Here is a 57,508-nt window from a genome sequence, read left to right as displayed (position 1 = left end):
GGGAGTTGGGAGGGAAAAGAATCCCGGCAGGGAGCCCTGTGCAGGCCTCGTGTGCAATCCATGCATGGTTTACACGGATAATTTACATTGATCCCCGGGGTACACGACCGCGTTTCTCAGCGGGCCGGTTTTTTCCAGCGTTCTTCCCCCTGTCGCTGCAAACGGTCCAGGACTTCCTGCATTTCCTGGTGCTTCCGGCGAATCTCCTCCCCGTCGGCTCGGCGCGAAACGTAAATCGGGGCGGCTTTGAGGATCAAGGCTCGTGAAAAGGGCAGCGGTATCTGGGATCCGTCCCAGTTGTCGAGCTCGATTTTGCGCTGCAGCGCGATATGGAAGCAGAAAATGGCGGCGCCGCTCCTCCGCGCCAGCAAGACCGGGCCGATCTTGGCATTGAAGCGGGGACCGCGGGGGCCATCCACGGTGAAGGCAACGTCGTTGCCTTGCTTCAATTTCCCGGACATCTCGGCCAGGGCCTTCATGCCTCCCCGGGAGCTGGACCCCCGGGCGGCTCCATAGCCGAAGATGCGGATAATGCGAGCAATGTACTCCCCGTCCAGGTTCTGGCTGGTCATCACCACGATGCCGCGGTCCCTCCAGTACCAGGTGGCCGGGAAAATGCCACAGTGCCAGAAGGTAAAGATGGCTTTCTTCCCGGAGCGATGGATCTGCTCCAGGTGTTCATCGCCCTGGCTCTCCCATCGGAGCGTCCTGCCGATCCAGCCGACCATCCAGGCTCCGACCCGCGTCACCACGGCAATCCAGATGCGCTGCCACCGCGTCAGCCGGCGGGGCCGGTCCCAGTAGGCCAGCCCTCTCCGGGGTTCCAGGGGCTTGGGTTCGGGGATCGGGTCGGAATTCATGGAAAACCTGGGGTCGGAGGCCTGGTCCTGGGCTATGGCCGCATTTCCCTGGCGATCTCGATCAACTTGGGAACGACCTGAAAGACGTCTCCGACGATCCCATAGTCGGCCACCTGGAAGATGGGAGCATAGGGGTCCTTGTTGATGGCGACGATGCAGCCCGAGTTGGACATGCCCACCAGGTGCTGGATGGCCCCTGAAATCCCGCAGGCAATATAGAGCCTGGGCGTGACGGTCTGGCCCGAACTGCCGATTTGATGCTCCTTGGGCAGCCAGCCGCCGTCGGTTACCGGCCGGGAGGCCCCCACTCCCGCCCCCAGGGCCGAAGCCAGGTCGAGAATCAACTGGAACTTTTCCTTGCTGCCCAAACCCCGCCCTCCGGCGACGATGATCTCCGCCTGGCTCAAATCCACCTTGGTCTGAACCGCCTCCATGACTTCCAGCAGCTTCCTGCGAAGCACCTCGTCAGCCACGCCGGCCCGGCGGTGCTCGACCCGTGGCGGGGCTTTCAGATCCTCCTCCGAGGCGGGGAATGCCCCCTGCTGCAGCGATACCAGGTAGGGGGGATCCCCCTTGGGACTCACCTCCAGGTTGAGCTTGCCGTTGAACACCTGGCGCACCCACAGGAGTTGGCCGCCCGTGGAGCGGAAATCGACACAGTTGGGGATCAAGCCCCGATCCAGCATGGTCGCCAGCTTGGGAGCAAAATCCATGGTCTGATAGGTGTGGCCCAGGAGCAGCAGATAGGGATTGTCCCGCCTGGCGAACTCCGCCAGAACCTCGCAGTAGGCTTCGGGCGTGTAGTGCCGGCAGTGCTCATTGGCCAAGGCCACTACCTCCAGGCCGCTCCGCCCGGAAACCTCGCGAGCCAGGCTTTCGATATCGCTCCCCACCAGGGCCAGGCACACCTCCTTCCCGAGCGCGGCTGAGAGCTTGCGGCCCAGGCCGATCGCCTCCCAGGAAATCTTCTTCAGCCGGCCGTCCCGGTGTTCGCCCAAAACGACGATCCTGCTTGTCATGGTCCGATTTTCCTTCTCCGACGGATGCTGTTGGCGTCTCTCGAATCGCCGGGCCGTCCGAAACGTTCGGCTCCATCGGCCAACGGGGCTAAATCACTCCGATTTCGTTGACCAGCTTGTCCACCAGCGTCCGGGCCGCCTCTTCAGCTCCGCCCTCGATCATCACCGTCTGTTTTTTCCTTTCGGGCGCCAGCAATCGGTGGTGCGTGACCTTGGCGGCCACCTCGCCCACAGTCTCCGCGGCGAGTCCCAGGTCCGAGACCGTCAGCACACGGTACTCCTTTTTCTTGGCTTGCATGATCCCTCTCAGGGTGGCATAGCGGATCGGGTGACTTCCCGACTGAATGGTCAGGACCGCGGGTAGCGGAAGCTCGACGCGCTCGAAGACATTGCTCTCCAGTTCCCGTTTCACCTGAATCGTGCCGGTCTGGCCCTCGTAGGCGATCTCCAACACGATGGTGGCGCAGGTCCATCCCAGGATCTGAGACAGGACGACGCCCGTCTGAGCGAAAGCCATGTCCTCCGACTGCACGCCGGTGAGCACCAGGTCATAGTCCTCCGGGGCGACGGCAGCGGCGATGGCCTGGGCCGTACCCCAGGCATCCCCACCTTCGAATGCCTCCCCCTTCAGGTGGATGGCCCTGTCGGCTCCCATGGCCAGGGCGTTGCGCAGGACCTTGGAGACACGGTCGGGCCCCAGGGAAAGCGCCGCCACTTCACCTCCCAATTGCTCTTTCAAACGGAGGGCTTCCTCCAGGGCGTAGAGGTCGCTCTCGTTGGTTTCGAAGACCAGGTCCTCCTCCAGGACCCTGGAGCCGTCCTGGTTCAGCTTGTAGCGGGAGTCCCGTTCGGGAACCTGTTTGAGGCAAGTCAGGATTCGCATGAGAATTCCAGGGGACTTGAATCTCCAACACGGCGGAATTCAGAAATTAGCTTATCCCGAAAGTGGCTGTCAACGAGCCGCCTGCCCAAAAAAGCGAGATGAAAATCCACGCCTACCGGGGATTTCCCGAGCCGTATGTCTGCTATCATGAAGCAATCATCCTGGCTCAATGAAGGCCAGTCATAACGCAACCCCGACGTCCGGGAGTCACTCCGGGTTCGGGGCATGCGGGCGGAGCAGGTCGGCCGCCGGCAACCGTTGTCGCGGAGGTGTCACCATGAAACGATTCTGGATTCCCTTTCTGCTGGTGTGGTTCCTGTGGCCTCAAAGCGCGCAGCCCGAAGAGAACCCTGCCTGGATTGCCCTCTTCAACGGCCGGGACCTGAGTGGCTGGCAGGAGCACGGCCAGGAGAAATGGACCGTCGAAGACGGCGAGATCCTGGGAGAAGCCCTGACCCAGAAATACGGTTATCTGGCCACAACCAGGACCTACAAGAACTTTGAGCTCAGAGCCAAATTCAAGGGTGAAGGAACCGGCAACAGCGGCATCTTCTACCATTCGACCCTGCAGGGAGTCGACATCAAGGGGGTTCAGGTGGAGGTGGACCCCAACCCGGGCATGCACACCGGAGGACTCTACGAGAGCGGCGGCCGGGGATGGCTGGTCAAGCCCGGCCCAGCCGGAGAGGCGGCCCTGAAACCGGGAGAGTGGAACGATATTTCCTTTTCGGTGTTGGGCAATCGGGTGGTGACCTTTCTCAACGGTGTGCGGGCCGTGGACTACAAGGATCCTGCCCCCCGCTATTTCGACGGAGTCATCGCACTGCAGCTCCACAGCGGCGGCGAAGGCAAAATGCGCTTCAAGGACCTCTACATCCGGGAGATCGAATAGGTGGAACGTCCTCAGATCCGGTGCTTCAGGTAGACCGTCCGCAGCTCCGAATAGAAGTCGATGGCCACGCTGCCCTGCTCCCGATAGCCCGTGCTGGAAGCCTTGGTGCCTCCAAAGGGCAGTTGATACTCCACCCCGGCCGAGGGCAGGTTGACGATAATCAAGCCGGCTTCGATGCGGTTGATGTAGTTGAAGGCCTGATCGATCCTGTTGGTCAGAATCGACGCCGACAGCCCGAACTGGACCCGGTTGGCGAGCTCGATGGCTTCGTCGAGGTCTTCGACCGCAAAGAGAGCCAGCACCGGGCCGAAAATCTCTTCCTGGGCAATCCTCATATCCGGCGACACCTCGGAAAAGATGGTGGGTTGCACGAAGTAGCCCTTGTCCCATTCCGGACCGGTCAGTCGCCCGCCCCCGCACAGCAGGCGCGCTCCTTCCTGCCGGCCGACCCCGATGTAGTCCAGGACGGTGTTCATCTGATTCTCGTCGACGCACGGTCCCATCTGGATCCCCTGCCGGAGACCGTCGCCGACTTTCAGATTCTCGGTTTTCTCCACCAGCAACCTCACGAACTCGTCGAAAACCGGCTTCTCCACCAGGGCTCGACTGGTGGCGGTGCATTTCTGTCCGGTTGAAAAGAATGCGCCGTTGACCACCACGTCGGCAGCCTGGTCCAGGTCGGCGTCCCGGAGCACGATGGTGGGGTTCTTCCCGCCCATTTCCAACTGGGTCTTGATTCCCCGCGGAGCCGTCTGACGTTGGATCCCGTTGCCGACCTCGCAGGACCCGGTAAAGGAGACCGCCTTGACCAGGGGATTGGCGATCAGCTCATCGCCGATGGCCGCCCCGGACCCGGTGACCACATTCAGCACGCCCTTGGGCAAGCCGGCCTCGTGCAGCACCTCGGCCACTCGCACCGTGCACAGCGGCGCCAGCGAGGCCGGTTTGATGACCAGGCTGTTTCCGGCAACCAGCGCCGGGGCTATCTTCCAAACCGGAATGGCAATGGGGAAATTCCAGGGAGTCAGCAGGGACACCACGCCCAGCGGCTTGCGGAAGGTGTAGCCGAAGACGCCGTCTCGTTCCGAGGGTACCGTTTCGCCGCTGAGCCTGGCGCCCTCGGCCCCGAAATAGCGCAGGATGTTGACGGCGCGGCCCACTTCCCCCCGAGCCTCCGGCAGCGTTTTCCCCTCTTCGCGGGTCATCTCGGTCGCCACCTGCTCGGCCCGCTTTTCCAGCAACTCGGCGGACCGCATGAGGATGGTGCCGCGCAAGGGGGCCGGCATCTCGGCCCAGGCCTGCTGAGCCTGGCCGGCGGCCTCCAGCGCCTGCTTCACGTCAGCCGCCGTGGACGCCTGGTAGCGTGCCACCACTTCCCGGGTGTCGGCCGGATTGATACTCTCGAACGATTTCCCAGAAGGGCTTTCCACCCACTCACCGGCAATGAAGTTCCCGAATGTCTCCGACATGCTTCCCTCCGATCATGGCTCGACGGCATCTTTTTTCGACCGGCCGGCCGCCTATCAGCAGCGGCGGCCCATCTTAGTTTCGGGTCAGGGCTTTGTCAATCTTGTGGTATGATTCACGCAAACGGCAGACAATCATCCACCGGTTTCGGTCCGCACTTTTAATTGCAATCTATTGAAAATAGAGGGGTTTGTTGATGAAATCCAAGCAAGCAAGGATTGATGAGGGCAAATTGGGCGCCATCACCTGCGATCCCTTTCCGGCTTCGCAGAAGATCTACGCGCCCGGCAAAATTCATCCTTCCATTCGGGTTCCCTTGCGCCAGGTAAGTCAGACTCCCACCCGACAGCTCGGCGGCGCCGAAAGGGATGCGGTTCTCAATCCCCCGATAACTCTCTACGATACCAGCGGCCCCTACACCGACCCCTCGGTCGAGATCGACATCCGCCAAGGCCTGTCCCCTATCCGGGTCGAGTGGATCAGGGACCGCGACGACGTTGAGGACCTCCCGCAGGTCTCTTCCCGGTATGGCAAGCTGAGACTGGCCGACCATCGCCTGGATGCCCTTCGATTCAAGCACCTTCGCCGCCCCGTGCGTGCCAGGTACGGACGCAATGTCTCCCAGATGCATTACGCCCGCCGCGGAGTGATCACACCCGAGATGGAATTCATCGCCATTCGGGAGAACCAGCGGCTGGAGAGCGGACTGGACCACCAGCATCCCGGCAATTCCTGGGGCGCCAGTCTGCCGGCCCGGATCACCCCCGAGTTTGTGCGCGATGAGGTCGCGCGCGGCAGGGCCGTCATTCCGGCCAATGTCAACCATCCGGAACTGGAACCGGTGATTATCGGGCGGAACTTCCTGGTCAAGATCAACGCCAACATCGGCAATTCAGCCGTATCCTCCACCATCGAAGAGGAAGTGGAAAAGATGGTCTGGGCGATCCGATGGGGCTCCGACACGGTGATGGATCTGTCCACCGGACCCAACATTCATGAAACCCGCGAATGGATTCTTCGCAACAGCCCGGTTCCCATCGGCACCGTGCCCATCTACCAGGCACTGGAGAAGGTCCAGGGCAAGGCGGAGGAGCTCACCTGGGAGATCTTCCGCGACACCCTGGTGGAACAGGCCGAACAGGGGGTCGACTACTTCACCATTCATGCCGGCGTACGCCTGCGCTACGTTCCGCTGACAGCCAAGCGGGTCACCGGCATCGTCTCCCGCGGCGGGTCCATTCTGGCCAAGTGGTGCCTGGCTCACCACAGCGAGAACTTCCTCTACACCCATTTCGAGGAAATCTGCGAGATCATGAAGGCCTACGACATCACCTTCAGCCTGGGTGACGGGCTGAGGCCCGGCTCCATCGCCGACGCCAACGACGAGGCCCAGTTCGCGGAGCTGGACACCCTGGGCGAACTGACCAAGATTGCCTGGAAGCACGACGTGCAGACCATGATCGAGGGCCCCGGACACGTTCCCATGCAGCTGATCCGGGAAAACATGACCCGCCAGCTCGAGACCTGCGGGGAGGCGCCCTTCTATACCCTGGGTCCCTTGACGACGGACGTGGCCCCCGGATACGACCACATCACCAGCGCCATCGGCGCCGCCATGATCGGATGGTACGGCACCGCCATGCTCTGCTACGTCACTCCCAAGGAACACCTGGGCTTGCCCGAACGAGAGGACGTCAAGGAGGGGGTCATTGCCTACAAGATTGCCGCTCACGCCGCCGATCTGGCCAAGGGCCATCCCGGAGCCCAGGCGCGAGACAACGCCCTTTCCAAGGCCCGATTCGAGTTTCGCTGGGAAGACCAGTTCAACCTGGGCTTCGATCCGGAGCGAGCCCGACAGTTCCACGACGCCACCCTGCCGTCGGACAACGCCAAGCTGGCCCACTTCTGCTCCATGTGCGGACCGCACTTCTGTTCCATGAAGATCACCGAGGACGTGCGCGCTTACGCCGAACAGATGGGAGTCAACCCCGAAGACGCCCTTCAGCAAGGCATGGACAGCAAGTCCCGGGAATTCCAGCAGAAGGGCGCCAGCCTCTACCAGAAGGTGTAACGTCCGCGTCCCAATGGCTCGTCCCGGGCCGTGGCTACGTTTTGTCGCCGCATTCGCGGCTCAACTCCCCTACGTGACGTCTCCCGATGACTCCCCCGGGCCCTGGCCCGGGGCATATTCCAAATAGAAAAACACGTTTCCTCTTGCAGCGTTGTGGGTTTGGGGAGAGCTGCGAATGCTGCGGTTGACGTGGGTTACCTGGCGAGACGCCACCTACGGGCCATCCCTATAGAGCAGCGTAGCTGCGGCTCACGGTAGCCCCGGGTGTCAACCCGGGGTCGTCTGAGTTCTGCGCCAACCCAGCCGCGAATGCGGCGAATAGAAAGCGCCCCTTCGGAAACGCACTGCTTCCCCAAAGAAAAGCCGTCCCACGTCACCTCTTACCGCTGTCGTTGCTTCGGCGAGGCGATGGTTGCGCCGCTGGACGACGAACAACCTTTCCAGATTGAAGCCCAACGCAACCCGGGGTCGTCTGGTTCCGCGCCAACCCAGCCGCGTATGCGGCGCATTGAAAGCACCCGTCCCCGAAGGCGACGCCTCCACAAAAAAGCAGGGAACACCGCGTTACCCCTCCGGCTCAACTGCAGGCAGAATCTCCTATCTGACGATCTTGCTAGTTCCGTCCCCCCCCACCGGTTCGACTGCGGGCGGAGCCCTTGTCTCACCGACTCCCCCTCCAGGGGGGAGTGATTGAGGCCAGCAACAACCGTGTCTCAAACCCTTCATTTTCAATGGGCAGACACGGTAGCCGCTCCGGACTTTCCCATGGTATCCGGGCTCTGCGAGGGATTTGTGGGAATGAAACGGGTGCACAACATTTAGTTGCCGGTCGGGTGAAGGGTCCATCATTTTGTGCAAAAAACCGTGATAATGCTTGACAAGACACTTCACCGGCGTACAATGCCTCTCACCAAAGCGAACGGATGGACCCCTAGTTTAGTTCGGGCTCGAATCGGTACCGGCCCCACCACCGAAGGTCGGCCTGACGAGCAGATTGCCTGCCTGCATTCCATTGTCCTGATAGAGGATCAAGGAGACTTTCCATGCTACTGAACGCAAAGACGGGAAGCCCGGCTACGGCCGCAGCCACCGGTGCGTCGGAAGAAACCAGACTCCTGCATTTCGACCGGGTTTACACCCAGCCCGGGGTGCATCCCTTCGATCAGGTTCAGTGGGAGAAGCGCGATGCAAGCATCACCAATGAAAAGGGAGAGGTGATCTTCGAGCAGCCTGATGTGGAAGTGCCCGAAAGCTGGTCCATGCTGGCGACCAACGTGGTGGTGTCCAAATACTTCAGGCGATCCACCAATGGCAGGGGCCGCGAGAAGAGTGTGCGCCAGCTCATTGGAAGAGTGGTGGACGCTATTCACCGATGGGGACAGGAGGGGGGCTATTTCGCCACACGCGAAGACGCCGACACCTTCAAGGCAGAGCTCACCCACCTTCTGGTCGACCAAAAGGCGGCATTCAACAGCCCCGTCTGGTTCAATTGCGGCATCGAGCCCAAGCCCCAATGCTCGGCATGTTTCATCAACTCGGTGGAAGACCGCATGGAAGCCATTCTGGATCTGGCCAAGACGGAAGGCATGCTTTTCAAGTGGGGAAGCGGCACCGGCACCAATCTCTCCCCGATTCGTTCCTCGAAGGAGTTGCTTTCCGGTGGGGGGGAGGCGTCCGGCCCGGTCTCCTTCATGAAGGGCTACGATGCCTTCGCCGGCGTCATCAAGTCGGGTGGCAAGACGCGCCGGGCGGCCAAAATGGTCATCCTGAACGCCGAGCATCCCGACATCGTGGAATTCATCAAGTGCAAGGAGGAGGAGGAAAAGAAAGCGTGGGCGCTGATCTCGGCGGGATACGATCCTTCCTTCAACGGCCCTGCCTATAGTTCGGTCTTCTTCCAGAATTCAAACAACAGCGTTCGGGTCACCGACGAGTTCATGCAGGCAGCCGTCGAAGACCGCGAATGGAGCACACGAGCGGTGACCACCGGTGAGATTGTGGAAAATCACCGTGCCCGAAATCTGCTTCAAATGATGGCGGAGTCCGCCCACGTTTGCGGCGACCCCGGCATCCAGTTCGACACCACGGTCAACGACTGGCATACCTGCGCCGGCACCGATCGCATCAATGCCTCCAACCCCTGCAGCGAATATATGTTCCTGGATGACACTGCCTGCAACCTGGCGTCGCTGAATCTGATGAAATTCAGAAATGGAGACGGTCGCCTGGATGTCGAGCGGTTCAAACACGCGGTGGGTGTGATGATCACGGCCCAGGAGATCATCGTCGACAACGCCAGCTATCCCACCCCCGCCATTGCCGAAAACAGCCACCACTTCAGGCCGCTGGGACTGGGCTATGCCAACCTGGGAGCCCTGCTCATGTCCTCCGGGCTTCCCTACGACAGCGATGCCGGCCGCGCCTATGCCGGCGCCGTCACGGCCCTCATGCACGGAGAGGCCTACCACACCTCCGCCAGGATTGCCCATGATCTGGGCCCCTTCGCCGAGTTCCCGCTGAATCGCGAGCCGATGTTGAGGGTAATTCGCAAACACCGCGCTGCCGCCTCCAATCTGCCCGCTTCCGCTCTGCCCCAGGATCTCTACCAGGCCGTCCAGGACTGTTGGAGCGATGCTCTTTCCGAGGGAGAGCGGCACGGCTACAAGAATTCCCAGGTGACGGTGCTGGCGCCGACCGGAACCATCGGATTCATGATGGATTGCGACACCACCGGAGTGGAGCCCGACATCGCCCTGGTGAAGTACAAGAAACTCGTCGGCGGCGGCCTGCTCAAGATCGTCAATCAGACCGTTCCGGAGGCATTGACGCGGTTGGGATACGGCAAGGAAGAAACCAACGAAATCATCAAGTACATCGACGAAAACGAAACCATCGAAGGGGCTCCCTTTCTGAAGGAGACGGACCTGCCGGTCTTCGACTGTGCTTTCAAACCCATGAACGGAGCTCGTTCCATTCACTACTCGGGTCACTTGAAGATGATGGGGGCCGTGCAACCCTTTCTCTCGGGCGCCATTTCAAAGACCGTCAACATGCCCGAGGAAGCCTCGGTGGATCAAATTCAGGAAGCCTACGTTGAAGCCTGGCGACTGGGTCTCAAGGCTCTGGCCATCTACCGGGACGGATCCAAGCGGTCACAGCCGCTGAATACGAGTCTCAAGGAGGAAGGAGAGAATGGGTCGGCCCGACCGGCTCGGCTCCGACTCCCCGACGAGCGCCAGGCCATCACCCATAAGTTCAGTGTCGCCGGCCACGACGGGTACCTGACGGTGGGAATGTACGACGACGGCACCCCCGGAGAGATCTTTGTGGTCATGGCCAAACAGGGTTCCGTGGTTTCCGGGCTCATGGACACGGTAGCCACATCCATTTCCATGGCCCTGCAGTACGGGGTGCCGTTGAGAGTCCTGGTCGACAAGTTCAGCCACAGCCGGTTCGAACCCGCGGGGTTCACCAACAATCCTCAGATCCCCATTGCCAAGTCCATCGTGGACTACATCTTCCGCTGGCTCGGCCAGAAATTCCTGACCGTCGAGGATCAACCCCAACCGGAGAAGGCGGCTCCCGTGACCAGCACGCAGATGGAACATATGGAAAAGCAGGTCTTTCAAACCCAGGCAGATGCCCCGCCCTGCCCCGAATGCGGCTCCATCATGGTGCGCAACGGCGCCTGTTACAAGTGCCTCAACTGCGGCGCCACCAGCGGCTGCAGTTGAACTTGCGCCGCATAGGTGTCTCACCCTGATCCCCGGGCTTCCACCCGGGGCTACCCTGAGCCGCAGCTACGCTGCTTTATAAGGAAGGCTTGTAGTCAGCGTTTCCAAGGACTACCCACGCAAACCGCGGCTGCCCTGCTCTCCCCTTAACCACAACACTGCCAGGGGACAGGACCTTCCCCTTGTTCCTCTCCGGTCGCTGGAACGACACTCCAGCCTGGCTGCCAACGGCGAGAGGTGAACCTTATCCCGGCGGCCAGTCCATCTTCCGGCCTCCCAGCAGGTGCAGGTGGATATGAAAGACCGACTGGCCGGCGTCAGGGCCGGTATTGAACACCGTTCGGTAGCCGGACTGGCGATGGCCCCGCCGGCGGGCCAGATCCCGTGCCACCATCACCAGATGCCCCAGGCACTCGCGGTCTTCCCGGCTCGCGTCCTCCAGGGACTCCAGGTGTTTCCTGGGAATGATCAGCAGGTGGGTGGGAGCCTTGGGGTTGATGTCCTCGAATGCCAGGGCCAGGTCATCCTCGAACACGACCTTGGCGGGAATCTCCTTCCGAATGATCTTGCAAAACAGGCAGTCTGACATCGGCTCCTCTCCTGTTGGCTCTTTGTCCTTCTATACCTTTCTCGCCGAAACCACCCTGGGAATCCCGTTCAAGTCGTCGGTAACCCCCAGCAGATCCCAGCCCTGCCCGAGCAGACCGCACACCGCCTCCTGCATGCTGTAACCGATCTCCATAATCAGCAGCCCGCCCGGCCTGAGCCGGACTTGAGCTTGAGACAGCAACCGGCCATAGAGGCCGGACGCTCCCTCTTCTCCGACCAGGGCCAGCCGGGGCTCCCAATCCCGGACTTCCTTCTGAAGTCCGCTCAACTCCTCAGGACCCACATAGGGGGGATTGGAGACAACGGCGTCGAGCTGCCCCTTGCGCAGCCGGGGAATCAATGGTTTCAACAGATCCCCCTGCAAAAAAGTGATCTTGCGCTCCACCCCGTGACGGGCAGCATTCCGCCTCGCAACCTCCAGGGCCGCCTCCGACAGGTCCGTCGCCCAGACCCGCGCCCGCGGAAGCGCCACGGCCAAACTGATTGCCAGACAGCCTGAACCGGTTCCCACATCAGCCAGTTCCAGACCGCCTTCCGCCAGGTGCTCCAGCGCTGCCTCCACCACAAACTCCGTCTCCGGCCTCGGAATGAAGACAGCCGGCGACACTTCGAAGAGCAGCCCGCGAAATTCCTGTTGACCTAAAATGTATTGGAGCGGCTTCCCCCGACACCGTTCCCCGACTCTGGCGAAGAAGACCCGGCCCAAGGATTCATCGACCTCATCCCGAAAGTGAGCCAAAAGGGAGCTGCGCGTCTTTCCCAGGGAATGTGCCAACAGGATTTCGGCATCGACCCTGGAGTTGACCACGGCATGCCGGGTCAGTTCCTCACAGGCGGCGGCGAGGGCTTCGAAAACCCGCATGGCGAATCGAAGGGATGGCGTGGCCGGTCATTTGGGTGGTTGGACCGCAGACCACCGGCCTCGTGCTCTCAATGGCGAACCGACTCCACTTCCCTCTTCAGGTCTTCAGCCTGAAAATGGCTCACCAGGGCATCGATCACCGGGGTCAGATTCCCATCCATGATGCCTTCGAGCCGATGAAGGGTCAAACCGATGCGATGATCGGTCAATCGGTTCTGGGGAAAGTTGTAGGTTCGGACCTTTTCACTTCGGTCCCCGCTTCCCACTTGGCTCCTGCGATCCTGGGCAATGGCCTGGCGCTGTTCTTCCATGGCGATTTCGTAGAGGCGGGATCTGAGCACTCGCATGGCCTTGGCCCGATTCTTGATCTGTGACTTCTCGTCCTGGCAGGTCACTACCAGACCGGTAGGAAGGTGGGTGATGCGAACGGCCGAGTAAGTGGTATTGACCGACTGCCCTCCGGGCCCCGAGGAGCAGAACCTATCGATGCGCAAGTCCTTTTCGTCGATACCCACTTCGACCTGGTCGGCCTCCGGCAACACCGCAACCGTGACAGCCGAGGTGTGCACCCGCCCACTGGCCTCGGTTGCCGGCACCCGTTGGACCCGGTGGACCCCGCTTTCGAACTTCAGGTTGCGGTAGACTTTGCTGCCCTCGATGATGGCAATCACTTCCTTGAGCCCACCGGCTCCCGATGGACTGGACGACATCATTTCCACCTGCCAACCTTGAGACTCTGCAAAGCGGCAGTACATTCGAAAGACTTCCTGGGCAAAGAGGGTGGCTTCGTCGCCCCCGGTTCCAGCTCGAATCTCCAGCAGCACGTTCTTTTCGTCGTCAGGGTCCCTGGGCAGCAAAAGGACCTTCAGTTGGCGTTCACATTCCTCCAGGGTGCACCCGACCTCGGAAGCCTCTTCCTGTGCCAGTTCCCGGAGTTCGGGCTCGGAATGGGCGTCCCGAGCCACCTGCCTGGCATCTTCCAGACTCACCTGGAGCTTCTTGTACTCCCGGAACTTCTCCACCACCGGAGCGAGATCCCTGTGAGCCTTGGCATGCTTCTGATAAGTGGCCGGATCGGCCAGAACTTCAGGATCTCCAAGAAGGCGAGTGATCTCCTCGTAGGACGCTTCCAGTTGCGCGAGTTTGTCTAGCATGACGCACCTCGGAGACGGCCAGGGCCGCCGACGTCAGGACACTGGTTGAAAGGGTGCTGAATAATTACGGCCTCTACGGCCCGGAGCCTCAGGATGGCGCGGGATGCGGGGAGGGGCCCTCTGTTCAGGCCGGAAGATCGAGATTGCTGGATGGGGGCTGATGGCGGACGGCGCCGCCTAGTCCAGACCGGCGCGCAGGCCGTACTTTCTCTGAAATCGTTCCACGCGCCCGGCCGTATCCACCAGTTTCTGCTTGCCGGTGAAGAAGGGATGACACTTGGAGCAAATCTCCAGGCGGATTTCGCCCTTGGTGGAACGCGTCTTGAAGGTTTCCCCGCAGGCGCAGGAAACCGTTACCTCAACGTATTTCGGATGAATTTTCGGTTTCATGGCATGAACCGATCTGACCAAACCCGTCTGAACCACGGCAGATTATAAGGTCCGGGCGGACGCTTGACAAACAAAATCTGGACCGGTGCGCCCGGCATCACTCGATCGGTAAGGCTCACTCCCACCGGATGGGAATCGGTGGTCAATGCTGGTGGCCATGCCTGCCGTGCCACTGTAAGGCAATCGATGGGCAACGGCCCAAGGGTTTCCTGTTGGAGAACACCGGCGCCAGGAACGGCCGCCCGCGGGCGGATACGAACACCCTCGATGCCGCGCCGCCAGGTCCTCATATCGGCGTGAGGGTGACCGATGCTCGGGTGAAGTAGATCGAGGTCCTGGACTCGAATCCCGAGTCGGCCCCCAACAACAGCCAGGCCCGGCCATCGGGAGCCACCGATATCGGAGTCGGTGTCGTTCGGCCCTGGAAGGACTTGCGCTCCCACCGGCTCGCCTGCTCGCAGTTTCGGGAGTTGGCGATGTCACCGAGCACCACGGCTTGTGAGCCGCCCCGCGACTGATTTCCGACGTCGATGTTCATGCGCAGATAGGAGCCGTCGGAGACCGCGAGCGGTTCGACGTCGGTCACTCCGGCCTTGATCCAGACGCTCTCTCCCGGCGCTCCGCCGACACCGACGCACCCTGCCGGCGTGTCGGTGGCGATCTCCACGCCGACCGTTACCTTGTATCGCACGCCGGGCGACAGGCCGCTAATGGGTCCTTTGAAGAACATGAAGAGGTCGTCGCTCCGGTTGACTCCGGAGATGAACAGGGCGGACTGAGACTCCAGCGGGGGCGGCAGTCTGCGGTAGTCCGAAGTCAACTCGTAGATTTCCGCGTCGGCGGGCGGATAGTCCGCGAAGCCGGCGATGAATCCCTGTGGCCCTCGATGGAAGTCCACGGTGAACGCCAAGTCCTCTGCCGGCACGCCGGCAACCGGTGGAACACCTTCATCCAGGTAATAGCCTGCCCCGATCAGCACCGGAACCCCGAAGGAGGTGATCCTCTTGACAAAGGTCACCTTGCGCTGCCGCTCGCCGGTGGACGGATTATGCTGGGAGTAGTAGAGGAGGGTCTCGCCAAAGGCATCGGCAACCCCCAGAATATTCCGGCCCTCGAAGCCGCCGATTTCGCTGGACGACAACTCCGACCCAATCCAGGAATCCGCCGGAGAACCGCTGAAGAAGGTATGGCCGTAGGTGTCGAGGCCGAACAGGTAGATGGAGCCGCTGCGCCAACGGGGGTCGTTGGCCAAGCTTATCGAGGCGAAATACCCCCTCGAATCCATCTCCATGGCGGCGCAGCGGACAAACTCCCGCAGCCGCGCCTCGGAAGGGTTGGAGTCGAGCATGGCGGCATTGACTTCCTCGCTCCTGCAGGTGCCGGGCAGGTCACGCCGGTAGACCCCCACTCCGATTGCGGCCGGGGTGCCCATCCAGTCGATACCCTTGACGTAGCTGACTTTCGGCTCGACCTCTCCGGTGGCCGGGTTGAAGAAGGAGTAGTGGTTCCAGCCTTCGTCGAAACTCGTCAGGAGACGATGCAGTTCCTTGAAGTAATCGTTTCCGAAGGAGTCGATCTGCCATGGAAACGGGAGGCCTTCCAGGGACGGATTGGGTGGAAAGACAAATACCCGGGCCTGATCGCTGACTGGCGTGACTTCGGAGACGAAGACATAGGTCGGCCCGCTCTTCCAGCGCTCCTCCTCGTTGAAGGCCCTGTGGGCCTGCTCGAACCCCACCTCCTGCACAAACTCGTAGGCGCACTGCGTCAGCGTCTTGGCGTCCTGCGGCGTCCGAACGGCGCCGGCCGAGACGGAGCGGTCCGCGCAAGTATCCTCGGAGGCCAGGGCCGGAGAGACGAGGAGGAAGGCCAGGAGAATTGGAATGGGAAGACAATGAGACTTGGTCACGAGCATGGTTTAGCTGAACACGGCAGAATGCGGCGGTTTTTGAAATATTGTAACGTACACTTATAAAATAGGTTAAACCAATTTGGGCAGAAACGGACGGATGCCAGCGCAACCTGTCGGCAAACCGCTGGGCAGCTTGCTGGCGTTGGCCGGCGGGATTGGCGGCCGCTATCGGTGGCGGCCCCGTCACTTCCAACGTCGGCGCCCTTCCGTTGCTCCCCAGACTCTCCCGCTCAATAACCCAGCACGCTGTAGTTGCCGTCCATAATCAGCCGGATCGAGACGTACAAGCCAAGCAGTGCGCACAGCACCCAGAAGGAGTTGATCACAATGATGTAAATGAGTGTCTGAAGCCGGCTGATCCGGGTTTGTCGTTGGGCCACAAAGAAGCTGACGCAGTAAAGCGTGGTTGCGTAGACCCACTGCCAGAACACCATGGCTCCGAGAATGCCTGCATAGAGGGCGGGAAGGAAATCGATCGTATAGGCGGCGTACAGGATCAATGTCGGCAGCGGCGTGACAAAGCCGTTGCCAATATCCACGTTGAATCCGAAGGTACGACGATCCGCGTAGGAGTTGTCGTATTGGGCATAGGTCGCCCAGACATCGGCCCAGACCGTCGGCGAAAATATGTGTGTCAACGGGACCCTCGAGGCCAGGAATTCGCCAGCCGGTGTCCGGCCGGTTTCGCGCTGGCGCGCGCTCCAGTAGTCGGTGCGCTTCTCGATATAGTCCCGTCGGAAAAACAGGCAGATCTCCCAATAGCAGACCAGCAGATTGATGGAGAAGAACAGGCTCAACACGGAATGGATGAGGTTCAGATCTCCGTGAGTGTAGTAGCGCGTACCCATGCCGAAAAACGCAAGAACCGAGACCAACAGCGCCGCAAACAGTCCTGCCGGCACACTTGGGCCGGTTTGGCGCAGGTCCGGTTCGGGAAGTGCTCGATTGCTATCCATGTCGCCCCTTGGAATGTTGTCCTTTTCCCCCTCCCCGACTGTTGGCGCATCCTTCGTGAGCCTTCTCCAACGCCTCCGATTCCTTCGTGTGGCTTCGTGGAAAACTCTTTTCCCACTGAACCATGAACCATCCGTCGCCAATGCGCAACCGAAGCCCCGAGTCAGCGGTTGAATCCCTGTTGCATTTTATGGGCTAATCCCATATTTTCTATGCATTTATGTCTGCTGGACCGGAGAACCGACCAGCCGGGCCAAGGCTGTTCACCCTGCCACTCGGCAGGCCGGAGGTGACAGTCGGAAGCAATGTTCCAGCAGGCATCGACCCGATGTGGAGGATTGGAAGGGTTCCCTACAATTCTTCCAAAGGGTGCGCGATCGGAATTCCATCTCGGAGGCATTCCCGCAACCGTTGCAAGGAGCAACCATGACCAAAGCAGACTTGGTGGACGAAGTATCACGGGCGACCGACCTCAGCCGCAAGGACTCGGAGGTGATCGTGGAGGCGCTGTTCGACAGCGTCGTGAAGGCGCTCAAAAACAGCGACAAACTGGAAGTACGTGGTTTTGGAAGCTTTAGAATACGGAAGCGCAAGGCCCGCCAGGGAAGAAATCCCAAGACGGGCGAAAAGGTTGACGTACCTGAAAAGAAAGTACCTTACTTCAAGCCCAGCAAAGAGTTGAAGGACCTTATCAACCTCAGTTCCTAGCATGGATTTTCTGTGGAGTCCCTGGAGATACCAATACGTTGCCAACATCCACAACACCGAGGGCTGCGTATTCTGTATCGATGCCTCGACCGTCAAAGATCGGGAACAGTTGATTCTCTTTCGAGGACAGGATCACTTCATCATTCTCAATCTCTTTCCCTACACCTGCGGTCACTTGCTGATCGCCCCCTATAAGCACCTGTCGGCCATTTCGGAATTGTCCGCCGAACAGAACCTGGAGTTGATGGACCTGACCCAGCAAGCCGTCTCCGCGCTCGGGAAGATCTACCGTCCCGACGGCTTCAACCTGGGCATGAATCTCGGCAAATGCGCCGGCGCCGGCATCGACCAGCACCTTCACCTCCACGTCGTGCCGCGCTGGTGCGGCGATGCCAACTTCATGACCGTTTCCAGTGAGACCCGAGTCCTGCCCGAAGCCCTGCAGACGACCTACCTGAAGCTCAAACCTTTCTTCTCAACCTGACGGCCCCTGCAACCTGCGCAAGGGATGGGACCGCAACCAGGTGATGGCCTCGGTCAATTGATCGTCGTCGTCTCTCATCGGCACTTCGATGACGGTCGGTTGCCGAGCCGCCAACGCCTCCTGCAGCACTTCCTTGAATTGGCGGAGGTTGCGGACACGCTTCCCGGCGGCGCCAAAAGAACGGGCCACTTCGGCGAAATTGGGGTTGGTCAAATCGGTGCCGATTACGCGGCCCTGGTGGTTTTTCTGTTGGGACCCCTTGATGGCCGTCAGAGCCTGGTCGTTGACGACCACGGCAACCAGGGGGATTTCGTACCTGACGGCCGTCGCCAGCTCCGCCATGCCCATCAGGAAGCCTCCATCCCCACTGAAGCAGACCACCGGTTTGTCCGGACAGCCTACCTTGGCGCCTATGGCGGCCGGATAGCCATAACCCAGAGCCACGCCGATGCAAGGATAGAGAAACCTCCGGGGGCGGTCGACCGGGTACTCGTCAAAGGCCGAATACCCGATGGAATGAACGTCCACCGACAAAATGCCGTCGCTTGGAAGCACTTGCCGGATGTCGCCCAAAAGAGGCAGGGGCCTCTGGGCCGCAAACCGGGCCCGGGGAATCTCCAGCGCCTGCTGCCATCGCCGCGGGCGTTGCTCGACTTCTTCCAGCAGCCCCTGCAGCGTGGCTTTGAGATCTCCCACAACCCCCAGCTCGCAGGGATACTCGCTGCCGATCTCGAGCTCGTCCTCGTCCAGTTGAATGAGCGGCTGGGGCGGCTTGAGTCGCCAGTTGTTGGTATCGATCGAGGTAAAGCGGCACCCGATGGCCAGGGTGGCGTCGGCCAGCTTCAGAGCCTCCCTCGCCAGGTAGCCGTTGGATCCTCGCAGGGCCAGGGGATGGGTTTCATCCAGCGCGCCCTTGGCGCACCGGGTCACCACCACCGGCGCCTGAATCTTCTCGACCAGCCGGCGCAGCTCGGCTTGGGCGCCCGAATGGATGACAGCCGACCCGACCAGGCAGACGGGCCGGCTGGCCCGGTCGATCCGGCGGGCAGCCGCACGCAGGTCACCGGCGGAGGGGGACGGGCTGCGCGATCCTCGGGAATACCCCGGGATCCTGGGGGCTCCATCGGCCCTCACCACGTCCATGGGAAATTCGAGAACCGCCGGGCCCGGGCGCCCGCTCCGCATGGCCTTGAAGGCGCCCTCCACGACGGCGGGGATCTCCCCGATGGTGCGGGCGATGGCTCGATACTTGGTGATGGGCTCAAAAAACTTCATCTGGTCCAGGCCGTGGAACATCTTTGCCTGATGCTTGTCGTAGAACCTGGAGTCGCTTTGCCCGGTGATCAGCAACACCGGCACGCAATCGGTATAGGCCTCCAGGATCCCGGTTGAGGCATTGCTGGCGCCGGGTCCCGGCACCGTCAGGGCCACACCCACCTCCCCGGTGGACCGGGCAAACCCGTCTGCCATCTGGGTGGCGGCGTATTCGTGCCGCACCAGGTAGTGGTCGATGGTACCCTCCCCGCAGCGCAACAGGGAGTCGTAGATCTCCAGGTTCTGGGTTCCGGGCATCCCGAACACGGCACGGATCCCTTGGGCCTTGAGGCACTCGATCAAGATGTCTCCACCCTTCAACGGTCTTTCCTTTCCGATTCGCCCCCTGGGCTGAACCGACTTCCGGGCCAGGATCAATCGGGGCGGATTATACCACCGGCCACCCTCCTGGCTCGTGTCGGGGCGCCGCTCGGGCCAATTCTCCCCATCTTCCGTGTCCACCTCCGAGGTCGTGGCTGGGACTGTTGCAAATTTGATCAAAAAGTGATTGACTCACCAAGTTCGCCCGATCTCAGGGGCAGACTTAGCGCCAAACATACCCAAATATACAAGGATTCACCATGTCATCAGACCCTTCCCAGCCGGAGAAACCTTCCGCGACTCCCGATGCTTCCTCGGCCGACGCCGGCCAGGCCGTCGATCCGACCGAAAGCCCCGGCGAGTTTCAGGCTCCGCGGCCGGGATCCCGCAAGATGCCGCCCTGGAACACCGGTGAGCTGGTGGAAGCCCCCATCTTCACCTGGCGACACTGGTTTGCCCTGCTGGGGCCGGGGCTGCTTCTGGGAGGCTCCTCGATCGGCGGCGGGGAATGGCTGATGGGTCCCGCCGTCACGGCCAAGTACGGCGGCGCCCTGATGTGGCTGGCCACGCTGAGTATCGTGGGCCAGGTGATCTACAACATGGAGGTTTCCCGCTACACCCTTTACACCGGCGAGCCGATCTTTACGGGCAAGTTCAGAACCGCACCCGGGCCCGTCTTCTGGATCTGTCTCTACCTGATTCTCGACTTCGGGGCGGTCTTCCCTTACCTGGCCGCCAATGCAGCCACCCCGCTGGCCTCGGTGCTGCTGGGAGGAGTGCTCCCCGACCCCGAGAATATCGAGAGCCACCGCCTGCTGATCAGAGCCCTGGGCTACGCCATATTCCTGTTGGCACTGGTGCCACTGGTTGCGGGAGGCAAGATCTACAACGCCCTCAAGGCCATCATGACCTTCAAGATGTTCACCGTGCTGGGGTTCCTGATGATCCTGGGAGTCTTTCATTCCAGCTTCTCCACCTGGACCGAAATCTTTGGGGGCTTCCTCCGATTCGGAACCATGCCCACCGGGGGGATCGAAACCGCCAACATCTTCACCTCCCTGGCCGAGGGCAAGGGAATGCCGGACATCGATCTGAGCACCATTGCCCTGCTGGCTGCCTTTGCGGCCATCGCCGGCAGCGGAGGACTTTCCAACGCGGCTGTCAGCAACTATACCCGCGAGCAGGGTTGGGGCATGGGACGCCACGTGGGTGCCATCCCGAGCGTGATCGGAGGACGAGAGCTGAAACTGTCCCACTCAGGGACGGTATTCCAGGTGACCTCGGAAGCGCTGGCCCGCTGGAAGCGCTGGTATCGTCACCTGGTGCGGGACCAGGTGGTGGTCTGGATGCCCGCCTGTTTTCTGGGAGTGGCCCTCCCCAGCATGCTTTCGGTGCAGTTCCTTCCGCGAGGCACCGAAGCCAGCAGCTGGGTGGCAGCCGGCATGACTTCCGACGGGGTGAGGACGCACGTGGCTGCCGCCTGGGGCGCCGACGCCGGTCAGCTCTTCTGGTATCTCACCATGCTCTGCGGCTTCCTGGTCCTGGGCCCCACCATGTCGACCCATTCGGACGGATTCATTCGCCGCTGGGTGGATGTCTTCTGGACGGCCAGCCCCCGCCTGCGAAAGCTGGATCCCTCCAACATCCGCTGGGTCTACTTTGCGGTGGTAGTGGGTTACGGCATTTTCGGCGTGATCATGCTTTCGGTAGCGCCCCCCCTGGAATTGCTGAAATTCGCCGCCAACCTGTTCAACTACGCCCTGGGCTTCAGTTGTTTCCACACCCTGTTCGTCAATCTCACCCTGCTGCCCGAGGCCCTGCGGCCGGGCTGGTTCATGCGCATCGGACTGGCAGCCGCGGGCACGTTCTTCACCCTGCTGGCGGTGATCACTACATTGCAGTTGGTGGGGGTCCTGTAGGCAACGCCATCCTGAAACCAACGAAAAAAGAGTGGTCCACGAAGTGACACCAAGGACCTCGCTCGGCCGCCAAGCGAGACGGCACTGCCTCATCGGCACGGGCTGCCGCTTGGCGAAAAATGCTGTCTAACCACAAAAAGCACAAAGGGCACAGGATTTTTCTGGAGACGGCTGGCTTGTAGTCCTGAGCATCGGCGTTGCTTCGGGTCAAGCATTTGAATTCGAGCCTGCGTTTGCGGAAATTGATGCGCAGCCCCACCTGAAATCCCCACGCGAGGGTCGCCCAAGTCAGTATCTCGTGCAACAGCCTCACGTCCTGATTATCCTGTGCATCCTGTGCATCGATGTTGGATGGATGGTCCTTCTGGATGGATCTGCCACGTCGCGGAGATCGCGCCCGCGCGATTTGGGGGACGGCCGGGGTGGCTTGCTCTACGGCTGTCATTCCGGCAGCGGCCTGCCCCGGGTTTCCGGGGCGGCGGGAAGGACGCAGACGCCCACCAGGTAGATTCCGGCCAGAGAAATCGCTGCCGAACGGAAGGGGCTGGCAAAGCCTGCCTCTTCAAAGAGGACCGTCAGCGTTCCCAGGGTCAAGGGGCCTACGGCCGCGATGATGCGGCCCACGTTGTAACAGAAGCCCACCCCGGTGCTGCGCAAGTGGGTCGGGTAGAGCTCGGGAAAGTATATGGAGTAGCCGCCGAAGACCATCAGGTTGCAGAAACCCAGCACGGGAACCATCCAGAGCACCTGGGCGGGGCTCTCCAGCCAACCGAAGGTCCAGATGGTAGCCCCCAGGCCCAGCAGGAAGGCGATCACGAAGGCGGGCCGCCGCCCCACCCGGGCGGTCAGCAGCGTGAAGGCGAAAATGCCGCCGAAGGCGCCGACGTCCTGGAGCAGGGTCCCCATGCTCACGTACCAGCTCCTGGTCTCGGCCGAGACATCGGACAGAGCTTCCCGGATCAATTCGGGAGACCAGAAGCCGATCCCCCAAAGACCGATCACCCCCGAGATCGCCAGGGTGAGGCCCACCAGGGTGTGGCGCCTCCAGCGCGGGTCTCGAAACAGTTCCCCCACCGAACCGAGCTGACTGCGAAGCTGCGTCCCCCCGGCCTCCCGCACCTTCCGCCAGACCTCCGGCTCCTTCAGCTTCCTCCGCACGGCAGCCACCAGCAGCGAAGGGAACACCCCGACCATGAACAGATAGCGCCAGCCCAGCGGGAGAACCACGAAGCTGATGGCCGACCCCAGGATGTTGCCTACCGCGGAGAGAGCCTGCAGCAGCCCCAGTGCATGGGCGCGGGCACGGGCGGGCATGACCTCGGCCACCAGGGCGACCCCGGCGGCAAATTCTCCGCCCACGCCCAGTCCGGTGAGGAACCGGTAGAAGGTGAAATCGACCCAACTCACCGACAAGGCTGAAAGCCCGGTAAAGGCGGAGTAGATCAGGATGGTCAGCAGCATGGTCTTGGCGCGTCCCCAGCGGTCGCCCAAGATGCCGAAGACGAACCCTCCGGTGGCCCACCCCAACATGAAGACGGCCGTCGCCACCCCGCCGTACCAGGTCACTTGGCTGGCCGGAGTCCCCGGCGGCAGCAGATCCACCAGCGCCGGCCCCCTGGCCAGCACAAAGATGCGCTGGTCCATGGTGTCGAAGAGCCAACCCAGGGAGGCCACGATCAGGACCCACCAGTGGTAACCGGTCATTCCCCGGTACCAGGGTCCCGACTGGTTGGGGCTATTCATGTCGCGCTCAGCCATGTCGCCGCTCAAGGGTCCGAAATTCGGCGCGCCGGGGTCCATTCCCGTCGCCCATCCCGGCCCGGTCCTATCCCTGCTCGGCCGGCTCCACCGCTCCCTCGTGCATCCAGCGCTTCAGCAGAGGCACCAGGAGGAAGCAGACCACAGCCGACCCAATGGCCGTCAGTGCGATGCTCCCGAACACATCGCCGTAGACGTGCACGGTCTCCTTGGGTACCGGGACCAGGCCCTCACCATAGCCCCCTTCGGTGACACCGGTGAACTGGGCGATGATGGCCGCCAGAAACTGGGAAAAGGCGGTCGCCAGGAACCAGGCTCCCATCACCGTGCTCACCAGGCGCGCCGGGGACAGCCGGGTCACCATGGAGAGCCCCACCGGGGAGAGGCAGAGTTCCCCGGTGGTATGGAGCAAATACCCCAGGAAGATCCATCCAAGCGCCACCATGCCCCGTTCGTCGGCGCCCTGGGCCCCGTACCAGAATGCTCCGAAGCCGAGTCCCAACTGCAGCAGTCCCAGGGAGAACTTGAGGGGCGTGCTGGGCTCCAGGTCGATCCGCCCCAGAAACGTCCACAAGGCGCTGAATGCGATCCCGAACAGAAGGATGTAAATCGGATTGACAGCCTGGAAGACCGAGGCCGGGCTCTCGGACCCGCCGATCGCCATGCCGAGGTTGTCGGGGGTCACAACCCATTGAAGCTTCACGCTTCCTCCCGGCTCACCCGCGGCAGCCCGAAGATAGGTGAGGCCGCTCATGGTCAAGCGGTCATCCCGGGTTGCCGAGGCGACCAACTGCTCCACCTCTTGCCCGGCGAGGTTTCCCTTGCGTTTCTCATCGATGCGGATGGCCTCTTCGATCCGTTGCTTCATCCGCGGGCTGGCATTCCGATGGCCGAGCTGCTCCTGGGTGAGCAGCGGCAACCCCATCAGGACGGGATCTCCGGTCTGAACCGGAATGCGGAAGGTGAGGGTGCTGCCCACGTCGCCGGCGGCCAGCCGCCGCTCTTCGGCCACCCGGTCGACATTGCGGTCGGTAAAGTTGTTCACCGAACTGCCGGCCTGTTCGAAAAAGGCCCAGAAGAGCATGGAGAAGAAGGTGAGAATCAACACCACGTACATCCGTTCCCGGGGCACCTTGTCCAGCCGAAGGGTCTCCATGCCCAGGTAGACCAGCGCCACCAGCCCGGCCAGCATCAGGATGAGGCCGGCGGGCGTGCTCATCTGGGCCAGCACGTCGGCGGATACCTGCAGGATCGCGTTGCCGCTGGATTTGAGGCTGTCCACCACCGCGGAGGGGATGACGGTGACATTGCGGTTGGCCGAAACCAGCAGCGCCAGCACGGGAATCGACAGCAGCGAGAGCAGGTAAACCGACCACTCGGCGGAGATCGGACCGGCCACCGACTTGCGCAGCCGTTGAGGATCCGAGGGAGCTCCCACTTCAGCCGGCAGCCCGCCCCGACCCAGCGCAACCCAGGCGATCGCGCCCGCGATCAGCAGCGCGATGCCCACAAAGATATTGACACCCGTGGAAAAGGGATTTTCAGGCCGGAAGTAAAAGAGCCCGAGGGCTGCCGCCACGGCGCCCGACATGATCAGAACCTGGGTGATGCGGACCGGAGCCACAAAGACGGCCAGACCGGTGAGCATGCCCAGGGTAGCCAGTCCGAAGCCGTAGTGCCAGCCATAGGTCTCGCCGATGTAGCCGCACAGCAGGGGCGACATGGCCGCCCCCAGGTTGATCCCCATGTAGAAGATGGTGAAGCCGGTGTCCCGCTTGGGGCTGCCCTGAGGATAGAGCGAACCCACCATGGTCGAGATGTTGGGCTTGAAAAATCCATTGCCCACGATCAGCAGCGCCAGGGCCAGGAAGAAGGCCACGTCGCTTTCCGCCGACATCATCAGGTGACCGCCGGCCATCAACAGGCCGCCCAGAACGACAGCTCGCCTGGCCCCCAGCAATCGGTCGGCCAACATGCCGCCGAAAAGAGGGGTCATGTAGACCAGCGCCGTGTAGGCGCCGTAAATGGCGTAGGCATCCCTGTCGCCGTACCCCAGGAAGCCCTTGAGCATGTAGAACAGGAGCAGAGCCCGCATCCCGTAGAAGGAAAAGCGCTCCCACATCTCGGCGAAAAACAGGGTGAACAGGCCGGTCGGATGTCCGAACAGGGTTCCAGGCTGCTGCGCATTCATCGGCTGTGCTCCTTGATCGTCGGGTCGAGACTACGGAGAATTCCGGTTTGGAGGGCTGGGATGGCGGCTTTCGGCGCGGCCGGGGTTCATTCACCGAACGGCTGGCGCAGGGCTAGCATAAGGAAATTCCCCGGGGTTTGCAACGGAGGGTGGGTCTCCCTTCGGCCAATGGAAATGCTCCCGCCACGGCGACGGTCGGGATGGCCCCGCCACCAGTCCGGCGGGACCCGGAACTTCTTGTTTTTCCAACTCGTAAAGAGGAGATCTGAGAACTATTCTCGCGTATAATGCGGCGGTGTGCGCGGTCCCGCGCGGGACCCATCTTCCCCAGGCCGGATGCAACTGAAAATGGTCAACCGTACCGGAGGTCTTCCATGAACAAAGAGTCGAATGAGAGCTGGCGCGGCAAAGTCGGCAAGCTGAATGAAGCCGAGATCGCTGAATTTCTTTCAGGGCCTGAATTCTGCCGGCTGGGGTGTCTGGATGCGGACGGCTGGCCCTACGTGGTTCCCTGCTGGTTCGAGTACGCGGACGGAGGCTTCTACATCATCCCCAGAGGCCGTTCCGCCTGGGCGAAGCACATACAGCGGGACGGACGTGTGTTTCTCTGCATCGACGACTCCACCATCTATAACCGACGCGTTCTGGTCAAGGGTGAAGCCACCGTGCTGGAGGAAGCCAACGTCGGCGGCCGCTGGGTGGAGATCGGGCACAAGATGGCGCTTCGCTACCTGGGGGAACGAGGTCCCGACTACCTGGTGCCGACATTGAACGAGCCCCGCTGGCTGCTGTTCGTGAAACCGATCACCATGAAGACCTGGCAGGGAGTCAATTGGGCCAAGAAGTACAAGCACTCGGATTGGTAAACCAGGCCTCGCCGAACCGCAAACAAGGGACCACGGGGCCCATGGAAAACAGCAATACCCAAGCTGCCCTGCGGTATCACCGGCAGACCAAGCACTCCTACCACAGCGTCCGGTTCGGTTCCCATACGCTGGATTGGACCACCCGGCCCGAGCCCTTCAAGGTCTATTCCGACCTGCAACGCATTCCGCTGCCCGGCCAGTGGCAGGACTCCGAGCTCCCTGCCCTGGCGTCGCTGCTGCCGTTGGATTCTCCCGCCCCACGCCGGTCGGTCCCCGACCTGGAAGGCCTGGCAAGGCTTCTCTATTGCAGCGGCGGCATCACCAAGCGAAAGCCCTACCCCGGCGGGGACATCCTGTTTCGGGCGGCCTCCTGCACGGGAGCGCTCTATGAGATCGAGCTCTACGTGGTCTGCGGCGATCTGAACGGGTTGCCGGCGGGCGTCTACCACTTCGATCCCAGGGACTTTGCGCTGGAGCGCCTGCGTTCGGGCGACTTCCGGTGCCTGCTGGCAGCGGCCTCGGGGCGGGAACCGCAGCTGTCCAGGGCCCCGGTGACCATTGTCTCGACCGGAACCTACTGGCGCAACGCCTGGAAGTACCGGGCCCGCACCTACCGTCATTTCGGTTGGGACAACGGAACCATGCTGGCCAACCTGTTCGCCATGTCGCGGGCCTTGGGCTTCCCGCACCGGCTGGTGCTCGGGTTTGCCGACCGGGAGGTCAATAGCTTGCTGGGCCTGGACACCGACCGCGAAGTCACCCTGTCGCTGGCAGCCATTGGCGGTTGCGGGGAGGAAGTGTCCAACAACTGTCCCCCGCTGGAACCCTTGCCGGCACAGACCGGCGCTGCCCACGGCGAGGTCGACTACCCGGAGATGCGGGAGATGCACGCCTCCACCCATATCGGCTCCGCCGAGGAGTCGAGCGCCTGGCGCGGGAGCATTGGCCGGCGATCGGAGGCGGTCCAGGGCAAACGCTTTCGCCTGAACCCGCGTTCCCCGGACGAAATTCCCAAAGAGTCCCTGGAGACCGTCATCCGGCGGCGGGGATCGAGCCGCCGCTTTGTGCCGGCGCCCGTCTCCTTTCAGGCATTCTCCACCATGCTCTACTATTCGGCCCAGGAACTGCCGGCCGACTTTCTGGAGCCTGGGGGCGGGCTGCTCAACGACTGGTATGTCACCGTCAACGCAGTGGAAGGCCTGCCCTCGGGAGCCTATTGGCTGGACCGTGACCGCTGGGAACTGGAGCTGCTGCGCCCGGGCAGCTTTCGCCAGGAGATGGGCTACCTGGGACTGGAGCAGGACTTGCCGGCCGAGGCCAGCTTCGATGTCTTCTTCATGGCGGACCTGGAGCCTGTGCTGGAGCGATTCGGCAATCGAGGCTATCGCGCCCTGCAACTGGAGGCGGGCCTGCTGGGGGGAAGACTCTACCTGTCGGCCTACGCCCAGCGGCTGGGAGCCACCGGGCTGACCTTCTACGACGACGATGTCACGGCCTTCTTTTCGCCCCACGCCCGGGGCAAGAGCGCCATATTCCTGATGGCCCTGGGAAAGGGCAGGCGCAGGGAGCTGGTGTCGCTTGGCTGACTCCGTCTCCGTCCGGATTGAACCGGGCCGGACGGAATCGGCCGGAACAATCCTCCTGGACCAATAACCATGAATCAACAGCTCGAAGACACCGCAACCGCTCTGGGGGTCGACAAGATCCGCCGGCACATCTTTCTCTGCTGCGACCAGACCAAACCCAAGTGCTGCGAAAAGGCCGCCAGCCTGGAATCCTGGAACTACCTCAAGAGTCGCCTGCAGGAACTCAATCTGACCGGTCCGGGGGGTGTCTTCCGCACCAAGGCCAACTGTCTGCGCATCTGTCTGCAAGGGCCCACCGCCGTCGTGTATCCGGAGGGGACCTGGTACCACTCCTGCTCTCCCGAGGTGATCGAACGCATCATCCAGGAGCACCTGATCGGGGGTGTGCCGGTGGACGAATTCATGATTACGGAACACCCGCTCCCTTCCCCGGGAGACTCCTAGGAAGGCACCATGAAGTTCCAAGCCGGCGACAATCGCTACCCGGCACTTCTGGCCCGGGCTTCCCGGCTGCGTGACCGGGGCAAAGGGCGCATCCTCAGCTTCTCGCCCAAGGTATTTCTCCCCCTGACCCAGCTCTGCCGGGATGTCTGCGGCTACTGCGTCTTTCGCCAGCCTCCCGGCCGGCTCGGCTCCCCCTACATGAGTCCCGAAGAGGTTCTGGCGGTGGCCCGGGAGGGAGAGAAACGGGGATGCCGTGAAGCGCTGCTGGTATTGGGAGAACGGCCGGAGGAGCGATACCCGGAAGCCGCACAATGGCTTACCCGAGAGGGCTACGACAGCACCATCGAATACCTGGTGTCGATCTGCCGCATGTTGCTCCGGGAAACCTCCCTCTACCCCCACAGCAACGCCGGCACGCTGGTCCCGCCGGAGCTGGAAGCCCTCAAGGCAGTGAATGTCTCCCTGGGCCTGATGCTGGAGAGCAGCAGCCCCAGGCTCTGCGATCCTGGAGGGCCTCACGAGCACGCCCCCAGCAAGCACCCCCAGGCCCGGCTGGACACCCTGAGCGCCGCCGGGAAGTTGAAGATCCCGGTGACGACCGGCTTGCTGGTGGGCATCGGAGAGACCGCCCAGGAACGAAAGGAGGCCTTGCAACTGATCGGTGAACTTCACCAGCGCTACGGGCACATCCAGGAAGTCATTATTCAGAATTTCCGGGCCAAGGCGGCTACACCCATGAGGTGGGCCAACGAGCTTTCCACCGAGGAGACGCTCCGGACCGTTGCCGAAGCCAGGATTATTCTGGGGCCGGACATGAACATCCAGGTGCCGCCCAACCTGAGCGGTTCGGGTCGAGAGAACGGCTACCTGGAGTTTCTGGGCGCGGGCATCAACGACTGGGGCGGCATCTCACCGGTTACCATTGACCATGTCAACCCGGAAGCCCCCTGGCCCCACCTGGCCCAGCTGCGGCGCCAGGTGGAAGACAGGAACTTCCGGCTGAGGGCCCGCTTCCCCCTGTATCCCGAATTCATTCGAAACGGGAACAACGGCTTGCCGCCTGCCTTGGAGAGTCGCCTGCAGGCCGAAGCCGATGCCGAGGGGTTCGTGCCCCAGGCCGCACTCGAGCCGCTTTGGGAGAAACGGCCATGTTGACCCAGGGAAAACCAGTGGGAGCGCTCAGGAGTCAAGCCCAGGTGGAATCCGCCCTGGGACAAGCAACGCCTCCCGTGGCCCGGGCCATTGAGCGGTGCCTGCAAGGTCGGGATCCCTCGGAGTCGCAAGTGGTCCACCTCTTCCAGGCAGGAGAAGTCGACTACGAGGTGCTTTTCAGGACTGCCGACTTCCTGCGATGGCAGACCGTGGGCGACGATGTGACCTACGTGGTGAATCGCAACATCAACTTCACCAACGTCTGCGTCAAGCGATGCGGCTTCTGCGCCTTCAGCCGCACGGCGGCCAGCACCGAGGGCTACCATCTTCCGTCCGAGGAAATCGTGAGGCGGACCCTGGAAGCAGAGCGCTACGGCGCCTCCGAGGTCTGCATTCAGGCGGGCCTGCCTCCCGGCATGGACGGGCGTTACTACATCGAGCTCTGCCGGACGGTAAAGGAGGCGGCGCCGGCAATCCACCTGCACGCCTTTTCCCCGGAAGAAATCCTCTACGGGTCCAGGCAGTCCCGCTTGAGCATCCACGACTACCTGCGGGAACTGAACGAGGCCGGAATCGGCAGTCTGCCGGGCACCTCGGCCGAGATCCTGGACGACCGGGTCCGTAAGATCATCGCCCCCGGGCGAATCAGCACCGATCAATGGATCAAGGTGGTGACCACGGCTCACTCCCTGGGAATCCGCACCAGCTCCACCATCATGTACGGCCACCTGGAAACCGCGCGCCACCGCGCTCGCCACCTGCTGCTGCTGCGCGACCTGCAGAGGCGCAGCGGTGGCTTTACCGAGTTCGTGCCTCTCAGCTTCGTCCATTCCGAGGCCCCCATGTTCGCCGACCGGCGAATTCCGGGGATCCGGGCCGGCGCCAACCGAAGCGAGGTGCTGAAGATGCACGCCATCGCCCGCCTGGTCCTGAATCGCGACATCCCCAACATCCAGGCCTCCTGGGTCAAGGAGGGCCTGGCGCTCGGCCAGGCCTGCCTCGAAAGCGGCGCCAACGATTTCGGGGGAACCCTGATGAACGAAAGCATCTCCACGGCCGCGGGCTCCCCCCACGGCCAACTGGTCCGCCCCCGCGACCTCCGCCGCTGCATCCGCGAGGTCGGCCGCACCCCCGCCCTCCGCTCCACCCTCTACGCCACCCTGCGCCGCTTCACGGACGAAAGCCAGGACGGCCGGGACCCCCTCGACAATCTGGACGATAGCCGCAAGGACCCCTTCGGCTCCTACCACCAGCTCATACAGCAGGACGAGTTTCGGTTCAGTAGCAGGGGCAGCCGCACAAACCACTAACAAGCAATTTTTATCGGGGGATAGGAAGCAACGATTCTCGGAAAGAGGGGTACTCCGCAAAGGACAAAAAAGGAGTTATCCAGGAAGGGACACGAATGACAACGAAGAGGCACGAAGAAAGACTCGGAAAAATCTGTTGCTTCGCCGCCCAGGGGCGCCAGCGGGCACCCTCATATTCCGGCAGTTTGGTGTGACACCGACTGGGTATCGGTTCTGCTTCTGGAATCTGCGTACTTGCTTCAAAAAGAGCAACCTGCCGAATTCTGAAATGGGAGGTGCACTGAGAAATGCGGACCAAGGAGTATACGTAGAGTCTTTTTTCGGAACCTATCAGGGAACAAAAACGAAACCAGCGGTGTCAATTGGTAGAGCTGCCGGAGCATGACGGCTCAGGCGTCGGGGCAACGGCCAGTATCTATTTTGAGCGGCAACCAGATGACGTTGTTGAATAATTGGAAACAGTTTGATTAGCGGTTCTGTGATTTCTTGGCGACGAACGCGTTGAAGTGGTTTTCCTGGCTAAGGATCTATGTCCGATCTCCATTCGACCTCTTCCAATATTTACTGGGAACTAAGTTCTTCCGGCAATTCAAGAACGGCCCTTGCTTCCCTGACACGATCTCACCCTCTACCTGCGGTGAGAATCCCAGGATAACCTCCGATGAGAAAACTCTTAAAACGCGCGCTCTTTTGGGGCGGTGGAGCCCTGATCCTGGCCTTGGTAGTGGCAACATCGCTCCAGTGGTTGCTTTCGCATCTCGCATTGTTGCGGAACCGGCCGCCTGGGGAGATGGTGGTTGTGGATGGGCGTCAGGTGCACCTGCTCTGTCAGGGGCAAGGGAGCCCTGCCGTCATTCTTGAGTCGGCGATTCCCGGCACCTCTCTCGGGTGGACCTCGGTGATGGGTGACATCGCCTCGTTCGCGAGGGTGTGCGCGTATGACAGGGCCGGATACGGATGGAGCGAGGCCGGACCGGAACCCCGTACCATCAGCAACATCGCCGGAGAGCTCAGGGACCTGCTCCGTACCGCTGGTGTGGACCCGCCGTACGTTCTGGCCGGCCACTCCTTCGGCGGCCTGGTCGTGCAATTCCATGCCAGCCGGTTCCCGGACGAAGTGGCCGGAATGGTGCTGGTCGACTCATCGCACCCCAACCTGGCCCGTCGCCCAGGGAGCCTGGATCGGATGGGTCGTGTCGCCTTTAGACTGAAGCTTCTGGCACCGCTTGGCATTGCTCGTTTCATAATCGATGTGCCGAGCGGCAACCCGGAATCCCGTCCCGGCTCAGTGCGGGCGATGGAGAAGGAAGTACTGGCGACGACACGATCGTTTCGGGCCATGGCGTCGGAGTTGGAGGGCCTGCGGGAAAGCCTGAACCAGGCTGCCGAGGATCGCCCGAGACTCGGGCGAAAGCCGCTTGTTGTGCTTACGGAGGGACGGCGCAGAATGGAATTCTGGCATGCGATGCAGGAAGAGTTTACGGAACTGTCCGACAACAGCGAGTGGCAGGTCGTCGATGGAGCCGGTCATTTCATCCACCAGGACGAACCCGACATGGTGGTGGATGCGGTTCGCCGCGTCGTGGAATCCGCTCGGGGGCAAGCAGGGAACGTTGTTGAATAATTTGGATTGGCGGTTCTGTAATACCTGGGCGATAGGATTGTTTGAGTGATGTTCCGGTTGGAATTCCACCGGTAGTGGCGGGTTCACGTGCACACGGCCTGGTCAGGTATCAGACTCACCGCCCTCAGGGCCATAGAACAGTACCCAAACCGCGAAATCGGAAGAGAAATCTTCAAATCGATGCAGTTGACCGGCGGCTACGAACAGAAAGGAGCCGGGCTCGACCGCGTGTCGCTGTTCGCCGTCGAAGAAGACTCCCCTCCCCCGAGCCACCAGGTACACTTCGTCGCGAAGATGCGGCTCTTGCAGATCCCGGCCCTCGGGCTGGTATATCTCCACCTCGAGCGACCCATGGGAGAAGATGGGAACGGCCAGATTGCCGGCAGGAGGGGGGCCCTTTGATACCGCCTCCTCGAAACTCACGTGTGCGGCTCGCGTCGATTGATTCATGGCACCCTCGATCATTGACCCGTCCTCACGAATGGTACCACCCTCTAAGTCAGGCCAACCAGGGGACGTTGTTGAATTAGTGGAATAAGGTGAATTCGCGGTTATCTTGATCCCTTGGCGATGATGGTGCTCGAGTGGCTCGCCAAGTGATGGGTCTGTGTCCGTTCTCCACCCGTTCAGTGTGAGCAAGGTTTTTTCCGGCCATGCAACATCCTCTCCTTTTTCTACAACCTCCCCTGCTTCCTCTTCTTTCCGGTCCCACGGACTTCCGAAAACCTCCCGTTATGTTAAGCAGGCAAAACTCAGGACTCACGGGTATACTGGATATAGATAACCCACACCCTACCCGACAAAGCTGACGGAATCCGGAGGTGCCTGATGGGAATCTTTCCCAACGGTAATGCTTGCAGAGGGAGGCTGATGCTGTTCCTCGGAGCCTTGGTCATTCTTTGGTGGCATCAACCGGGCTTCGCCCAGTCTCAGGACATCGAGCAACTGCGCAAGGCTGCGGAGGGGGGAGATGCTGTGATTCAATTCAGCCTCGGCCAGATGTACTCCTTTGGGCGTGGAGTGCCTCAGGACAGCGAAGAGGCCGTGAAGTGGTATCGCCGGGCCGCCGAGCAGGGGCATTCCAGGGCTCAATTCAGGCTGGGCGAGATGTACGCTCACGGTGCGGGGGTAAAGTGGAACTACGAGGAGGCGGCGAAATGGTATCGCAGAGCTGCCGAGGCCGGAGATGTTGGTGGCATCCACAAGCTGGGTCTCATGTACGAATCGGGTCAGGGCGTACCCAAGAATGAACGGGAGGCGGAGAAGTGGTACCGGAAGGCGGCGAGCTGGTACCAGAAGGTTGCCGAGCAAGGAGAGGTTGGAGCGCAACACATGCTTGGTTCCATGTACTGGACAGGCAAGGGAGTGCCTCAGGATCACAATGAAGCGCTGAAGTGGATCCGGATCTCTGCCGAGCAGGGTACCGCCATAGCTCAGTTGAAACTGAGCCGCATGTACGCCGACGGTTTGGCTGTACCCCAGGACCACAACCAGGCGGTGAAGTGGCTTCTGGCGGCCGCCGAGCAGAACCTGGCTGCGGCTCAGGTCAGCCTTGCCCAACTCTACGCCAATGGGCAAGGCACGCCGCAGGATCACGTGAAAGCCTACGGCTGGCTGCTTCTTGCTACCACGCATTGCGGCTTTCATGGCAGGAAAGCTGACCGGATCATGGACACGCTCGCAGAGCAGATGACCGCCGAGGAACTGTCGGAAGCCGAGGAACTGGCCGCCGAGCTCAAGGAACGAATCCAGGCCTCACATTCTCAGTAGCCGCCCCCGATACTTCCGATAGAGATCCGTTGCGAAAGGAAGGTGATCGATGAAACCCACCACTCCCGCTTTGGCCTTGGCCTTGGTCCTGGCCGTCGCTCAAAGCTCACCCGCGCAGATAGAGGACATCGAGGAAACGTGGGCCGCCGCTGTTGCCGGAGACTCCGAAGCGCAATACAACCTAGCCGTGCTCGCCCGTTATGGCCCCGAGGATCGGCGAGCAGAGCTGCGAAAAAAACCCCGCCGGGGCCGAAGTTGGTTGCGGGTGGCTGCCGAAGCCGGCAATCCCGACGCCCAACTGGCCCTTGGACGCACCTACGAACACGGCGAGTACACTCTCGCCAACCACAGCGAGGCCGTGAAGTGGTACACCCTGGCGGCCGAGCAAGGGAACCCGCTGGCCCAGTGGCGCCTTGGACTTTTCCATTTCGCAGGGTACGGGGAAGTACCCAAGCACTACAGGAAGGCCCGGTACTGGCTGGAACTCTCTGCCCGCCAAGGGTTTGCCCAGGCTCAAGGCCGCCTGGGCTGGATGTTCTACACCGGCGAGGCCGGCGAAAAAGACCTGGTGAAAGCGTACGCCTGGATGAGTCTGGGTGCCTACGGTGGAGACCAGCGAACCTTTGGGTACAAGGAAAGAGTCAAAGCCGAGATGACCGGCAAAGAACTTGAACAGGCCCTAATACTGGCCGCCCGGCTTTGGCAGGACACCAAACGCCCCGATTTTCGCTGAAGGGGAACAACGAGGAGATGTTGTTTGGGTCTAATTTCGGCCAGCAGAGCCTAACGCCTACAGCTTCAATGCCCGGGTCGTAGCAACCAAGACACAACGATTTGATGCCAATTGCAATGTTAATTCTAATGGCAACAGGGATAGTCGTCGGTAGTGTGCTCGGCGCACGGACGCGTAGCAGAAACATGACGAGAGGGCAGCTTCTACGCTTAGCGCTCCGCAATGCTGCGATTATTTACCCGATCCTTTTTGTGTGGGACGCGTGCTTGACGGCGTATCACGAAAGTGAAGGCTGGGTTGCCGATTGGTTTTCGCACCTTTTCTGTTGATGTATGGAAGGCGTCCCTGGCTGTTGGTTTATCCAATCCGAAGCTGTGCAGAAGCAAGCAGGAACCCCAGTCCCTTCTCGCACTGACCCGCCGGCCAGAACTCAATATCTCGGTCTGCCCAGCCCCTCAACCTATTTTCTCTCAAAGGGCAAAGCGCATCTTATCGTCGGGGTGTGTCTTGTTGGGTCGAGGGCGAAAGACCCCAGTTCCTTTGGAAGGAGCGAAGGTAAGGGAACGTTATTGAACAAAAAGATGGGCTAGCGCGCTAAGCGGAATTTACGGCCTCCGCGAGAAACCCTTGGCACACCGAAACCCGATATTGGGACTCCGCTCCCGCGGTCGCGCGAAACTTCGATAGGCGCAAGTCAAGTACTTCGCCGCATCCGCCCACGACCCCCCACGCAGCACGCGGTACATTCCCTCAGCCGGGCCGCCTGGATTCTTCTGGGGAGACCGCTCGTAGTAGAGCCGCTCATAGCGGTCGGAGCACCACTCCCACACATTACCCGCCATGTCGCACAGTCCGAACGTATTCTTCGGCAACCGGCAGACGGCGCGTGTGCCGTCGAGCACATTGAAGTGTGCCTGCCGGCCCTTGGCCGGCTCCTCGTTCCCCCAGGGAAACTTCACCCCTTCGCCCAACCCACGCGCCGCCCGCTCCCATTCGGCCTCCGTGGGAAGGCGTTTCCCCAGGGACTCGCAGTAGGACGCCGCCTCATGCCAATTCACGTTCACAACCGGATGTTTCTCCTCGCCCTCCGCGATCTCGCCGTCCACCCAATGGAACGGTGGTTGCCGCCCTGTCGCCTCGAGAAACCGCCCATAGGCCTCGTTGGTCACCTCATGCTCATCGAGGTAGAACGGCCCGACCTGGATCTTCTTCGTTGGCCGATCGTCCTTGAGCAGTGTCGACCGCCGTTTCATGTCATCATCCGGAAGCGAATGGGACCGCCCCCGCAGAAACTCTCCGCCGGGGACATAGACCATCCCCGAATCGGCGGCGCCAAGAGGCATCACCGCGACCACGACCAGTAAACAGGACAACCAAAGAATGTGGCGCTTACGCCAAGGCGGGCCGAACCGGCTTTCGTGCCGGTCCTTGTTGCAGGGAGCAACAACAACTGAAGGTTGGGGGGAACGAAGCTGATCTACGCAGGAGCTAACCGTAGATTTCCGAAATCTCGTCCGTCGGGATGTAGCCGTTCGCACCCAGCGGATCAACATAGACATAGGGACGTCCCGAAGGCGTGTTGCGGATCTCCTTGGACCAGTCAATCCCCAGGGCCGAGTAGATGGTCGCCAGAACGTTCTCGTTGCGTGGCTGTTCCTTGTGAGCCCAACCCGTCTCCGCGCAGGTCGCGCCATCCGCATCCGACGCACCGTGCCGCACGCCACCCCTCACACCCGCGCCCGCGAACAGCGCCGGGTAGACCGGGTTGTGATGGTCACGCCCGTGCATGTTGTTGAGCGGGCCCGGTGTCCGACCGAACTCGCTCATATTGACGACCAGGGTCTCGTCGAGCAGGGTCATCTCTGAATTGGTCTTCGACCGAATCCTGGCAAGATCCTCGAGCAAGGCCGAGAACGCCTGATCGTACTGGGCGCAGAGAATGTAGTGATTCGAGTCTTTGGAACGATCCCAAATGTGGGTGTGGTGGTCCCAGCCGGAGTGGCAGATGTGGATGTAGTGGGTTCCGGCATCCTGCGCCAACACGTTCCGCGCCAGGATCGAAGAGACTCCGGCCTGGTGGGTTCCGTAGCGCTCCTTGTCTTCTTCGGTGATGCGAAAGGCCGCCGGCCAGCGCTCATCCGACAGCAGGCCATAGGCTGCGTCGTAGAAGTCGTCGTAGCCCAGCATTTTCCGCCCGAGACCGGAAAGCCGCTTGTGCCTGACATCGCGCAACTTGCTCAAGAGCGCCCAACGCTGTTCCAGCAGTTCCACCACCTTCCGATCGAGCGAGGGTGAATCCGTCACCGCCTCGGTATTGATGTCAACCACCGAGAATCGCGCCGGAAGGAATCCTGTTGACAGGGCCCCGGCTGAACCCTTCTCCAGGTTGAACGACAGGTAAGTGGGGAAGGTGTCGGTCGGACGCCGCCGCTCTTCCAGCTCGGCCGCGATCACCGAGCCAATGGCGGGAATCTCGCGCGCAAAGGCCAGGTTCATCTGCCGGCCGGTCTGCAGGTAGTACTGCGCCCGGAAGTGAACCTCTTCATGGCTCTGCATCGATCGCACCACGGCAAGTTTATCCATGTGCTTCGACATCTTCGGCAGCAGGAGCTGCGACATATGCAGGTCCGGGGCCAACTGCGTGGTCGCGAGGTCCTTGGCCGTCCCCGCGCTTTCCTTGAAATCGTATGAGTCGACGTGGCTGATCGCGCCCGACATCTCATAGAAGAGAACGTTCCGAGCCGTTCCGCGGGGCTGTACCCTGGCGCCGGATGGCCTGGCGGATACCTGCAGCGGCCACACCCCGTCGATCGAGGCGCCAAGAAGACCGAGTCCGCCCAGCCGCAGCAAATCGCGTCGCGTTCTCAGCAGATCTCCTACTTTCCTGGGCTCCTTCATCAGAACACCTCCCTGACACAAGCTGGTGCGACCTCCGCCAACCCGGGGGCACGGCATAGCGTGCCCGTTTCCCCGCTAGTAATTGAAGAAGAACTCCACGCTATTGATCAGCGCCCACTGCAGGTTTTCCGCTCCGCTGACCCGGTCCGTGTTCAAGGCCGCCAGAGCAACCGTTTTCTCCTCGCTCGACGGTGGACGCGAAAGCGTCCCCAGGAACATCTCGTCGACCACCCGATCGTTGTCGTAGCTGTCGAGCAGCTTCTTCAGGCGGCTGTCTTCCTTGGCGATGACCCGATCCGTCACCACCGGCGACTGCATCAGGGCCAACGGATGCAGCAGCGAACCGGGAACCTCCCGAGGCGGCGTATTGCGGTCCGACTGGCCGAACGTCCGCAGGAACGTGCGCACATCGCGGGCGCCCGGAGGCCCGGCCAGCTTCAATGTCAGCCCCACCTTGTTATCCCCAAACTTGAAGTCCCCGGGGCGGTCGGTAGCCAGGGCAATCGCGTCGTGCAGCTCCTCGGCACCCAGCCGCCGCACGAACTTGCGTGCGAAGTACGGCGCGTACGAATCACTCCATTCACCCTGGAACCGTGCCGACAACCGGTAGGCGCTCGACCTGGTGATCGTTCGCATCAACTCCTTGATGCTGTAGTTGCTCTCGCGAAAACTCCGGGCCAACTCTTCCAGCAACTCGGGGTGCGACGGCTGCAACTCCCAGCCTTCGGGCAGGTTGTCCGGGTCCTGTCGCAGCAAATCGAACTCGTCGAACGGCTCGACGATCCCGAAGCCCATCAACTTGGCCCAGAAGCGGTTCACCGTGCCGCGAGCGAACTGAGGGTGCGCGGTCAATATCCGTCCCAGCGCCTCGCGCGGTTCCTCGCCGGGCTGCGGCTCTTCGCCGCTCAGCAGGAACACCGGATTATCCGGCCCGCCCAGCCGTGCGACGCGAACCATGCTCTCGCCCTCGGTATCGTAGCCGGGACTGCCGTCATCCAGTAGAAACTCCCCCGACTGCGGCTGGCCGTTCTCGAAATACATCTGATACCGCGAACGGCCCAGGAAAGCAGCCAGTTGGAAGAACTCCGCCCGACTCTTGGTGCTCAGCCAGACGTTCACCTCCTCGAGGTGTCCTTGCCCGTCGTGGCATGAAATGCAGGACAGGTTCAGTCCCATGAAGATCTTGGCGTAGTGAATCGCCAGCTCATCGTGGGTATCGAGCTGATGCACCATGCCGAGGTCGTCACCGTCCTTGGGCTGCGGCGCCCCCTGGATGTGCTCCCGCGCGATCACGTTCGAGGCAGCCACCACGTGGTTGCTCTTGGCCGATGCCGAGATGATGTCGTAGGCAACCTGGTCGTAGGGCCTGTCGGCGCGCAGGTTCTGCTTCATCCAGAAGTGGAAGAGGTGTTGACCGCGTCCCATCTTGCCGTTGGCGCGAAACAGGTCCATGAAGTGGTAGGCCCACTTCTCCACGTACTCTTCGCCGTCGAGCAACCGGTCGATCAGCGTGTCTCGTTTGTCTGGATCCTTGTCCGCCAGGAAGGCACGCACTTCCGTCCGAGTCGGGATGCGCCCTGTCAAGTCGAGCGTGACGCGCCGCAGGAACTCGATGTCCGACGCCGGCCGCGCATGCGGCACGCCATCGCGCTCCATCTTTCCGAAGATGTGATCGTCAATGAAGTTCCGCCGCTTTACGGTGCCCGGCTGCGAGCCCGGTTCGGACCCGAGCAGCCGATCCGTCAACTCCGCCGCTTCGTTCGACTTGGGACGGTCGAACAAGGAACCATGCGCCTCGGAAAACTTCTCCGGGCTTAGGGCCTCGGGACGAGCCTCGCGCGGCTTGCCTTGTTCCTGCGCCGACAGCATCGAAGCTGTCAGCAGCACCCATGCAAGTATATTTCCGACCTGCTTCATAAGAGGCTTCTAAGGTAAGGGCAGTTAAACACATCGTACGCCCGCCCCGTCAGAGTGTCAATTTGAATATAGGATCGGCCAAAGACGTTTCAAGACCGGTTTCCAGCCCGCATTCCTCTCCAGGAGGAGGTCGCGTGGTTGACAACCCAATTTATCGTAGTAACATAAATTATGCAGATTGAGTTCGATGCGGCAAAGCGCGCGGCCACGCTTAAGGCGAGCGGGCTGGACATGGCTCGGGCTGGAGAGGTGTTCTCCGGCGCGACGCTGACCGTTGAGGATGACCGACGAGATTATGGCGAGGACCGACTTATCACCGTCGGTTTTCTCGATGCCTCTATGGTCGTTGTCGTCTGGACTCGCCGCAAAGTCGGAGCCCGGATCATCAGCATGAGGAAGGCAAACGATCGAGAGCAAAGACTCTATGGCGAAAGATTTTGACTCGGATACCGCACCCGACCTGTCGAGGGATGGCTGGCCGGAGAAGTTTGCCAAGGTGGCTGTTCGGCGGGGTCGCCCGCCGGTTGCCAAGCCGAAAGTATCGACCACCATCCGGCTGTCACAGGATGTGATCGATCACTTCCGTGCAGGAGGTAAGGGCTGGCAGACACGGATCGACGAGGCGCTTCGCGAGTGGATCGGGAGTAGGTAAAGCTACTGAAGATTTGCCGGCTTTCGTCCTGCTTCCAGCGTCCGGATGTTATTTTCGGGCTGAGCCCCATTACCTGAAGAGATCCCGCTCCGGCGTCCGAATCAGCGAACGAGCCGAGCCCTCGGCTGCCGGATAGGTCAGTCCACGGACGATGGCCACCGGGATGCCGCGGGTCTTCCCCATGACCGGCTCGGCTGCCCCGGCCAGCTCGTCGGCCCAGGCCATGGCGGTGGCCTCCAGCGGACGACCGGCACTGTCGAGCCCGCCCCGGTAGTCCATCAGAGGGAGCAGGCCGGCCACCCCGATGGCGACGTTCACCAGCCCTTCGCGCCAGGGCCGGCCGAAGGTGTCGGAAACGATCACGGCCAGGCGGGTCCCAAAGCTCTTCTCCAGGCAGCTCCGAAGGCGGCGGGCCGAGGCGTCGGGATCCTCCGGCAGGAGGGTGACCTCGCCGGCAGCCGTGTTGGACTGGTCCACTCCGGCGTTGGCGCAAACGAACCCGTGATGGGTCTCCACGATCAGCCGACCCTGGTCCATCCTGACGATACGGCGGGACTGGCCGAGGATGATCTCGACCAGGGCCGGGTCCTTGTCCAGCTCGCCCGCCCAGCTGCGAGCCAGGCGGGAAGGATTGACCGACTCCAGGCGAATCGTTCTCCCCTCATCCTTGGAGACGACTTTCTGGGTGACCACAAAGATATCTCCTTCCAGCACTTCCAGGGAGGCGCCCCGAACGGCCCCGCAGATGAGCCCGCCCAGTTCGCTCCCCTGCCGGACTTCCGGCAAACCGGGAATGCCGATGACCCTGTACTCAGGAACCTGCATGGGTGCCTCGATTCAGATCCGCCAACCTCTCTCCCACTCCCAGGTTGTGCAGAAGGGCCTGGGTGGCGGTTCCCTCTCCCAACCCGCGGAATCGCAGCAGGTCTGAGGCCAGGTCGAGATCCAGGGCCAACCTCGGCATCTTCCTGACCAGCACCCCGACCCCCCGGAGGCGCGCTTCCCGCAGGTGTTTTTGCAGGCTGTCGGCGCCGAACCTGGAGGGGAACATCAAGGGCGGCGAGCGCAGCAAGGCGTTGGTTCCCAGCCCATCGTGGGAGGGCACCAGCACGGCCTCGGGTCCTCGGGTGGCTGGATCGATGAGGGCATCCAGGTCCCGGGCTTGCACCAGGGGAACGTCCACCGGCAGCCGGAGCACCGCTTCGGCCCCCTGCGCTTCCAGCTTCCTCGAAGCCCAGTCCACGGAACGGCTCTCGGAAACCTGCCCGGTTTCCCGAAACACCTCCCAACCGTTGCCAACCGCATAGGTTGCCACTTCCGGGTCGCGGGCCACCACCACTACACGATCGGCCAGACGGCACCCGCGGACGGCCGCGCAGACGTCTTCCAGCATGGCCCAGACCAGTTGAGTCCGCTCCCCGGGAGAGAGCAGCCCGGCCAGGCGTTGCTTGGATCGCTCCGGATCCTTGACGGGAAGAAGGACGACCTTCACCACGGCCCCATGACTGCTTGTGCCAGGGCCACCTTGTCGGCCAGGCCGGCCATGACGGTGTTGGTGACCTTGACTTGCATTCCCAGGCCCTCGATATCTTTCTTCAGGGCCTTGTCCCGAGTGTCGATCACGAACTGATCGACAACCCCCTGCAGCATGCGGGCAACGCCCAGGGCCGAGGCCGGATGACCCAGCTCCTTCAGCATCTTGGCCGCGGGTCCCTTCAGTGCCCTGCCCCCCACCAGCGGGCTGACCGCGGTGACCGGCAGACCGGAGTCCCGCAGGAGTTCCTTCATGCCGGGAACCGCCAGGATGGGTCCAATGCTGATCAGGGGATTGCTGGGAGCAATCACAACCCGGCTGGCCCCGGCCACCCGTTCCGGGAGTCCCGGGGACATCCGACTCTGCTCCACCTGCCGGTAGCTCACCTGGAGCACCCGGGGACGGCACTGTTCCCGCACCAGGTATTCCTGCAGGTGGAGATCTCCCTGGTCGGTCAGGACCCGAGTGGGCGTGTAGGACTCGGTCATCGGCAGGAGCAGGCTGCGCAACCCCCAGGTGCGGCCGATTCTGGCCGTGACCTCTGCCAGGCCCAACCCCTGCTCCAGCAGGTGGGTCCGCCAGAGATGGGTGGCCAGGTCCCGGTCCCCCAACTGAAACCAGCTCGGAGCACCATAGGCCTGCAGCCACTCCAGGCAGTGGAAGTCATCCCCGGCGACGCCCCAGCCGCTGGAGGAATTCACCTTTCCCGTGAGGGTGTAGGTGATGGTGTCCAGGTCGGGGCAGATCCGGAGCCCGCACACCTTGAAGTCGTCCCCGGTGTTGCCGATTATAGTGATCTGCTCGGGCGGGATGACCCGGTTGAGCCCCACCAGGAACTTCGAGGCTCCCACGCCGCCGGCCAGCACCACCACGCCTTGGGTACTCACCCTGTCCCCCGTCCAGTCGACGCCTGATCGACACCACTTCCCGGTTCCCCGGCCTGCGCACCAGTCTAGTGTCCTGTAACAGAAACAAGGTTACCATCTCCGATGGAGGTTCCACCGGGGAACGGTCGGTAGGAGAGGACCGTTGCGGTTAAGCCAAAAGGCACCGTTGGGCTCAATCGTCCCGGAACCTCCATCGGCCCTCCGGGTTCGGGCGCAACGGCACCGTCTTCGTCGTCGCTCCTCCTCGCAATGAATGGCATTCCCTCGTCGTCGCTCCTAGAATCCGGCGCCGTTGCGCTCCGAAAGATGGCAACCCTATTTCTGTTACAGAACACTAGCGGGATTGTCCGACGGGGTCAGTCTCGGTAACCCGGGCCGACACAGCCGGGCGTCGTGCGGTGTTGAGGTTGGCGGGGTTGCAGGTTAGAGACCGACCACGCGAAACCGGGAATGGTGCACCCGGTGGCGCTTGTTGATTTGAATCGCCAGCAGCGTCATGCGCTCCAGGGTTGCGGCCTGCCTCAGCGGACCCACGTCCAGCGGCGACAGCCCTTCGATCCCGGAGGCAATCCGGATGATCCGCCCCCGAGCCTCGGGGGAATCTCCGCAGACAAAGACGTGACAATCGAGCCGTTGGCTCAGATCTTCCAGAAGGTGGGCCGGAATGGTCTTGAAGGCTCCCACCAGGGGAATACCCTCCGGCAGGACCCCGGCCAGGTGCTCGCTGGCGGAAGGCTCGGGCAATTCCCTCAGTTGCAGGCGCTTCTCCCGAAACTGCAGGGGAACGGTCACGTCTACGACGATCTGTCCCTGTCGGAAACGGCCGCGACAACTGGCCAGCAGGTCGGCGGCGTGCTCGAACGGCGCCGCGATGAAAACGGTCTCGCAGGTTTCGACGACCCTTGAATTCTCCAAGCCGGAGACGTCGGCTGCCGAGCCGCCCTCCTCCTTCAAACGAAGCCGCAGCTCCTCGGCCTTCAGGGCCGCCTGATCCGGTTTGCGGGAACCGATGATCACCGGGTATCCCGCCTGACTCAGGCGCAACGCCAAGCCCCTGCCCTCGGGCCCGGTCCCGCCCAGAATGCCGATCCGCATTCAGGCCTCCGCGGAGCCTCCAACGGCCCGTCGCCTACTCCACCAGTTCAACGTCCCTGTCGGTGGCCGGGATGATGCTTTCGGTCGGTTCCTCCCGCTCGGCCTTCCACACCAGGCGAATCGCCCACAGCAGGATCGCCATCTCCAGCGCCACCATGAACCAATCCAGAACGGTCACCATAGTCTCAGCCCTTGCTTGGAGCTAGTCCCATCTGCTGCTCGGGCGTCATCCCCCGGGCCAGCGAACCCTTCATCCATACGTAGTAGACCAGGCCCGAAGCCGCCATGGAACTGAGCAGACCGCTGAAAAGCTGGTTCTGCCCCACATAGAACCCGACCAGGAAACCCACCAGCCAGGCCACGTAGGCGGCGGGATTGAGGTTCATGTCCGCTCCCTTGGCGCTCTGGTAGCGTTTCCGCCTTTCCGGAAAGGCCCAGTAGTCCAGGATCACCGTCATGGCGATGGGGGCCACCACCCAGCCCAGAAACTGGACATACCAGTTCACGAACCGGTCCAGCCCCACGAAGCTCCCCACCATGCCAACCAGCCCTGCGCCCGCCGTGGCCAGACGGCGGGTGAATTCCTGTCCCCAGACCATGGGAATGGGAGGCGCCGAAAATGCCAGTCCGGCCGCGTAGGTGCCTCCCTGCACCGTGGACTGGGCGCCGAACCAGCCGAACACCCAGACCACAAAGGGCAGGCCCAGGGCCTGAGCCATGATGAATACATTGAACTCACCCGTGAAGGCGGCTCCGATGGCTCCCCCCCAATACTGCATGGTGACCAGTCCGGCGTAGGCCGTCAGGATCCCCACCAAGGCCTGCTTGCCGTTTTTCCAGAAGCGGGCCATGTCGGAAATGATGGTCACCCCGACCAGCCAACCGCCGGCCGCCATATCGAACCCGATGAAGGCAGGCGCGGTGGGATCGAACCACTTGTTCCACAACACACCGAATCCACCCGCGCGCGTGAGCGTGGCGTCGATGATCATGAAGACCAGGACCAGGAAACCGGGCACGGCAATCCAGTCCACGTAGGCAATCCAGCGGATGCGCACCACCGCCGGAACGATGAACAGGACCCCGATGGCGATGGTGGAGATCAACCAGGGAGCCGAGCCGGCCTCCCAACCCCAATGTCCGGTGAGACCGTCCCGAGTCATGTTCAGAATGACCGAAAACCAGCCCATGCTGGTCAATCCCATCAGCACATTGGGCAGTACCACTCCCTTGCGCCCGAAGGTGTAGCGGTAGAGGAGCGCGCTGGAATACCCGGTCCGGGCGGCGGCGGCCCCGATCAGGGCTCCCACGATCCCGTTGCTCAAGGTCCCGAAGAAGATAATGGGCATGGACAACTTCAAGGGAAAGGACTGGCCGACGATTCCTCCCACAACGAAGCTGGACAGCACCAGCACCCATCCCCAGAGAATGATGGAGTTGTTCCAGTAGCTGAGCCTCCTCGAAAGTGGCACCTTGGAACGGGCGGCGTCGCCAACTACCGCCCCTGACTCGGCGCTCCCGCTCTGTGTCGACAAGATGAAACGCTCCTTTCAGCGTGTCTCTCTCGGACGCGTTCGGCGTCAGGACCGCGCCAGAACCACCGCCTCCAACGCGGATAGACAACGGTCGACTTCCTCGGCCGTATTGTAATGCACCAGCCCCAACCGCACGACCCCGCCGGAGTCGAACAACCCCAGCCGTTCGATCAGTGCCTGGGCGTAGAAGTCCCCTTCCCAAAGGAAAAATCCCTTCTTGCCCATCTCGGCGGTGATCTCCCGGGGAGAAAATCCCGGAACCGTAAAGGCCGCCGTGGGTGTGCGGCAGTGGAGCCGGTTGCGGTCGGTGACACCCCACATCTTCAAACCCTTGATCTGCTCCAGGCCGTCCAGCAACCGTTGGAACAGGGGGCGCTCATAGCTCTCGATGGCGGACAGGCAGGTCTTCACGTGCAAGCGCCTGCCCTCAAGCTGTGGGTAACGGTCCCGGTAGGCGCCGCCCTGCTGGCGGCCCAGTTCTGCCAGGTATTCGACGGCGGCCAGGCTCCCGGCGATCCCTTCGTGATTCTGAGTGCCGATTTCGAAGCGAGGCTTGGCCGGCCTGATCTTGTAGGCCGGAAGCCGCTCCAGCACTTCCTGTTTGCCGTAGAGTACACCCACGTGGGGACCGAAAAACTTGTAGACCGAGAGGGCCATCAGATCGCAGTCCAGTGCCTGCACGTCGATCGGTCCGTGCGGAGCGTAATGCACAGCGTCCACGTAGACCAGCGCTCCAACCTGGTGCGCTTTCTCGATCACTTCCCCCACCGGGTTGACGGTGCCGACCGCGTTGGAGGCGTAGCCGATCGCCACCACCTTGGTCCTCGAGTTGAGCTTCGACTCCAGCTCTTCCATGTCGAGGGTGCAATCCTCCGGGTGGATGTCGATGCAGTGCACCTTGGCGCCGTGCTCCTCCAGGGCCTGCCAGGGAGAGACGTTGGCTTCGTGGTCCAGCACGGTCACCACCAGTTCGTCGCCGGGCTGCAGCGTCTTGCCGATGGCCCGGCTCACGTTGTAGGTGTGGGTGGTCATGTTCAGACCGAAGGCTATTTCATCGATGGAGCGGGCGTTGAGGAAATCGACCATGGCCTGGTCGGCTTCTATCAGCATGCGGTCGGTGTCCTCGCTGGTGACGAAGGTTCCCTCGATGTTGCAGTTCATGGCCATGTAGTAGTGAGCTACGGCATCCATGACCTGCCGGGGAATCTGGGTCCCACCCGGGCCATCGAAAAAGACGGCCGGGTGGTTGTTTACGGTGCGTTCCAGCGATGGGAATTGTTCTCGGATCGAATCCAGGTCAAGCAAGGGGCAGATCTCCAGGTTGGCCCGGGCCATTGGCATGGACCGGGATGCGGTCGGCTTTCTAGAAGAGGTTCCAGGGCGGGACCAGCGCCTCGATCCGGTCGGTGGCGGGCTTGAAATGGGCGGCCGCATCGTCCACGACCGGCGGCCGATGTCCCGCAAACAGATGGTCGGGACGGAGCCGGGCCAGCCGCTCCACGCTCCTCATCGATTGGTGAAGGTCGCAGTCCCCGATGTTCTGCAGAAGGATCTTGCCTTCGGGAAAGATGGCGTCGCCGGCGAAGAGGGCACGCTTGCCCCCATCCTCCACCAGGAAGGACATATGGCCCGCGCAGTGGCCGGGAGTCGCCACCACCCGGAAGACCTTGCCGCCCAGTTCCACTTCCTGGTTGTCGTGAAGCTCCAGGTCCACCGGGCAGGGCAGAAACTGGAACTCGGGGGGATACATTCCGGTGGAGCGTCCCTTGTCCAGGTTGATGGCCTTTTCGTCGCCGCTGCGCAGCCAGCCGGCGGCTTCCGCCGAGAGGGCCACTTTCAGGTTGGGCAGCCGTTGCTTCAGGGGCGCGGCTCCGGCGGCATGGTCTCCGTGAGCGTGGGTAAGCAGCAACCATTCCACCCGGGCGGGGTCCACGCCGTGCCCGCGGATATTCTCCACGACCTGGTCGGCGCCCATCCCGCCCCCGGCATCGATCAGCAGGTAGAGGTCCCCGGCCCGCATGAGGTAGACATTGCAATCCATGCGGTCGGTAAAGACCGTCTCGGTCTCGCCTCCACCCACCAGGAAAACCGTCTCAGTCACCTTCATGAATCAGCCTCCTGATGCTATCTCGCATACTCCGGTTCTTCCCGGTCCAGGATGCGCCGGATGGCCTGGAAGTGCAGGCTCCGCATGGTCGCCAGACCCCCCTGCATCACGGGAGCCACTTCCTTGACGGTGGACTCCGGAATTTCCCGGAGTCGCTGTCCGGAAGATTGAACAATGAACTGGGACTCGCAGGCCCGTTCCAGATAGTAGAGGTCGTCGAAGGCGTCCCAAACCGTGGGCCCGGTCACAATCACCCCGTGGGCGCCCAGAAAGGCCACATCGTGGTCGCCCATGGCCGCGGCCAGGCGGTCCCCCTCCGCGCTTTCAAAGGCCAACCCGCGATACTCGTCGATATAGGCTACCCGCCCGTAGAAGCGGAGGGCATTTTGCGAGGCCATCAGAAGCCTGCCTTGCTGCAGCAGACAGATGGCGGTGGCGTAGGGCATGTGGGTGTGCAGCACGCAGCGAGCCCGGGGCTTGGCCATGTGTATGCGGGAGTGAATGAAGAAGGCCGAATCTTCCACGGAGTTGCTGCCCTCAAGGATGCGGCGGTCCTTGTCGGCCAGGACCAGGTCGCTGGCGGACAGCTCGCTCCAGTGGAAGCCCATGGGATTGACCAGAAACTGGTGCCCGTCGTTCGAAACCGCCAGGCTGAAGTGGTTGCAGATCCCCTCGCTCAGCCCCAGACGTGCAGCCCAGCGGAGGGCGGCGGTCAGGTCAATCCGCGCCTGTCTGATTTCCTCGGGTGTGATGGTGGATTCCTTTCAGGGAGAGAGCGGGCTAGTGTTCTGTTACAGGACACTAGTAGCCCTGGGCCTCGAAATGAGGGCGAATAGCATCGTCATAGGGTCGGCCCCCGTTCTGGAAAAAGCCCATCCAATAGTAGGGCACCGATCCCCGCCGGACCATTTCATCGGTCCACTGCGCACAGATCATCTGCTGAATGACATTGCCCACAATGCCCGAGGTCGGGCAAATGCGTTCCTTGCGACCTGCGATTTCAATGACGCCCTCCCGCTCCGGAGAGAAATTGTCAAAGCCGGCGTCGGCGACATCGATCAACCGACCGGGAGGCACTTCCCCGTCCATGTAGCCGGGACCGACTCCGATCACGTAGGCGCCCTCGATCTGCTTCTCCCGAGCCAGCCGCATTTCCGGGACGTGTGCCGGTGAGATGGCGGTGATGATCATGACGTTGAGTTCCCGGGTTGCTTCCCAGTCCCCCCAGTTTATGATCATCGGTCCCGAGGCCACCCCGCTGAGCTCGCTGGCGAATCCCGGATGCTCCAGGCTTCGCGCAAACCAGCGGCCTCCCCGGCGAATGCGTCGGGCCATGGTGACGGCAGTCTCCCGGATTCGAGGTTGGTGTCGCCTGATCCGATCCACTCGCTCGGTGAGCACCCGGAGGTATTCAGCGCTCTTGTCCACCGATTTGGTGCTGCCGGTCCAGACCTTGTTGGCGGTCTCGGCGGTCAGCATCCAGTGAAGCGCCCCACTGCCGGTGGTGGTGGAGGGGCACAGGGTGAATTCGGGAATCTGGGGCGCATGGACCAACCCCTGGTAGTAGGGAACATGGCTGTGCAGAATCTCGTTGGAGACATCCTTGAGCATCAGGTTGTCTTCGTTGGGATTGGTGAAGCCTTTTGGGCGGAACTCATTGTCCACGTAGTTCACGGTCACCGCCACTACGTGGACGCCCCGGTCCCGGGCTCTCTGCACGGCGCGATTGCACTGGTTGGTGAAGACCATATCGCCCTTTTGCATCGCGTCGAATGTAGCCGGCTTGTATCCATTGTGGTTGCGGAGAATTCCGGGATTGCCCCGTCTGGTGGCCTTCTGCTCTGGCCCGGGCATGTGGCCGTCGTCCATGGAGGTCCACACCGTTCCTCCCGCCTTGATCACCGCGGCCGCCCGCGAAGTGAGCTCGCCAACCTGGTCGAGCTCGCCGCTGAGGCGACCCAGCATCTCCATGGTGGCCTGGTGGTACTCCTCCATGAAGAGCACCGTATGGCCATAGGTCGGGGCTCCCGGTTCGAGGCATCCGCTACTGCCGGTTTCGGCAGCCTGGAGCTCAGGCCGGTTGGCGGAACCCGACAGCCAGGCGCCCAACCCGGCGCCTCCTCCCAGAAACAGACGGCGGTGGATCTTGTTACCCATCCCTGCCTCCGAATTTATGCTCATCACTCCTGACCCGCTGCCGGGGAGAAGCTCCAGTGTCAATACCCCTGTAATTCGAAAAAGGGTTTCATGGCGGCGTTGTATTCGCGGCCGCCCTCCCGGTAGACGCCCAACAGAAAATAGGGCACAGAGCCCCGCCGCACCATCTCGTCGCACCATTGAGCAATGATCATCTGCTGGATGACGTTCCCCACGATTCCGGAAGTGGGACAGATGGTTTTGGACTGCCCGGCAATCTCAATTACCCCCCCGGACTCGGGAGAAAAGTTGTCGAATCCGACGTCGGCCACGTCGATGAGGCGCCCGTGAGGAACCACGCCGTCGGTGGAGGCGGGTCCGACGGCTACCACGTAGGCGCCTTCCACCTGCTTTTCCAGCGCCAACTTCATCTCTTCCGGATAGGCCGGCGAGATGGCGTTGATGAACATGACGTTCTTTTCCCGGTTGGCGTCCCAATCCCCCCAATTCACCACCCGGATGCCGGAGGCGACGTGAAATTCACTCTCGAACCCCGGATGCTCGATGCTCTTTCCGAACCAACGCCCGCCGGCCCGGACGCGCTCGGCCATAATGGCCGTGGTCTCCCGAATGCGATCGAAATGGCCGCGGGTGCGCTGCACCCGCTCGGTCAGGATCCGCAGGTACTGAGCGCTCTTGTCCACTGCCTTGGCATTGGGATGGGCCAGCTTGTTGGCGATCTCGGCGTTCAGCATCCAGTGGATCGCGCCGCTGCCGGTGCCGCTGGAAGGGCAGATGGCGAACTCGGGAATTTCCGGAGCATGCACCAGCCCCTGCTCGTAGGGAACATGGCTGTGGAGGATCTCGTTGGAGACATCCTTGAGCATCAACCCGTCGGGACAGCCGTGAGACGGGTGATTGTAGCCCGGAGGCCTGAACTCGTTGTTCCAGTAGTTGATGGTGACGCAGACGACGTAGACGCCCCGCTCTCTGGCAGCCAACACGGCCTTGTTGGCCCGGTTGGTAAAGACGATGTCCCCCTTCTGCATCTGGTCGAAATCCTTTTCGGCCCCCAGGGAGGTTGAATGGGTCTTCATGATGCCGGGACTACCGCGGCGGTCGTCTTTCTGCTCGTAGTAGGGCATGTGTCCCAGGTTCATGGAGGTCCACACCCTGCCCCCCTTCCTGACGAGGCTGGCGGCGCGGGAGGTCAGATCGCCGATCTGATCCAGCTCTCCGCTCTGGGCACCCAGGATGTCCAGCGTGCCCTGGTAGTACTCCTCCATGAAAAGCACGGTGTGCCCGAAGGTGTATTCCTGCTGCCACCGGCAGTCGCTCCCGCGGGAGTGGGCAGCGGCGGGGACCTCCAGCCAACGGCCCGCGGCAACGCCGCCACCGAGCAAAGCACCTGTTTGAATCATTTCGCGGCGATTGAGCTTGGCCATGAATGCCCCTGGGTTTGGCTGAAGGGATAACCGATAGGACCTGGCAAAAGGGGGGCTCAGCGCCACCCGGAAACGGTCCCGCCATCCGGCTGCGCCCGAACCCCGCCTATCATACAACACAAACCCGAGGAATCGTCACGGCTCTTTCCAGGAGGCGAAGTCGCGGCGGGCGGAGGCGGCCGATGAAAGACGGAACAGAGTTGTCCACGAAGTGACACGAAGGACCACCAGGGGCCAAAAAGGGGAGCGAGGAGAGTCTGGGAGCGCGGCAGGGAGTTACAGGGGGAAACGGATCTCCAAACTCGGGGACACTATTGACATCGATCCCCGGTGCCGGGCCGCTTCCCCCCCACCCCATCAGCCTTCGCCATTCGGCGCTGCTTTGCGGCGTCGCGTATGCCCCCCTCCGCATCAGCCTTCGCCTGCGGCTCGGCTTCTGCGACTCCCCCTCAAGGGGGGAGTGATTCTTGAGGCCTGCAACAACGCTCTGGTATCACTCCCCCCTTGAGGGGGAGTCGGCGAGGCAAACGCGGCGTCCCTTCGACCAGGCCGCAGCATGCAGCCGAGCCGGAGGGGGGCCAACGCGGCGCCCCGAAAGCGAAGCCCGCAGCCGAGCCGGAGGGGGCATACGCGGCGCCCCGCGATTGACTATGAGCTGTAAGGGACGGAGCCGCGAAACGGTGACAACAGGCACCCGTAGGCGTAAGCTGGACGGGTGCCGGTCTTGCTTGAATCGCCGGTAGTGTTTACCATCCTGTCGAACGGGCCTGAACCTTGACATGAATCAGTCTCTTCGTGCCCTTTCGTGGTTCTTCGCGTCCCTTCGTGGATATCTCTTTTTCCTGCTTGTCGTTCTGAGACGACGCCTTCCCATATGACTCGCTTTCGCATTGCCATCGATGGACCCTCGGGGGCCGGAAAGAGTACGGTTGCCCGGAAGGTCGCCCAGCGGCTGGGTTACCTGTATATCGACACCGGGGCCATGTACCGCGCCGTCGGACTCAAGGTCACCCGGGAACGACTGCCGTGGGATCAGCCGGATGCCGTCATTGAGGCCGCCAGCCGCGCCCGGATCGAGCTAAGGGCCGGCCCGCATGGTCTTCGCGTCATTCTGGACGGGGCGGACGTGTCCGAGGCCATTCGTACGGAAGCCGTCGGCCAGGCGGCCTCCCGGGTGTCCAGCATTCCCGGGGTGCGCAGGATCCTGGTTCGAGCGCAGCAGGACCTGGGCAGGCGCGGCGGGGTGGTCATGGAAGGCAGAGACATCGGAACCAAGGTGTTTCCCGAGGCCGAACTGAAGATATTCCTGGACGCGTCCGAACCTACCCGTGCCCGGCGGCGATTCGCCCAGAATAGAGACAAGACCGGCGCCTTGAACCTGGAAGGCATTCTCGAGGAAATACGGCAGCGGGACCGGCGCGACCGGGAGCGTGCCGACTCACCTCTGGTACAAGCCCGCGACGCGCTCTATCTGGATACTTCCAACCAGACGGTCGACGAGGTGGTTGAGAAAATCCTCAAGATGGTCCAGGTCGTGGAGGGGAAGTCCGGCAGCGATTGAGTGTCGGGAGAAACAGCGGAAGAGGGGTTGCGGATCCAGCCGATGGACTCAGCCGCCGTTGCTCATGGAGGCCAGGAATTCCCTGTTCGATCTCCTCTTGGATAGCCGTTCCAGCATCAGCTCCATGGTCTCGACCGCCGAAAGCGGATTGAGCACCTTTCGTAACACCCACACCCGATTGAGTTCATCCTTGGGCATCAGCAACTCTTCCTTGCGGGTACCGGAGCGGTTGATGTCGATGGCCGGAAAGACCCGTTTTTCCACCAGCTTCCGCTCCAGGTGAACCTCCATGTTGCCGGTTCCCTTGAACTCCTCGAAGATGACATCGTCCATGCGGCTTCCCGTGTCGATCAGTGCCGTAGCGATGATGGTCAGACTGCCGCCCTCCTCGATGTTGCGAGCGGCGCCAAAGAACCGCTTGGGTCTCTGCAGCGCATTGGAGTCCACCCCACCCGAAAGCACCTTGCCGGACGGGGGCACGATGGTGTTGTAGGCGCGAGCCAGACGGGTAATCGAGTCCAGCAGGATCACCACGTCCCGCTGGTGCTCCACCAGCCGTTTGGCCTTCTCGATCACCATCTCGGCAACCTGTACGTGGCGAGTGGCCGGCTCGTCGAAGGTCGAGCTGATGACCTCACCGTTGACGGACCGCTGCATGTCGGTGACCTCTTCGGGCCTTTCATCGATCAGCAGCACGATCAGGATGATTTCAGGATGGTTCTCGGTGACGGAGTTGGCGATGGTCTGCAGCAGCATGGTCTTCCCGGTCCGCGGCGGCGAAACGATAAGTCCGCGCTGGCCCTTTCCGATGGGAACCATCAGATCCATGACCCGGGCCGACAGGTTGTCGGGCTGGGTCTCCAGCCGGATCCGGTCCTCGGGGTAGAGCGGCGTGAGATTGTCGAAGAAGATCTTGTTGCGGGCAACGTCGGGATGCTCGAAGTTGATGGCTTCGACCTTGATCAAGGCAAAGTAGCGTTCCCCGTCCTTGGGGGGTCGAATCTGGCCCGATACGGTGTCCCCCGTATGCAGATCGAATTTGCGGATTTGGGAGGGAGACACGTAGATATCGTCCGGTCCCGGCAGGTAGTTGTAGTCAGGCGCTCGCAAGAACCCAAAGCCGTCCGGAAGGGTCTCCAACACACCCTCCGAGAATATCAGGCCGTTTTTCTCCGTCTGGGCCTGCAGGATCTTGAAAATCAACTCCTGTTTCCGCATTCCGGTTGCGCCGGCCACATTCAGATCCTTGGCGATCTGAGTCAGGGAGGCGATGTTCATTTCTTTCAGCTCGGCAATGTCCATAAAGACTCCTTGGAGTTTCGGGATTTCAAAGTCGGGTATGGGCAACCGGCCCGGTCGGGCGGCGCTCATCTGGATTTTGGCGATGGGTCTACGGCTGTGCTGTCCCCTGGATATGACGACTCAGAAGTGCCCACACCTTGTCACGGCCGGTCTTCCTGGTGGCGGAATACGCCACCACCGTGGCTGCTGGTGCGAGTGTCCGGGTGTGTTTGAGCGATTTCTGCAGCTCGCTCCCGGATAGCCTGTCGGCCTTGGTAGAAACCATAAAAAAGGGTAGGGAAAACTGTCGCAACCTCTCGAGGGTTTGCAGATCGTGCCGGGTTGGACCGATCCGCGAATCAATGATCGAAACGCAAACTGCCAGCCTCTCCTGTTGTTGAATATAGCTGTCGAACAAACGAGCCCACCCAAGCCTCATTTCCTTGGAAACCTTGGCGTAGCCATAACCCGGGCAGTCGACAAAATAGAAACGTCCATTGATTCTGAAAAAATGGATCAGCCGGGTGCGTCCCGGGGTGGAACTGGTGCGGGCGAGTCCGCGTCGCCCTAACAGACTGTTTATCAAGCTGGATTTGCCGACATTGGAGCGGCCGATGAATGCGATTTCAGGAAGGTCATCCCGTGGAAACCGGGACGGATCAGGAGCGCTGCATACCAACTCGGCGGAATAGATCTTCAATGGGTTATGGAATCTTGAGAAAAATCCTTCTCCATTGAAGGCTTGTACTCCTCGATCTTGTCCTCCGCTTTCTCCTTGGCGACCGGGATCTCATCCTCGAGGGCGATCTTCAGCACCTCGTCCATGGTCTCGACGAAGTGCATCGAAAAATGTTCCTGGATGTTCTGGGGCACCTCGGAAAGATCCTTCTCATTCCCTTTAGGCAGAACGGCCACCTTGATCCCGGCCCGGTGTGCAGCCAGCAGCTTCTCCTTCATGCCGCCAATGGGCAGCACCTTGCCCCGCAGAGTGATTTCCCCCGTCATGGCTACGTCCGGCCTTACCGGAATTTTGGTCAAGGAGGAAATCATGGCCGTGGCCATGGTGATTCCGGCCGAGGGTCCGTCCTTGGGAATGGCTCCTTCGGGTACGTGGATATGCATGTCGAAGTTCCGATGAAACTCCCGAGGAACTCCCAGCCGGTGGGAGCGGGAACGCACGTAGCTCATGGCGGCTTGCGCCGACTCCTGCATGACTTCTCCCAGCTTTCCGGTCAAGGTCAGGCGACCCTTGCCTTCCATCAAGGTGGCTTCGGTGTTCAACACTTCTCCCCCGACCTCGGTCCAGGCCAGACCGGTGGCCAGACCGACCTCGCTCTTCTCTGCCGAGCGCGTGTTGCGGAACTTGATGACTCCCAGATAGTCGTTCAAATTCTTCCTGTCGACCTGACGCGAGATTCCAGCGCCCTCCTTGACCACCTTGCGGGCAACTTTGCGACAGATCGAGGCGATCTCCCGTTCCAGGTTGCGCACCCCCGACTCCCGGGTGTAGTTCTGGATGATCCCCAGAATGGACTCGTCGGACAGAACCAGGTTCTTCTCCTTCAAGCCGTTCCGGGGAATCTGCTTCTTGACCAGGTAGCGTTTGGCAATCTCCAGCTTCTCGGCCTCGGTGTACCCCGAAATACGAATGACTTCCATTCGATCCTGCAGGGGCTGCGGAATGGTATGAATGACGTTGGCGGTGGCAATGAACATGACCTGCGACAGGTCGTATTCCACATCCAGATAGTGGTCCACAAAGCAGTGGTTCTGCTCCGGATCCAATACTTCCAGCAGGGCCGCCGAGGGGTCTCCGCGGAAATCCATGCTCATCTTGTCCACTTCGTCCAGCAGAAAGACCGGGTTCTTGGTTCCGGCTTTCTTCATCATCTGGATGATCTGCCCCGGCAAAGCCCCGATATAGGTTCGGCGATGCCCCCGGACCTCGGCCTCATCCCGGACTCCCCCCAGGGAAAGCCGGACGAACTTGCGTCCGGTAGCTCTGGCTATGGAACCCGCCAGCGACGACTTCCCCACTCCCGGAGGTCCTACCAGGCAGAGAATCGAACCCTTGGGGTTTTTCACCAACTGGCGCACGGCCAGGAACTCCAGGATGCGCTCCTTGACCTTCTCCAGTCCGTAGTGGTCCTCTTCAAGAACCTTTTCCGCCCGTTCGATTTTCTGAATTTCCTTGGATCGCTTCTTCCAGGGAACCGCCAGCAGCCAGTCGATGTAGTTGCGGGAGACGGTGGACTCGGCCGACATGGGAGGCATCATTTCCAGCCGCTTCACCTCCTGCATGGCCTTTTCAAGGGCCTCCTTGGGCATGCCGGCTGCTTCGATCTTCTTCTTGAGCTCATCCACCTCCGATTTCTCGTTACGCCCCAATTCCTTCTGAATGGCCTTCATCTTCTCATTCAGGTAGTACTCCTTCTGGGCCTTTTCCATCTGACGCTTGACCCGCGAGTTGATGGAACGATCCACGTTCAGTTTCTCGATCTCCACATCCAGAATGTCTCTCAGCCGGTGGAGGCGGTCCACCGAATCGAAGATTTCCAGTAACTCCTGCTTTTCCTCGATGGTGACGGCCAAATTGGCAGCCACGGTATCGGCCAGCCGGTCGATGTCCTCGACGCGCACGGCGGCTACCATGGTGTCGTAATTCAGGTTCTGGCTCAGTTTCACATACTGCTCGAACAGCGAGGTGACCTTGTTGACCAGTGCCTCGGTATCGCCTTGCGCCGAACGGGCGGGGGACGTCGGCCGCAAGACGGCCTTCATGTACTCATCCTCTTCCAGGATCTGAAGCGCCTTGGCACGCTCCACACCTTCCACCAGCACTTTGATGTTGCCGTCCGGCAGGCGCAGGCTCTGGACGATATTGGCAATGGTCCCGGTGGAATAGATCTCGGAGGGCTGTGGATCGTCGACCGCGGCATCGTGCTGGGTCGCCAGGAAGATCCGCTTGTCCCCGTTGAAGGCGACTTCCAGGGCCTTCACCGAGGCCTGGCGCCCAATCACGAAGGGAATCATCATGTAGGGGAAAAGCACCACGTCCCGAATGGGAACCATGGGCAAGAGGGTGTATTCCGATTTTTCTTTGGGCTTACCGAACATCGCCATTCCGCTTTCTCGAGAAAAACAGGTTCCGTGCCGTGGTTTAACCTGCCTTTTCCAGGAGCGAGAGATCTATGGAGTTGGCAGTCACCATTTCCTTGGTAAGCACAAACTCCTTGATCTTTCGCTGGGCAGGCAGCAGGTACATGAGATCGAGCATTAGTTCCTCGATGATGATGCGCAGCCCCCGGGCCCCGACCTTCCGTTCCTGGGCCAACTCTGCAATACCCTCCAGGGCGTCCTGATTAAAGTGTAACTTGACTCCTTCGTATTCGAACAACTTCTGGTACTGCTTCACAAGTGCATTCTTCGGCTTGGTGAGGATCTGCACCAGGGCAGCGATATCCAGATCTCCC

The 57,508-nt window shown here is 61.7% G+C and carries 49 protein-coding genes and 1 pseudogene (1 of these 50 running past the window's edge); 17 read left to right on the top strand and 33 right to left on the bottom strand.

Going from position 1 to position 57,508, the window contains the following annotated elements; genetic code table 11:
- Positions 1-116: 116 nt before the first annotated feature.
- The 3 genes from OXI69_06495 to OXI69_06485 form a co-directional block, all read right to left on the bottom strand.
- Positions 117-860, bottom strand: a complete 744-nt coding sequence (locus OXI69_06495) for a lysophospholipid acyltransferase family protein (protein MDE2665781.1) — start codon at positions 858-860, stop codon at positions 117-119.
- 32 nt (positions 861-892) lie between these two features.
- Positions 893-1,879, bottom strand: a complete 987-nt coding sequence (locus OXI69_06490; protein MDE2665780.1) for an electron transfer flavoprotein subunit alpha/FixB family protein — start codon at positions 1,877-1,879, stop codon at positions 893-895.
- Positions 1,880-1,967: 88 nt separating this feature from the next.
- Positions 1,968-2,762 carry an electron transfer flavoprotein subunit beta/FixA family protein gene (locus tag OXI69_06485; protein MDE2665779.1) on the bottom strand — a complete coding sequence of 265 codons (795 nt, stop codon included), beginning with the start codon at positions 2,760-2,762 and terminating at the stop codon, positions 1,968-1,970.
- A gap of 277 nt (positions 2,763-3,039) precedes the next feature.
- Between OXI69_06485 and OXI69_06480 the strand changes: the two genes are divergently transcribed.
- Positions 3,040-3,654: a DUF1080 domain-containing protein gene (locus OXI69_06480; protein MDE2665778.1), complete on the top strand. Its 615-nt coding sequence runs from the start codon at positions 3,040-3,042 to the stop codon at positions 3,652-3,654.
- An 11-nt stretch (positions 3,655-3,665) separates the two neighbouring features.
- Here the strand turns inward: OXI69_06480 and OXI69_06475 are convergent, their stop codons facing one another.
- The gene (locus tag OXI69_06475; protein MDE2665777.1) at positions 3,666-5,123 is read right to left on the bottom strand and encodes an aldehyde dehydrogenase family protein; all 1,458 of its coding nucleotides are present in this window, start codon (positions 5,121-5,123) and stop codon (positions 3,666-3,668) included.
- Positions 5,124-5,317: 194 nt separating this feature from the next.
- Here OXI69_06475 and thiC point away from each other — a divergent pair, with 194 nt between their 5' ends.
- Together thiC and OXI69_06465 are read left to right on the top strand one after the other, a co-directional pair.
- A complete protein-coding gene (gene thiC, locus OXI69_06470) occupies positions 5,318-7,192 on the top strand; it encodes a phosphomethylpyrimidine synthase ThiC (GenBank protein MDE2665776.1) in 1,875 nt (624 codons plus the stop codon).
- A gap of 1,043 nt (positions 7,193-8,235) precedes the next feature.
- On the top strand, positions 8,236-10,926 hold the full coding sequence (locus tag OXI69_06465; protein MDE2665775.1) for a vitamin B12-dependent ribonucleotide reductase: 2,691 nt from the start codon (positions 8,236-8,238) through the stop codon (positions 10,924-10,926).
- Positions 10,927-11,170: 244 nt separating this feature from the next.
- Here OXI69_06465 and OXI69_06460 read toward each other — a convergent pair whose 3' ends face one another.
- The 6 genes from OXI69_06460 to OXI69_06435 form a co-directional block, all read right to left on the bottom strand.
- Positions 11,171-11,515 carry a histidine triad nucleotide-binding protein gene (locus OXI69_06460; protein ID MDE2665774.1) on the bottom strand — a complete coding sequence of 115 codons (345 nt, stop codon included), beginning with the start codon at positions 11,513-11,515 and terminating at the stop codon, positions 11,171-11,173.
- Between the two features lie 30 nt (positions 11,516-11,545).
- Entirely contained in the window at positions 11,546-12,397 is an 852-nt protein-coding gene (gene prmC / locus OXI69_06455; protein MDE2665773.1) for a peptide chain release factor N(5)-glutamine methyltransferase, read from the bottom strand.
- A gap of 68 nt (positions 12,398-12,465) precedes the next feature.
- Positions 12,466-13,551, bottom strand: a complete 1,086-nt coding sequence (prfA, locus tag OXI69_06450) for a peptide chain release factor 1 (protein ID MDE2665772.1) — start codon at positions 13,549-13,551, stop codon at positions 12,466-12,468.
- 177 nt (positions 13,552-13,728) lie between these two features.
- The gene (gene rpmE, locus OXI69_06445) at positions 13,729-13,941 is read right to left on the bottom strand and encodes a 50S ribosomal protein L31 (GenBank protein MDE2665771.1); all 213 of its coding nucleotides are present in this window, start codon (positions 13,939-13,941) and stop codon (positions 13,729-13,731) included.
- A 286-nt stretch (positions 13,942-14,227) separates the two neighbouring features.
- Positions 14,228-15,856, bottom strand: a complete 1,629-nt coding sequence (locus tag OXI69_06440) for a cache domain-containing protein (GenBank protein MDE2665770.1) — start codon at positions 15,854-15,856, stop codon at positions 14,228-14,230.
- Between the two features lie 227 nt (positions 15,857-16,083).
- Positions 16,084-16,809 carry a hypothetical protein gene (locus OXI69_06435; protein ID MDE2665769.1) on the bottom strand — a complete coding sequence of 242 codons (726 nt, stop codon included), beginning with the start codon at positions 16,807-16,809 and terminating at the stop codon, positions 16,084-16,086.
- Positions 16,810-17,194: 385 nt separating this feature from the next.
- Here OXI69_06435 and OXI69_06430 point away from each other — a divergent pair, with 385 nt between their 5' ends.
- Positions 17,195-17,515, top strand: a complete 321-nt coding sequence (locus OXI69_06430) for an integration host factor subunit beta (protein MDE2665768.1) — start codon at positions 17,195-17,197, stop codon at positions 17,513-17,515.
- Position 17,516: 1 nt separating this feature from the next.
- A complete protein-coding gene (locus tag OXI69_06425; protein MDE2665767.1) occupies positions 17,517-17,999 on the top strand; it encodes an HIT domain-containing protein in 483 nt (160 codons plus the stop codon).
- On the opposite strand, the gene OXI69_06420 is transcribed toward OXI69_06425, so the two are convergent.
- Positions 17,991-19,634, bottom strand: coding sequence for a thiamine pyrophosphate-binding protein (locus tag OXI69_06420; protein ID MDE2665766.1), 1,644 nt, complete (start codon positions 19,632-19,634; stop codon positions 17,991-17,993). The two genes, OXI69_06425 and OXI69_06420, sit on opposite strands and share 9 nt — an antisense overlap.
- Before the next feature lie 260 nt (positions 19,635-19,894).
- Here OXI69_06420 and OXI69_06415 point away from each other — a divergent pair, with 260 nt between their 5' ends.
- On the top strand, positions 19,895-21,553 hold the full coding sequence (locus tag OXI69_06415) for an Nramp family divalent metal transporter (protein MDE2665765.1): 1,659 nt from the start codon (positions 19,895-19,897) through the stop codon (positions 21,551-21,553).
- A 441-nt stretch (positions 21,554-21,994) separates the two neighbouring features.
- Here OXI69_06415 and OXI69_06410 read toward each other — a convergent pair whose 3' ends face one another.
- From OXI69_06410 to OXI69_06400, 3 genes and pseudogenes are all read right to left on the bottom strand, one after another.
- Positions 21,995-23,311 (bottom strand): MFS transporter, encoded by a 1,317-nt coding sequence (locus OXI69_06410; GenBank protein ID MDE2665764.1) that lies wholly within the window; start codon positions 23,309-23,311, stop codon positions 21,995-21,997.
- A 67-nt stretch (positions 23,312-23,378) separates the two neighbouring features.
- Positions 23,379-23,975 carry a hypothetical protein gene (locus OXI69_06405; protein MDE2665763.1) on the bottom strand — a complete coding sequence of 199 codons (597 nt, stop codon included), beginning with the start codon at positions 23,973-23,975 and terminating at the stop codon, positions 23,379-23,381.
- A 348-nt stretch (positions 23,976-24,323) separates the two neighbouring features.
- Positions 24,324-25,502: pseudogene (locus OXI69_06400) on the bottom strand (peptide MFS transporter).
- Between the two features lie 374 nt (positions 25,503-25,876).
- On the opposite strand from OXI69_06400, the gene OXI69_06395 reads away from it, so the two are divergent.
- The 6 genes from OXI69_06395 to OXI69_06370 all read left to right on the top strand — a co-directional run bounded on the left by OXI69_06395 (position 25,877) and on the right by OXI69_06370 (position 32,484).
- A complete protein-coding gene (locus OXI69_06395; protein MDE2665762.1) occupies positions 25,877-26,368 on the top strand; it encodes a pyridoxamine 5'-phosphate oxidase family protein in 492 nt (163 codons plus the stop codon).
- Positions 26,369-26,409: 41 nt separating this feature from the next.
- Complete coding sequence (locus OXI69_06390) at positions 26,410-27,954, top strand: SagB/ThcOx family dehydrogenase (GenBank protein ID MDE2665761.1); 1,545 nt, start codon at positions 26,410-26,412, stop codon at positions 27,952-27,954.
- A 69-nt stretch (positions 27,955-28,023) separates the two neighbouring features.
- Complete coding sequence (locus OXI69_06385; protein MDE2665760.1) at positions 28,024-28,398, top strand: (2Fe-2S) ferredoxin domain-containing protein; 375 nt, start codon at positions 28,024-28,026, stop codon at positions 28,396-28,398.
- Between the two features lie 9 nt (positions 28,399-28,407).
- Positions 28,408-29,553, top strand: coding sequence for a 7,8-didemethyl-8-hydroxy-5-deazariboflavin synthase CofG (gene cofG, locus OXI69_06380; protein ID MDE2665759.1), 1,146 nt, complete (start codon positions 28,408-28,410; stop codon positions 29,551-29,553).
- Entirely contained in the window at positions 29,547-30,860 is a 1,314-nt protein-coding gene (gene cofH / locus OXI69_06375; GenBank protein MDE2665758.1) for a 5-amino-6-(D-ribitylamino)uracil--L-tyrosine 4-hydroxyphenyl transferase CofH, read from the top strand. The genes cofG and cofH overlap by 7 nt, the downstream gene beginning before the upstream one ends.
- 661 nt (positions 30,861-31,521) lie before the next feature.
- A complete protein-coding gene (locus tag OXI69_06370) occupies positions 31,522-32,484 on the top strand; it encodes an alpha/beta hydrolase (protein ID MDE2665757.1) in 963 nt (320 codons plus the stop codon).
- Between the two features lie 102 nt (positions 32,485-32,586).
- On the opposite strand, the gene OXI69_06365 is transcribed toward OXI69_06370, so the two are convergent.
- The gene (locus OXI69_06365; protein ID MDE2665756.1) at positions 32,587-32,934 is read right to left on the bottom strand and encodes a cupin domain-containing protein; all 348 of its coding nucleotides are present in this window, start codon (positions 32,932-32,934) and stop codon (positions 32,587-32,589) included.
- 420 nt (positions 32,935-33,354) lie between these two features.
- Here OXI69_06365 and OXI69_06360 point away from each other — a divergent pair, with 420 nt between their 5' ends.
- Both OXI69_06360 and OXI69_06355 read left to right on the top strand, forming a co-directional pair.
- Positions 33,355-34,254, top strand: a complete 900-nt coding sequence (locus OXI69_06360) for a tetratricopeptide repeat protein (GenBank protein MDE2665755.1) — start codon at positions 33,355-33,357, stop codon at positions 34,252-34,254.
- A gap of 49 nt (positions 34,255-34,303) precedes the next feature.
- A complete protein-coding gene (locus OXI69_06355; protein ID MDE2665754.1) occupies positions 34,304-34,987 on the top strand; it encodes a tetratricopeptide repeat protein in 684 nt (227 codons plus the stop codon).
- Between the two features lie 605 nt (positions 34,988-35,592).
- On the opposite strand, the gene OXI69_06350 is transcribed toward OXI69_06355, so the two are convergent.
- The 3 genes from OXI69_06350 to OXI69_06340 form a co-directional block, all read right to left on the bottom strand.
- The gene (locus OXI69_06350; protein ID MDE2665753.1) at positions 35,593-36,303 is read right to left on the bottom strand and encodes an SUMF1/EgtB/PvdO family nonheme iron enzyme; all 711 of its coding nucleotides are present in this window, start codon (positions 36,301-36,303) and stop codon (positions 35,593-35,595) included.
- A gap of 172 nt (positions 36,304-36,475) precedes the next feature.
- Positions 36,476-37,885, bottom strand: coding sequence for a DUF1501 domain-containing protein (locus OXI69_06345; protein ID MDE2665752.1), 1,410 nt, complete (start codon positions 37,883-37,885; stop codon positions 36,476-36,478).
- A 75-nt stretch (positions 37,886-37,960) separates the two neighbouring features.
- Positions 37,961-39,802, bottom strand: coding sequence for a DUF1549 domain-containing protein (locus tag OXI69_06340; GenBank protein MDE2665751.1), 1,842 nt, complete (start codon positions 39,800-39,802; stop codon positions 37,961-37,963).
- 171 nt (positions 39,803-39,973) lie between these two features.
- On the opposite strand from OXI69_06340, the gene OXI69_06335 reads away from it, so the two are divergent.
- Both OXI69_06335 and OXI69_06330 read left to right on the top strand, forming a co-directional pair.
- Positions 39,974-40,243 carry a BrnT family toxin gene (locus OXI69_06335; GenBank protein ID MDE2665750.1) on the top strand — a complete coding sequence of 90 codons (270 nt, stop codon included), beginning with the start codon at positions 39,974-39,976 and terminating at the stop codon, positions 40,241-40,243.
- Positions 40,227-40,454 (top strand): BrnA antitoxin family protein, encoded by a 228-nt coding sequence (locus OXI69_06330; protein MDE2665749.1) that lies wholly within the window; start codon positions 40,227-40,229, stop codon positions 40,452-40,454. Before OXI69_06335 ends, OXI69_06330 begins: the two co-directional genes overlap by 17 nt.
- A gap of 69 nt (positions 40,455-40,523) precedes the next feature.
- Here OXI69_06330 and cofE read toward each other — a convergent pair whose 3' ends face one another.
- The 11 genes from cofE to OXI69_06275 all read right to left on the bottom strand — a co-directional run bounded on the left by cofE (position 40,524) and on the right by OXI69_06275 (position 51,193).
- A complete protein-coding gene (gene cofE / locus OXI69_06325; protein MDE2665748.1) occupies positions 40,524-41,279 on the bottom strand; it encodes a coenzyme F420-0:L-glutamate ligase in 756 nt (251 codons plus the stop codon).
- Positions 41,266-41,949, bottom strand: a complete 684-nt coding sequence (gene cofC / locus OXI69_06320) for a 2-phospho-L-lactate guanylyltransferase (GenBank protein ID MDE2665747.1) — start codon at positions 41,947-41,949, stop codon at positions 41,266-41,268. The genes cofE and cofC overlap by 14 nt, the downstream gene beginning before the upstream one ends.
- Positions 41,943-42,875: a 2-phospho-L-lactate transferase gene (gene cofD / locus OXI69_06315; protein ID MDE2665746.1), complete on the bottom strand. Its 933-nt coding sequence runs from the start codon at positions 42,873-42,875 to the stop codon at positions 41,943-41,945. Before cofD ends, cofC begins: the two co-directional genes overlap by 7 nt.
- A 423-nt stretch (positions 42,876-43,298) precedes the next feature.
- Positions 43,299-43,970, bottom strand: coding sequence for an NADPH-dependent F420 reductase (gene npdG / locus OXI69_06310; protein MDE2665745.1), 672 nt, complete (start codon positions 43,968-43,970; stop codon positions 43,299-43,301).
- Between the two features lie 34 nt (positions 43,971-44,004).
- Positions 44,005-44,148, bottom strand: coding sequence for a hypothetical protein (locus tag OXI69_06305; protein ID MDE2665744.1), 144 nt, complete (start codon positions 44,146-44,148; stop codon positions 44,005-44,007).
- Positions 44,149-44,155: 7 nt separating this feature from the next.
- Positions 44,156-45,505: a cytosine permease gene (locus tag OXI69_06300; protein ID MDE2665743.1), complete on the bottom strand. Its 1,350-nt coding sequence runs from the start codon at positions 45,503-45,505 to the stop codon at positions 44,156-44,158.
- Between the two features lie 45 nt (positions 45,506-45,550).
- Positions 45,551-46,846, bottom strand: coding sequence for a cysteine desulfurase-like protein (locus OXI69_06295; GenBank protein MDE2665742.1), 1,296 nt, complete (start codon positions 46,844-46,846; stop codon positions 45,551-45,553).
- Positions 46,847-46,868: 22 nt separating this feature from the next.
- On the bottom strand, positions 46,869-47,612 hold the full coding sequence (locus OXI69_06290; protein ID MDE2665741.1) for an MBL fold metallo-hydrolase: 744 nt from the start codon (positions 47,610-47,612) through the stop codon (positions 46,869-46,871).
- Positions 47,613-47,629: 17 nt separating this feature from the next.
- A complete protein-coding gene (locus OXI69_06285) occupies positions 47,630-48,364 on the bottom strand; it encodes an aldolase (GenBank protein ID MDE2665740.1) in 735 nt (244 codons plus the stop codon).
- A 49-nt stretch (positions 48,365-48,413) separates the two neighbouring features.
- Positions 48,414-49,769: a hypothetical protein gene (locus OXI69_06280; protein MDE2665739.1), complete on the bottom strand. Its 1,356-nt coding sequence runs from the start codon at positions 49,767-49,769 to the stop codon at positions 48,414-48,416.
- Between the two features lie 59 nt (positions 49,770-49,828).
- Positions 49,829-51,193 (bottom strand): hypothetical protein, encoded by a 1,365-nt coding sequence (locus OXI69_06275; protein MDE2665738.1) that lies wholly within the window; start codon positions 51,191-51,193, stop codon positions 49,829-49,831.
- A gap of 874 nt (positions 51,194-52,067) precedes the next feature.
- Between OXI69_06275 and cmk the strand changes: the two genes are divergently transcribed.
- Positions 52,068-52,754, top strand: coding sequence for a (d)CMP kinase (gene cmk / locus OXI69_06270; GenBank protein ID MDE2665737.1), 687 nt, complete (start codon positions 52,068-52,070; stop codon positions 52,752-52,754).
- A gap of 48 nt (positions 52,755-52,802) precedes the next feature.
- Here cmk and rho read toward each other — a convergent pair whose 3' ends face one another.
- The 4 genes from rho to clpX form a co-directional block, all read right to left on the bottom strand.
- Entirely contained in the window at positions 52,803-54,056 is a 1,254-nt protein-coding gene (gene rho / locus OXI69_06265) for a transcription termination factor Rho (GenBank protein ID MDE2665736.1), read from the bottom strand.
- 88 nt (positions 54,057-54,144) lie between these two features.
- Complete coding sequence (gene yihA, locus OXI69_06260) at positions 54,145-54,735, bottom strand: ribosome biogenesis GTP-binding protein YihA/YsxC (GenBank protein MDE2665735.1); 591 nt, start codon at positions 54,733-54,735, stop codon at positions 54,145-54,147.
- The gene (lon, locus tag OXI69_06255) at positions 54,732-57,158 is read right to left on the bottom strand and encodes an endopeptidase La (GenBank protein ID MDE2665734.1); all 2,427 of its coding nucleotides are present in this window, start codon (positions 57,156-57,158) and stop codon (positions 54,732-54,734) included. Before lon ends, yihA begins: the two co-directional genes overlap by 4 nt.
- Positions 57,159-57,195: 37 nt before the next feature.
- Positions 57,196-57,508: the 3' end of an ATP-dependent Clp protease ATP-binding subunit ClpX gene (gene clpX / locus OXI69_06250; protein ID MDE2665733.1), read on the bottom strand. 923 nt of this gene lie beyond the right edge of the window; only the last 313 of its 1,236 coding nucleotides appear in the window; its start codon lies off the right edge, out of view; it ends in the stop codon at positions 57,196-57,198.

The sequence above is a fragment of the Acidobacteriota bacterium genome, assembly GCA_028875575.1.
GTDB lineage: Bacteria > Acidobacteriota > Terriglobia > Versatilivoradales > Versatilivoraceae > Versatilivorator.
The sequence above is the reverse complement of the archived record's forward strand: the minus strand, read 5'-3'. Positions and strand labels throughout refer to the sequence as shown.

Bases quoted from the DNA above. Each gene is read 5' to 3' on its own strand.
- OXI69_06495 (MDE2665781.1), bottom strand. From the start codon at position 860: ATGAATTCCGACCCGATCCCCGAACCCAAGCCCCTGGAACCCCGGAGA.
- OXI69_06490 (MDE2665780.1), bottom strand. From the start codon at position 1,879: ATGACAAGCAGGATCGTCGTTTTGGGCGAACACCGGGACGGCCGGCTG.
- OXI69_06485 (MDE2665779.1), bottom strand. From the start codon at position 2,762: ATGCGAATCCTGACTTGCCTCAAACAGGTTCCCGAACGGGACTCCCGC.
- OXI69_06480 (MDE2665778.1), top strand. From the start codon at position 3,040: ATGAAACGATTCTGGATTCCCTTTCTGCTGGTGTGGTTCCTGTGGCCT.
- OXI69_06475 (MDE2665777.1), bottom strand. From the start codon at position 5,123: ATGTCGGAGACATTCGGGAACTTCATTGCCGGTGAGTGGGTGGAAAGC.
- thiC (MDE2665776.1), top strand. From the start codon at position 5,318: ATGAAATCCAAGCAAGCAAGGATTGATGAGGGCAAATTGGGCGCCATC.
- OXI69_06465 (MDE2665775.1), top strand. From the start codon at position 8,236: ATGCTACTGAACGCAAAGACGGGAAGCCCGGCTACGGCCGCAGCCACC.
- OXI69_06460 (MDE2665774.1), bottom strand. From the start codon at position 11,515: ATGTCAGACTGCCTGTTTTGCAAGATCATTCGGAAGGAGATTCCCGCC.
- prmC (MDE2665773.1), bottom strand. From the start codon at position 12,397: ATGCGGGTTTTCGAAGCCCTCGCCGCCGCCTGTGAGGAACTGACCCGG.
- prfA (MDE2665772.1), bottom strand. From the start codon at position 13,551: ATGCTAGACAAACTCGCGCAACTGGAAGCGTCCTACGAGGAGATCACT.
- rpmE (MDE2665771.1), bottom strand. From the start codon at position 13,941: ATGAAACCGAAAATTCATCCGAAATACGTTGAGGTAACGGTTTCCTGC.
- OXI69_06440 (MDE2665770.1), bottom strand. From the start codon at position 15,856: ATGCTCGTGACCAAGTCTCATTGTCTTCCCATTCCAATTCTCCTGGCC.
- OXI69_06435 (MDE2665769.1), bottom strand. From the start codon at position 16,809: ATGGATAGCAATCGAGCACTTCCCGAACCGGACCTGCGCCAAACCGGC.
- OXI69_06425 (MDE2665767.1), top strand. From the start codon at position 17,517: ATGGATTTTCTGTGGAGTCCCTGGAGATACCAATACGTTGCCAACATC.
- OXI69_06415 (MDE2665765.1), top strand. From the start codon at position 19,895: ATGTCATCAGACCCTTCCCAGCCGGAGAAACCTTCCGCGACTCCCGAT.
- OXI69_06410 (MDE2665764.1), bottom strand. From the start codon at position 23,311: ATGGCTGAGCGCGACATGAATAGCCCCAACCAGTCGGGACCCTGGTAC.
- OXI69_06405 (MDE2665763.1), bottom strand. From the start codon at position 23,975: ATGGCGATCGGCGGGTCCGAGAGCCCGGCCTCGGTCTTCCAGGCTGTC.
- OXI69_06395 (MDE2665762.1), top strand. From the start codon at position 25,877: ATGAACAAAGAGTCGAATGAGAGCTGGCGCGGCAAAGTCGGCAAGCTG.
- OXI69_06390 (MDE2665761.1), top strand. From the start codon at position 26,410: ATGGAAAACAGCAATACCCAAGCTGCCCTGCGGTATCACCGGCAGACC.
- OXI69_06385 (MDE2665760.1), top strand. From the start codon at position 28,024: ATGAATCAACAGCTCGAAGACACCGCAACCGCTCTGGGGGTCGACAAG.
- cofG (MDE2665759.1), top strand. From the start codon at position 28,408: ATGAAGTTCCAAGCCGGCGACAATCGCTACCCGGCACTTCTGGCCCGG.
- cofH (MDE2665758.1), top strand. From the start codon at position 29,547: ATGTTGACCCAGGGAAAACCAGTGGGAGCGCTCAGGAGTCAAGCCCAG.
- OXI69_06370 (MDE2665757.1), top strand. From the start codon at position 31,522: ATGAGAAAACTCTTAAAACGCGCGCTCTTTTGGGGCGGTGGAGCCCTG.
- OXI69_06365 (MDE2665756.1), bottom strand. From the start codon at position 32,934: ATGAATCAATCGACGCGAGCCGCACACGTGAGTTTCGAGGAGGCGGTA.
- OXI69_06360 (MDE2665755.1), top strand. From the start codon at position 33,355: ATGCTGTTCCTCGGAGCCTTGGTCATTCTTTGGTGGCATCAACCGGGC.
- OXI69_06355 (MDE2665754.1), top strand. From the start codon at position 34,304: ATGAAACCCACCACTCCCGCTTTGGCCTTGGCCTTGGTCCTGGCCGTC.
- OXI69_06350 (MDE2665753.1), bottom strand. From the start codon at position 36,303: ATGGTCTATGTCCCCGGCGGAGAGTTTCTGCGGGGGCGGTCCCATTCG.
- OXI69_06345 (MDE2665752.1), bottom strand. From the start codon at position 37,885: ATGAAGGAGCCCAGGAAAGTAGGAGATCTGCTGAGAACGCGACGCGAT.
- OXI69_06340 (MDE2665751.1), bottom strand. From the start codon at position 39,802: ATGAAGCAGGTCGGAAATATACTTGCATGGGTGCTGCTGACAGCTTCG.
- OXI69_06335 (MDE2665750.1), top strand. From the start codon at position 39,974: ATGCAGATTGAGTTCGATGCGGCAAAGCGCGCGGCCACGCTTAAGGCG.
- OXI69_06330 (MDE2665749.1), top strand. From the start codon at position 40,227: ATGGCGAAAGATTTTGACTCGGATACCGCACCCGACCTGTCGAGGGAT.
- cofE (MDE2665748.1), bottom strand. From the start codon at position 41,279: ATGCAGGTTCCTGAGTACAGGGTCATCGGCATTCCCGGTTTGCCGGAA.
- npdG (MDE2665745.1), bottom strand. From the start codon at position 43,970: ATGCGGATCGGCATTCTGGGCGGGACCGGGCCCGAGGGCAGGGGCTTG.
- OXI69_06295 (MDE2665742.1), bottom strand. From the start codon at position 46,846: ATGCCAATGGCCCGGGCCAACCTGGAGATCTGCCCCTTGCTTGACCTG.
- OXI69_06290 (MDE2665741.1), bottom strand. From the start codon at position 47,612: ATGAAGGTGACTGAGACGGTTTTCCTGGTGGGTGGAGGCGAGACCGAG.
- OXI69_06280 (MDE2665739.1), bottom strand. From the start codon at position 49,769: ATGGGTAACAAGATCCACCGCCGTCTGTTTCTGGGAGGAGGCGCCGGG.
- OXI69_06275 (MDE2665738.1), bottom strand. From the start codon at position 51,193: ATGGCCAAGCTCAATCGCCGCGAAATGATTCAAACAGGTGCTTTGCTC.
- cmk (MDE2665737.1), top strand. From the start codon at position 52,068: ATGACTCGCTTTCGCATTGCCATCGATGGACCCTCGGGGGCCGGAAAG.
- rho (MDE2665736.1), bottom strand. From the start codon at position 54,056: ATGGACATTGCCGAGCTGAAAGAAATGAACATCGCCTCCCTGACTCAG.
- lon (MDE2665734.1), bottom strand. From the start codon at position 57,158: ATGGCGATGTTCGGTAAGCCCAAAGAAAAATCGGAATACACCCTCTTG.